This is a genomic window from Mucilaginibacter sp. A5337, from assembly GCF_059690695.1.
The window spans coordinates 1-57,671 of record NZ_JCAWEC010000013.1 but is presented as its reverse complement, the minus strand read 5'-3'; the positions used below and the strand labels follow the sequence as shown (position 1 = coordinate 57,671).

Below are 57,671 nucleotides of genomic sequence, written 5' to 3'. Positions count from 1 at the left end.
ACTTTAAAACCAAGCAGTTCATAAAAGTTAATGGTTGCTGTAATGTCATTCACAAAAATATTGGGCGATAAACTTTCCATAATTGCTGCGTAAAAGAATTTTGGTTAACAGCTATAAAAATAACGATCCATTCTTTTAAATGCTAAATATTTTAGCTTAATTAGCTTAAATTTTTATTAACAAACTCAACATCCCGTGGGAAAACTTGTAGAAGAATTTGATACCTATCGCTCTAAAATGAACGACAGGATCATGGAAACCGCCAATACCAACATCAAACGTTTTTTTGCGCTCGATACAACCAGTTATGCTGAAGGCGCGCTTGATGTAAAAACCAAAGAAATGCTTGGCCTGGTTGCCAGCATGGTTTTACGCTGCGACGATTGTATCAAATACCACCTGGGTAAATGTCATGAAGCCGGCGTTAACCATGATGAAATGAACGAGATCTTTATGATAGCTAATTTGGTGGGTGGTTCGATTGTTATCCCGCATTACCGTAGGGCGGTAGAATATTGGGATGAGCTTAATGAAGTGAAATAAGTACACAACAACGTCGTTATAAGGAGTGAAGCAAATTCCTGGTTGGCATTATAGGATTCGCTCCTTGTAATACCGTTGTTTAATCCTTTACTTAACCTTTTCACGCCATGTACAGACCTAAATTCCGCAGAAAGCATTTTGACGTAGACATGTTTCCGATGTTCAATTTATTATTGATCGTGTTATCATTTCTCATGCTGAGTGGTCGCCCCGCAATACGCTATCCTATTTTGATCAATTTGCCAACAGGATCTAATTTTAATACTGCCGACCCTGATAGCTACATCACTATCACCACTATACTTATCGGGCAAAAAAAGTTGATGCTAAAGCTTGATGCTCCCGATATACGCGAAGCAGCACTCAAACAAATAGGAGACAAATACAACACCGGTTTCACACCAGCTGAGATAAATAAATTTGGCGAAACGGATGTGATCGGAACGCCATTGGCGCAAATCAAAAAATATATTTCGGGTTACTATAACGCTACAGACTATTACAATCAACCGGGATTAAGACTCGATGAATTAGCCGAATGGATAAAAGAATCGCGCAAAGCTACATTCGAAAAACATAACAGTTCAACACGTATTTTTATTATGGCCGATGGAGAAACCCCATATCCCGTGATCAAAGATGTAATAGACATGTTAGCTCAACAAAAGATCACCAAATTTTCAATCATTTATTCCTACCTAAGACAAATATAATGAGCAATCCAACCAACAATCCAACCCGCTGTTCATGGGCCGGTACCGACGAACTATACATCAAATATCACGACGAAGAATGGGGCAAAGAGGTTCATGACGATCACACCTTCTTTGAGTTCATGATTCTTGAATCGGCACAAGCCGGGCTTAGCTGGATCACTATTTTACGCCGTCGCGAAGGCTACCGAAAGGCATTCGCCAATTTTGATGTTCAGAAGGTTGCTTCATTTGATGAGGAAGATGTTGAACGCCTGATGCAAGACGAAAGCATCATCCGCAACCGCCTTAAAATAAAAACATCTATCAGCAATGCTCAGTTGTTTATCGGCATTCAAAAAGAGTTCGGATCGTTTGATAAATACCTGTACAGTTTTATGCCGGATGGTAAAGCGATCGTGAACCATTCCAACTCAACGCCTGCCACCAGTCCCGAGTCGGACGCGATAGCCAAAGACATGAAAAAACGAGGCTTTAAGTTTTTTGGCACTACCATTTGCTACGCCTTTATGCAGGCTACCGGTATGGTTAATGATCATATTCCTAACTGTAGCTTCAAATAATTTTATTGGGGGGATTACACAGATTATAAAATGATTACACCGATTTTTTCGATAGCTGAATATTGATTGGATTTGATTTTAGAGATAGGAATAATAACTATTCGTCAACATTAATTGTATTTTTGAAACGAGAAAATCGCATCGATTACTTGATTTCATTAGTTTAATATTGGGTAATTGATTTATAATCACCCTTTTTTTAATCAGTGTAATCATAAATCAATCGGTGTAATCCCAAAAAATAAAATCAGTGTAATCACCTAATCAATCGGTGTAATCATAGACTATGAAAAAACTATTTCTTTTGGATGGCATGGCCCTTATTTATCGGGCGCATTTTGCTTTAAGTAAAACACCCCGCTTTACATCAAATGGGTTAAACACCTCGGCAATGATGGGATTTACCAACACCTTGCTGGATGTTTTGAAAAAAGAAGCCCCCACCCACATGGCCGTGGTTTTTGATACCGAAGCACCAACCGAACGACATACCGATTTTGAAGGCTACAAAGCACACCGCGAAGCCATGCCCGAAGATCTGGCAAAGGCCTTGCCTTACGTTATAAAAATCATATTAGGTTTTAACATTCCCGTTATTACATCGGATGGTTATGAGGCCGACGATATCATCGGTACCCTCGCCAAAAAAGCCGAGCAAAAAGGTTATACCGTTTACTGCATGACGCCCGATAAGGATTTTGGTCAGCTGGTATCAGATAATATTTTCATTTACAAACCGGCCCGTATGGGTAACGAGATGGAAATACAGGGTGTTAAAGAGATATTGGCAAAATGGGAAATTGAGCGTGTTGACCAGGTGATTGATATTTTAGGCTTGTGGGGCGATGCTGTTGACGGCATCCCGGGCATTCCGGGCATTGGCGAAAAAACGGCCAAAACACTCATTAAGCAATATGGCTCGATGGAAAACATTTTTGAGCACAGCCATGAGCTTAAAGGAAAACAGCGCGAAAATATAGAACAGTTTAAAGAGCAGGGCCTGATGTCCAAAAAACTGGCTACAATATTATTAAATGTCCCGGTTGAATTAGATGAAGAAGGTCTTGAAGTATGCGCTCCAAGCAAAGAATTACTGGAGCCGCTTTTTGCCGAATTAGAGTTCCGTACTTTAGGCAGGCGTGTGTTTGGCGACGATTTCAGTATAACCGAGTTGAAGCCAGCCGGTACCCAGATCGATCTTTTTGGCAACCCAACGGCCACCGGTCGTACCACGATGGCGGTTGATGTAGAAGATATTCGCGAGGAGCTCACCCTTGCCGCCAAAAACATCAACAATACACCGCATGAGTATCATCTGGCAGACACCGCTGAAAAACGTGCCGATCTGATAAAAACATTAGCCCAACAGCAAACATTTTGCTTCGATACCGAAACCACCGGCACCGATCCAAATTATTGCGAACTGGTAGGTTTGTCATTTTCAGTTAAACCGGGCGAAGGCTGGTATGTACCCGTTCCTGCTGATCAGGTTGCTGCACAAAGTATAGTTACCGAGTTTAAGGAGATCCTCGAAAACGAGAACATTGGCAAAATAGGGCAGAACATCAAGTTTGATATCCTGATGCTGAAATGGTATAACATTGAAGTAAAAGGCACCCTGTTTGATACCATGCTGGCCCACTATATCATCGATCCGGATACCCGTCATAATATGGATATCCTGTCGGAAAATTACCTGGGCTACAAACCTGTTTCTATCACCGAGCTTATTGGTGCCAAAGGCAAAAACCAGGGCAACATGCGCGATGTAGAATTTGAAAAAATCAAAGAATACGCTGCTGAGGATGCCGATATCACCCTTCAGCTTAAAAATGTTTTTGAACCTAAACTAAAAGAAGTTGAAGGCGAAAAACTGGTGAACGAGATAGAACACCCACTTATCTACGTACTGGCCGATATGGAGTACGAGGGTGTAAAAATAGATCACGATACCCTGCGCGATTTCAGCAAAACACTGGAAACGGACATTGCCCAGTATGAAAAAACGGTTTATGAAAAAGCAGGTGTAAAATTCAACATTGCCTCACCAAAGCAATTAGGCGAAGTGTTGTTTGAGAAACTGATGCTCGACCCTAAAGCCAAGAAAACAAAAACAGGCCAGTATCAAACAGGCGAGGACGTGTTGCTTTCATTAGCTGCAAAGAGCGATATTGTTCGCGATATTCTCGATTTCCGCCAATTACAAAAATTAAAATCAACATACGTAGATGCGCTGCCGCAGATGGTAAACCCTAAAACCGGGCGCGTACACACTTCATACAACCAGGCTGTTGCTGCAACAGGCCGGTTAAGCAGCGTTAACCCTAACCTACAAAACATCCCTATCCGTACCGAACGAGGCCGCGAGGTAAGGAAAGCTTTTATCCCAAGGGACAACAATCATACCATCGTATCTGCCGATTATTCGCAGATCGAGCTGCGCATCATTGCCGAGATCAGCAAGGACCCTAACATGATGCAGGCCTTTATTAATAACCACGACATCCATACGGCAACAGCTGCCAACGTTTACGGCATCGGGTTGGATGAAGTAACCAGCGATCAGCGCCGTAACGCCAAGGCAGTTAACTTCGGTATTATTTACGGGCAATCGGCCTTTGGTTTATCGCAAAGCCTGGGCATCCCGCGTAAGGAAGCTGCCGAAATTATTGAACAATACTTTATCCAGTTTGCCGGTATTAAACAATACATGAGCGATACCATGAACTTTGCCCGCGAAAACGGTTATGTGTGCACGCTGATGGGCCGTCGCCGCTACTTGCGCGATATCAATTCGGCCAATGCAACCGTTCGTGGTTTTGCTGAGCGAAATGCAATAAACGCACCTATACAGGGTTCGGCTGCTGATATGATCAAAATAGCCATGATCAATATCCACCGCGAACTGAAGGCCCAAAAGCTGGATACCCGCATGACCATGCAGGTACATGACGAGTTGGTGTTTGACGTACCACATCATGAGGTAGAGATCGTAAAACCGATCATCATGCACAACATGAAAAACGCCATCAAAACTGAGGTGCCTATCATGGTGGAGATTGGCACAGGTTTAAACTGGCTGGAGGCGCATTAAGCCTCTTGCCCCCTGATGGTGAGTCTTGTAGTCCTTACAAATACTCTTGCGCTCGTTTGTAACGAGCGCTTAATATGGGTTTGCGTTTAAAACGCAAACTGGCGATACAATCGCTAAACCACGTTAAGCACTCGTTACAAACGAGCGCAAGTTAAAAATAAACAAAAACCATGTCATTGCGAGCGAAGCGCGGCAATCTCGTAGCCAATGCCTATCCGATACTGCATAGTATGCGATTGCGGCACTTCGCAATGACATATCGTATAGTTTGTGATGCATTTTGCAATTATAACGCTATTCTTTCCCTTTCATAATACACTAACCTATACTTACCCTGCCCCCTTTTCCCTACCATTTTTACAACTATAACATCTTAACGATAATAAAATTTCAGTGCTTTTTATCTAAATTTTCCAAAACTATATTAATTCTCATAGGTTTCTCTTTTGGTAATCTTTGCTTAAATTGAGCCAATAAAACCTGAATGAAAATATACCATTTGAGTGCCGAGTGCTATCCCGTTGCTAAAGTTGGCGGGCTTGCCGATGTTGTTGGCGCATTGCCTAAGTACCAGAATCTTGCAGGTTTGCAGGCCGCTGTTGTCATGCCTTTTTACGACCGTAAGTTTACCCAGGAAAACGACTTTGAAATTGTTTTTGCTGCGGCAACCCTGCTTGGCAACCGCCGCCTTTTCTTCGAGATATTAAAAGAGAAAACAAATAAACTTGGTTTTGAGCTTTATTTAGTGAAGATCCCCGGCCTGCTCGACAGGGAAAACATTTATAGTTACCCTGATGAACGCGACCAGTTCATGGCCTTTCAACTGGCATTTTTAGATTGGATCAGCTATTCACAGCAAACGCCCGATCTGATCCATTGTCATGACCACCATGCCGGTTTAGTCCCATTCCTGCTTTATCATTCAAAACTATATACAAGACTGGCTAATACACCAACCATATTTACCATACACAATGGTCAGTACCACGGCGCCTTTGGCTGGGACAGGCTATCATTGCTGCCCGAAATTGACCTCACCAAAACAGGCTTGCTTGACTGGGCAGGAGGTATCAATCCACTGGCTGCTGCAGTTAAATGCAGCTGGCGTTATACAACGGTTTCGCCAACTTATCTGGAGGAGCTCACTTACAACTCCAACGGCTTGGAATACCTGTTTTACATTGAACGGGCAAAGGGCTACGGTATCATGAACGGTATCGACACGGAGGTTTGGAATCCGCAAACCGACCCGATGATCCCGAACAAGTTTTCGGTTAAAACATTGGCAAAAGGCAAAAAAGCTAATAAAGAGGCTATCTGCAAACGCTTTGAGCTTGACCCCGAAAAACCGTTGTTCACCTTTATCGGTCGCCTGGTTGTCGAAAAAGGGGCCGACCTCTTGCCTGCCGCCATTGAGCGCAGTCTGCTCGAAAACGAAGGTGAAGTAAACTTTGTAATATTAGGTGCAGGCGATAAAGAAAACGAGCTGGCCCTGCTTCAGCTTAAAAATAAATATCCGGAGCATTGCAATGTATTTATTGGCTACGATGAATCATTGGCGCACCTGATCTACGCCGGGGCCGATTTTCTGTTGATGCCATCACGCGTGGAACCTTGCGGCCTAAACCAGCTGTATGCACTACGTTACGGCACCATGCCTATTGTACGCAGCACCGGTGGTTTACGGGATTCTGTTATTGACTTTGGCGATGAAGGAGGCTACGGTATCCGCTTTATACAAGCCAGTGTGCAGGATATCTGCCACTCGGTATTTAGAGCCAAACAACTTTATCAGGATACCGCAAAAATGCAGCAGCTCCGCAAGCAAATGATGGCACTTGATTTTTCATGGGCACGCTCAACACAACAATACACTGAACTATACGAAAGCTTAAAACTAACTTTATGACATCCAAAGTAATCTCCATTGTGCTCGGTGGCGGCCAGGGCAGCCGTTTATCACCGCTTACCGCAACGCGGTCAAAGCCGGCAGTTCCAATTGCGGGTAAATATCGTTTGGTGGATATTCCCATTTCAAACTGTCTGCACTCGGGCATTACGCGTATTTATGTGCTAACGCAGTTTAACTCGGCCTCGTTAAACAAGCACATCAAAAACACATACCATTTCAGCAGCTTTAGTGATGCTTTTGTTGACATCCTTGCAGCAGAGCAAACACCATCAAGCGTGGCCTGGTTTCAGGGTACGGCCGATGCGGTTAGGCAAAGCTTACACCATTTGGCAGTGCATGAGTTTGAGTATGTACTGATCCTCTCGGGCGATCAACTGTACCAGATGGATTTTGAAGATATGATTAACCACCATATCGAAACCAATGCCGAAATTTCAATTGCCACTATTCCGGTTGATGCGGCTGATGTTCCGGGTTTTGGGATCCTGAAAACAGATGAGAACAACATGATCACCTCGTTCGTCGAAAAGCCAAAAAGCAATTTCGAAAGCTGGGCGTCAGAAGTTAGTCCGGAGATGCAGGCAGCGGGTCGCGTATACCTGGCATCAATGGGTATCTACATCTTTAACCGGAAGTTGCTGTATGAGTTGCTTGAAGGCAACGAGCGTACCGATTTTGGTAAAGAGATCATCCCACAATCAATTGAAGGCCATCGTGTAGCCAGCTATCAATACGAAGGTTATTGGACAGATATCGGTACTATCCCTTCGTTTTTTGAAGCTAACCTTGGGTTAACCGACAATATCCCGAAGTTTAACCTGTTTGATAAAAACCCGATCTATACCCGTGCACGTATGCTGCCGCCGTCAAAAATATCAGGCACGCTGATGGAGAAATCTATTGTTGCGGACGGCTGTATCATCAACGCCAAGCAGATCACACATTCCATAATCGGGATCCGTACCCGTATTGGTGTAAATACCATTATTGAAAACTGCTATGTAATGGGCAGCGACAATTATCAAACCCTTGAGGAGATTGCCGAATCGAAAGTAAGCGGTTCCCCAATTATGGGCATCGGTGATAATTGCCACATCTTAAATGCCATCATTGATAAAAATACTTATATAGGTGATAACGTAACCATCAACTGCGGCGAAAAGCTTGAAGACGGTGATTATGGCACCCATACCGTTCAGGATGGCATTGTTGTGGTTAAGAAACGCGCCATAATACCAAGCGGCACAGTTATTTAATTAAAAAATAAAAAAAAACAAACCATAGTTAATTTGTTATAGATAATACTAACCATCTAAAACATAATCAACTATGAAAAAGGCACTATGTATGATCGCTTTAGCAGCGATCTCTTTCAGCAGCGTTTTCGCTCATGGCACATTAGTTCGCCCATCAAAAGGCATTATGCAAACTGATACTACCAAGAAGAAAACCAAGCCTAAAAAAATGAAAAAAGATACCATCATGAAAAAAGACACCATGAAGATGAAGAAGAAATAAGTCTTTTTTCTGAAACCGGGAGTTGATTTCGGTGGTATTAAACGCAAACAGCCCAAGCGAATGCTTGGGCTGTTTGCGTTATCCAAATCGTCATGCTGAACTTGTTTCAGCACCCCACATGCTAAGTTTACGCCTTGCAAATGCGCTCCTGTCAATGGGTTCCCGAAACAAGTTCGGGATGACGTAAAGGTTTTACAACTCTATAGTCTCTCCAATAGCAGGCAACTTCAAATTCAATCCGGCTTTAATAAACTTCTCAGCTACTTCATCCTTATCAATTTCAATAACCGGAAATGAATCATAGTGAACACCGATAATGTTTTTACAGTTGATGAAGGCTGCTGCTTTAATGGCATCATCTGCACCCATGGTGTAATTATCGCCAATAGGCAGAAATGCCCAGTCGAGGTTATCATCTTCCAGCAACTTCATATCATAAGTAAGTGCAGTATCGCCTGCAAAATAAACCGCTTTTCCTTCGGCATAAATAACAAAGCCGGCAGGATTACCGCCAGGTGAACCATCAGGCAAAGTACTTGAATGCACCGCATTTACCATTTTAACCCGGCCGAAATCAAAGTTAAACCCACCGCCAATATTCATTCCGTGTACATTTTCAATGCCTTTGGTACCAAGCCAGCCGGCAATTTCGGCAATGCAGATCACCTTTGCGCCGCTGCTTTTGGCAATTTCTAACAGATCGGCCACGTGGTCGCCATGCCCGTGTGATATCAGGATATAATCGGGCTTTAAGCTGTGAATATCAATATCCTTTGCCAGCGGGTTAGGGCTTATAAACGGATCGAAAAGCAATTTTTTTCCGCCGGTTACAATCTCAAGTGCCGATTGGCCATAATAAGTAGTTTTCATAGAAATGTTATTTTATGATCAGATCAAAAGTAAACACTTAATATAGCGATTTGATTTAGTGGCAGAAAAGTTACAAATAGGTGTTTGAACAAACAGTGCTATAAAGCCCTCAAAAATGTAAAAAGGCGTATAGAAAGAAAAGCGTCATTGCGAGGTACGAAGCAATCCCAAACTATACAGAACGGCTCTGCTAATCGGGGATTATTAATAATTATAATTTGTTTTTTTATAGGTATTAATGAGCTCCCTTCGGTCGGTTGTCTTCGTACTTCGCAATGACGCCTTAATATTTTTTGAGGCTCTACTTTAGAAAATATAAGCTTACTTACCGAACATATTACCGAGACCACCTAATCCCCCAAACATACTTTGGGTCATGGCTGCCATTTCGCTCTGGTTAATGTTTTCGGCTTGCTCAATCGCTTTATTGATAGCCACTACAAGCAGTTCTTCCAGTTCTTCTTTATCAGCACCTGCTAAAAAATCAGGATCGATCTGTACCGACTGGACTACTTTATTGGCGTTAGCATTAACAACAATTTTGCCGCCCTCGGCCGAACCTGATACACTGATAGCATCAAGACGTTTTTTCATTTCGCCAGCCTTTTGCTGGGCTTCCATTAATTTATCAAACATGATTTTTTGATTTCAAATTTCAGATGTGCAAATATGCAGATCAGATTTCAAATTATAGATGTGCAAATATGCAGATGCCTTTTAGATCACCGTTTTAGTTAACTACAATTTTCATTCCATCTATTTTAATCTGCACATTTGAAATTTGCACATCTGCACATCAAAAAGTTAATCATCACTGGTATCACCATTTCCGTTATACGCACTTTTACGTACAACCGGCATGCCAACTGTGTTAAACAGGTCATCGAGTTTAAGCAGACTACCATTGGCCAGGTTGGTGAGCAATACCACAGTAATATCATTCTTCATATCGCGCAGGTAAATATGCCTGAAACCATGCCACCAGCCGGTGTGATAGATCACTTCCTGCCCGGGCGCGGTAAATGTGCGCCAGCCATAGCCATAACTAAAGTGCCCGTGAACCATCGGGTTGCGCGGCACATAGGCCGAATCAAGCGTGGCCGGCTTCAGCAACAATCCGGCGCGTAAGGCACGGTCAAATAAGAATAAGTCGCCAACGGTGCTGTAAATACCCTTATCGCCCACGGGGCCGTCCAAAAAGTTCTGCACTACCGAATAGCGCCACTGGCCGCGGTCGTGCCCAACAACATCAACAGGAATTTTATCATATACCGCTTTTGAATAAACATGGGTATGCGCCATACTGGCTGGCTTAAACACATTTTCCTGCATAAACTGGGCATAGCTCATTCCGCTCACTTTTTCAATGATGGAACCCAACACCATAAAGTTGGAGTTATTATACAGGAAGCGCTTATTCGGTTCATTGAAACGTGTCGGCTTATTATCGGCAATCATTTTCATGGCCTCGGCATTGGTAAGGCCTTTGCGCTGGTTAAGGTGATTTTTGCGATAGATATCGTCGATGAAATATACATAATTCATCATCCCCGAACGGTGAGTGAGCAGCAAGCGAATGGTTACGCCATCGTACGGAAAATCAGGAAAAAACTTTTTAACATCATCATCAAGCTTGAGTTTGCCTCGCTCCATCAGCTGCAAAATAGCAGTTGAGGTCATGGTTTTGGTAACCGATGCCAATTCAAACTGCGAGCCTATCTTCAGGCTGTCGCGGTGCAGGTAATCGGCCCAGCCAATGGCTTTTTCGTAAACTATCTTACCTTTTTTTGCCACCAGTACATTGCCGTTAAAGCCACGGGTGCGGTGCAGCTCCTGCATTACGGCATCTATCTTTTTATCGGCGTTTTTAGGATTATAGGCAAGCAGCGTTGCGGTATCAAGCGGCTTCGCCGCAATCTGCGACTGCGATTGGTCTTTATTTTTATTTTTGGATGAACAGGCTAACAGTAACAGGGGGGCAGTAAACACTACCAGGCTTTTGTACACTAATCTCATAAAGCAATTTATCTCACACTAAACGAATGCGAAAATTAGAAATTATACATCAGGTATTAATTAAAGTTTTAAAATTTTCTGTTAGTTAGCACTCTTTAGTATGTTTAAGTATGATTTTGTTGAAAAAAGGCTTGCTCATTGTAGCTTTAGTGCTAACTACGGGACTGGCACACGCTCAAAATGTTGATGTTAGCAGCACTATAAAAGAAGGTATCAGGCTTAACAGTGAAAAAAATTATGCTGCGGCTATTGAAAAATACAAAGAGGCACTGGCTGCCGAGCCCGATAACACACAGGCCAGCTACCAGCTGGCTTTCAGCCTCAATGCTTCGGGCAAGGGAACTGAAGCGATACCCTATCTTAACAAAGTAATTAAAGCAGGCGGCGATCTTACCGGGCCGGCTTATGAACTCATGGGCAGTATTTATGATACCGCACATCAGCCGCAACAAGCTATTGATGCTTATAAAGAAGGCATCAAATTAAAGCCCGATTATCAGCCATTGTATTTTAATCTGGGGATAGCTTATTTCCGTGCACAAAAATATGCAGAGGCTGAGCTGGCGGCCATTGAAGCCATTAAGCTTGATCCGAAACATGCCAACAGCCAGCGGCTTTATGGCCTGGTAACCTTCCACCAAAACAAGAGGGTGCCGGCATTGATGGGCCTGTGCAGCTTCCTGCTGCTCGACCCGGAAGGCCCTCGTGCCGACGAAGCTTACACCAACCTGCAAAGCCTGCTGAAAGGTGGCGATCTGAAAGCGGCTAAAGCAGACCCCGAAACTCTGCTGCTCAATAAAACTTTAGGTACCGCTGTCGCTGCATCAGGCGGTCAGCTGGAAATACAATTGAAAACTATTTTTGCTGCTGTTGGCAAACTTGGCGAAAAAGCAGGCAAGCAATCCTTCTTTTGGAATTATTATGCAGCTTTCTTTTATAAGCTGGCCCAAACACCGCATTTTTCAACCGCGGTTAAAATGATTGGTTTAAGTGCGGATAAAACCGGAGGTGCTGCCTGGCTACAAAGCAATGCAGATAAGCGCCAAGCACTGGATGAGTGGATAGCATCTGCAGAAAGGAAATTTTAACTTCGTTGATGTGCAAATATGCAGATTACAGATGTGCAGATGAATGATCATCTCAGCTTGAAAAGCAATCAGTAAGCTAAAAAACTAATTTGCATATCTGCACATCTGAAATCTGCACATCAATAAATTTATTTGCACATCTGAAATTTGCACATTGAAACATATTTACACTATTTTTGGGCACACAAAATTTAACGACATGAATTTTCCGGCTGAATTAAAATACACCAAAGATCACGAGTGGATTAAGGTTGAAGGCAATGTAGCTACCGTAGGCATCACCGAATTTGCTCAAAGCGAGCTGGGCGATATTGTTTATGTTGATGTTACTTCATTAGGTAAAGAAGTTGCTAAAGACGAAGTTTTTGGCACTGTTGAAGCAGTTAAAACTGTATCTGACCTGTTTATGCCTGTTACTGGCACTGTAACTGAAGTTAACCCGGCCTTAAACAGCGAACCTGAGTTGGTTAACACTGATCCATATGGCGAAGGCTGGATGGTAAAGATCACCGTAGCCAATGCTGCTGATGTTGACTCGCTTTTATCTGCCGACGATTACAAAACGGTTATCGGCGTATAAATGAAGCTGTTTTTAAAATATCACGGGCCCGCTATTTTGTGGGCCTTATTTGTTTTAGTGATTTGCTCCATACACCTTGATGATGTTGATAAATCGCCCCTGTTTTTTGAAGGCTTTGATAAGTTAACCCATTGCGGTTTGTTTTTTACGCTTATTGTACTGGTTTCTTTTGGCGTTATCAGGCAACAAAAACCCCGGCGGCTTACGTATACAGGCATGTTTATCATATGGGCTGCCAGCATAGTTTTTGGCGGACTGATTGAAATACTACAGATATTTGTTTTCACCTGGCGAACCGGCGACTGGAACGATCTTTTTTGCGATGTGCTTGGGGCTTGTATGGGTGTTTTTAGTGTTATGCTGACTATTGAGGCAATTGGAAAAAATGAAAAAGAATAAACTGGTTATTTTATTGGGTGCGCTACTATTAACCCTGGCCTCGTCATGCGGCATTTTCCATAAAGGCTGCGGCTGCCCGCATTTTGGAAAAATCAAATCTGCAGGGGCAAATGTGCAAATGATGAGTTAGGTGTGCAGATTTCAAATGTGCAGATGATGATAGATGTGCGGATTCCAAATGTGCAGATGTGCAAATGATGGTTTAGCGCGTAAGATTATTTCAGGCAAAGCACAATTTACTAATCAATTTGTGGGTGTTCAACTTTTTAAAGTGTAAACACTTGCAATTTTTTCCAAAATAAACACCATTGATAATCAACTTATTAAGTTTTACAACTATCGGCATTTTATCAAACATGAACAAAACATCATTGATAATCAAAGACTTGCATTTTTCAGAAATTAAAAGTTGAACACCCGTTTTTTAAAAAATTGAACACTGACAGAATCGTGTCAGTAAAAAGCAGAAAAAGCAAAATCAATGGCATCAAAAAATCATCTGCACGTTTGAAATCTGTACATCCGGAATCCCTCATATTTGCCTCTAAACTTCACACTAAAGTCATTTGCACATCTGCACATTTAAAATCTGCATAACATCGCACATCTTATTTGGATTTAATATAAATAAGCTTACATTTGCTACGTTTTATATATAAATGATGAAGCTATCACAACTGGAAGTAGGCGAAATAGGTATCGTAAAGGAATTTACCGACCTTGAAATGTCGGTAAAATTGATGGAGATGGGTTGTTTACCCGGCGAAGAAGTCCGCATTTCTCGTATCGCACCCCTCGGCGATCCTATTGCTATCAGCGTATCCGGCTACCAGCTTAGCTTACGCAGGTTTGAAGCATCTACCATCATTTTGCAGTAGTTTGTAAGCATTGAAAACCAATATAAGAGTTGCACTTGTAGGAAATCCAAATACCGGTAAATCAACTCTCTTTAATATATTAACCGGGCTAAATCAAAAAATCGGAAACTTTCCGGGGGTTACTGTTGATAAAAAAACAGGCTTTTGTGCCCTGCCCGATGGCCGCACGGCCGAAATAATTGACCTTCCGGGCACTTATAGCATCTACCCAAAAAGTAAAGACGAATCTATTGTATTTTCGGTACTGGCCGATAAATCAAAAGGCATGGTGCCTGATCTGGTTGTGGTGATTCTTGATGCATCCAACTTAAAACGCAACCTGCTGCTCTACACCCAAATTGCCGACCTAAAGATCCCCGTGGTGGTTGCGCTCAACATGATAGATGTGTCGGAAAAAGCGGGTATCAAAATCAATATCGATCTCTTCGCCAAAAAGCTGGGCGTGCCGGTGATGCCTATCTCCGCCAGGAAAAATACGGGTATTGATAAGCTTAAAAGCACCATTGCCTTTGCCAACAGCGTACCGCTGCAGCAGGATACCATTGATATTGAAAGCATAGCCCCGGGCATCATAGCCCGGATAAAAGAGGAAATGCAGGTTGAAAATCCGTATGTGGCCCTGCAACTCGCCCATCAGCACGAAACGCTCAGTTATCTTTCATCAACCGAAAGCGACCGTATTGAGCAGTTAGAACAGGAATATTCCTTCCATTCGCAAAAAGTACAGGCTACAGAAACTGTTGCCCGCTACAACTTTATCAACGACCTGCTTTACGATACCGTTACCAAGCCCGAAATGGCACATGACGAAACCGTAAGCAACAAGATAGATAAGATCCTTACCCACAAAGTATTTGGCTTCGTGATCTTCTTCGCTATTTTGCTGTTCATATTCCAGGCTATTTTTTCGTGGTCGGCATACCCGATGTCGCTCATCGAAGATTTGTTTATCTGGTTACAGGCCGGGGCTGCAAAGGTGTTGCCTGCAGGTCCGCTAAGCAGTTTGATCATTGATGGTGTACTCGCCGGCTTGAGCGGGGTGTTGGTATTTATACCTCAGATAGCTATTCTTTTTGCGCTCATCTCCATCCTGGAAGATACAGGCTACATGTCGCGCGTTACCTTTATGATGGATAAGGTGATGCGTAAAGTAGGGCTCAACGGTAAATCGGTAGTGCCGCTTATAGGCGGTTTTGCATGCGCAGTGCCGTCTATCATGAGTACCCGCACTATCGAAAACTGGAAAGACAGGATGATCACCATTATGGTAACACCACTGGTAGCCTGCTCGGCCCGTTTACCCGTTTATACTTTATTGATTGCATTGGTTGTTCCTAACCGAAACGTGTGGTGGGTCTTTAACTTGCAAGGCCTCGCGCTTACGGCCATGTATGTGCTTAGCATTTTTTCGGCCATTATTGTGGCATTTGTGATGAAGTTTATCCTCAAAGCCCGCGAACGTGGTTACTTTATCATGGAGCTACCCGTTTACCGAATGCCAAGGTGGAAGAACGTGATATTTACCATGTATGACCGTTCAAAAACCTTTGTGTTGCAAGCCGGCAAGGTGATTATTGCGGTATCGGTAATATTATGGGTATTGAAATCATATGGCCCCGGCGACAGGTTTGCACAAATAGATAAGCAGTACGCCCAGCCGCAATACACCAAAACCATGACACCGGATAGCCTGACCAAAGTTATCGCTTCCGAAAAACTGGAAAACTCTTATGCCGGCGTATTCGGTCATGTTATTGAGCCCGTTATTAAACCGCTTGGCTTCGACTGGAAGATAGGCATAGCGCTCATCAGCTCCTTCGCTGCCCGCGAAGTATTTGTGGGCACCATGGCCACCATTTACAGCGTGGAGGGCGATGCCGACAAGCTGCAATCGGTACAGGAAAAAATGCATGAAGCTAAAAATCCAGAAACCGGCCAGCCGGTGTTTACCCTTGCGGTGGCTTTCTCGCTCATGATGTTTTATGCCTTCGCCATGCAATGCGCCAGTACAGTAGCGGTTGTTTACCGCGAAACCAAAGACTGGCGATGGCCTGCTGCCCAGTTTGCTTATATGACTATGCTGGCGTATACGGCATCATTTATTGTATATCACTGGCTGAAGTAGCTTTTGGTTCATGGATCATAGTTGATGGTTCATGGTAAAAGCTTTTTGGTATCCCCACTTAATTTTTTGCTTAAGTCATAGAACAATAACAAAAAAGCTATGAACCATGATCTATGAACTATGCGCCACAAAAACCTTATATTTGTATTGAGGTAAAAATTGGATAAAGTAAAAGTTTTAGAGAAATATTTACCGGCAGAAGCAGCCCCGCTTATTGCCCGGTGGATCGACTACTTCAAATGCGAATTTAAAATTTCGCGCAACCGCAACAGCAAATTTGGAGATTATCGTTCGCCCTACGGCGGCAAAGGCCACCGGATCTCGGTTAATTATGATCTTAACCCCTATGCTTTTTTGGTAACCACAGTACATGAGTTTGCGCACCTGCATACCTGGAACGAGCATAAACAAAAAGCCAAACCTCACGGCACAGAGTGGAAAAACAATTTCAAAAAAATGATGCAGCCATTTTTTGAAAAAGAAATTTTTCCGGATGATGTTAAAAAGGCTATCGTAAACTATCTGGATAATCCGGCAGCCTCAAGCTGCTCTGATCTGAACTTATACCGCTCATTACGCAAGTATGATCCGCCAAAAGCATCGGAAGCAATTTTGACGGTGGAAAAGATCCCCCTTAAGGCATTATTCAAGCTGAAGGATGGCCGGGTATTCCGCAAGGATGAAAAACTGCGTAAGCGGTTTAAATGTACCGAGGTGGCTACCCGGAGGATCTACTTGTTTAGCCCGGTGGCTGAGGTGGAATTGATTGAGGGTGCTACGGCAGCGTAGTTAGCTTTATTGGAGCATAAACAAAAAACGTCATTGCGAGGAACGAAGCAATCGCGAACTATACAGGGCGGGAATGCTTATTGGGGGGATTGCCACGCTACGCTTATAATGACGTGATTGTATGTTATTGATTATTAAGTGTGTTTTTTTATCAGTTTGGTGAATATGGGCGTTGCCTGCGGCCCGTGCTATCCGCTCATACTGCACAGCCATTATCCGTTGGCTAACGGACGGTATCCGCTACTATCACTAACGCGGCCCCCGCACAGTATCGCTGGAATATATTTTTTACGTCATCACGATTTTTTCAGGATTTCCCTGATGGTTCCTCGCAATGACGCTCGTTTAATCTTCAATTCTCGATCCCCAACACCCAATCAATTTATTCCGTACTTTTACCGCATGGCAAAAGTTATATCATTTGTAAATAACCCTTACCAGGAAAACACTTATATTTTGTACGATGAAACCGGCGAATGCGCGATCATTGACCCCGGTATGTATACCGCGCCCGAGCAAAACACGGTTGTTAGCTTTATCAAAAACAATAACCTGAAGCCTGTTATGCTGCTTAACACTCATTGCCATATCGATCATGTGCTGGGCAATAAATTTGTGTTTGATCAATACGGCCTTAAGCCCCGTTTCCACATAGGTGAGTCGGAAGTATTGGCTGCAGTTGTAGCCTACGCGCCATCTATGGGTTTCCGTTATGATGTGTCGCCGATGCCCGATGAATTTTTGCCCGAAACAGGTACCATCCATTTTGGCAACACCACCCTGCATTTGATCTTTGCGCCGGGACATTCGCCTGCACATTTGTGTTTTTATGATAAAGAGGCAAAAATCCTGATAGGGGGAGATGTACTGTTCAGAAATAGTATCGGTCGTACGGATTTACCGGGTGGTAACTTTACCCAGCTGATCGATAATATCAAAACCAAACTGTTTACCCTGCCCGATGATGTTACCGTTTATCCCGGCCACGGCCCCGAAACAACCATCGGTTACGAAAAACAAAACAATCCGTTTTTAACTTAGTTAAAGCCTTAGCAACGTTTTATCAAAGCATAAATAAAACCTGAACGCATAACCCCCAACACAATTGAACACGTCCATTTACATAGCAAAGCGTTACCTGTTTTCGGGTAAAAAAATGCATGCTATCAATATCATTTCGGGCATTTCTATGCTGGGGGTGCTTATTGGCAGCGCGGCTTTACTAATCATATTGTCGGTGTTCAATGGCTTTGAAAAGGTTATCCTGTCGTTATACAGCAATTTTACGCCCGAAATAAAGATAGAAGCCAAACTGGGCAAAACTTTTAATCCCAACACACCTTACTTTGCTTCCCTGCATAAAGATGCCCGTGTGTTTTCTTTTACCGAGGTACTTCAGGAAAAAGCCCTAATCAAATATGGCGACAATCCCTTTTTAGGCACGGTAATGGGTGTGAGCGATGATTTTTTGAAAAACAGCCAGCTTGATAGTACTATAGCCATAGGCTCGTTCACGCTTAAAAGCGGCGATCAAAATTTTGCGGTGATTGGCTCTACAATACAACGCACTTTGGGCATTAACGTACATGATCAGCTTTCGCCAATACAGGTTTTTTCGCCGCGGCGCGATGCGGAAAACTCGGCCAACCCCTTAAACGAATTTGTTGTTCGTAGTATCAATCCGTCGGGGGTGTTTGCCATACAGCAGGAGTTTGATGATATAACTGTAACCCCAATTGAGTTTGCCCGCGATCTGCTTGATCAGCCGGTGAACGTATCTTCACTGCAGCTCAATTTTAAACGCGGCACCAATATCGATGCCGTACAAAATGACATTCAGGATAAAATAGGAAAGGATTTTACTGTGAAAAACCGCAAGGAACAAAACAGTGAGCTTTACAAAACGCTCAATTACGAAAGTTGGGCGGTTTATATGATCCTTACCTTTGTGCTTATTATTGCAATATTTAATATCATTGGCTCGTTAACCATGCTGGTTATCGACAAACGTAAGGATATAGCCATTTTAAGCGGATTGGGTGCCAACAAAAACATGATTCAGGGGATCTTCTTTTTTGAGGGAATGATGATCACTGCCGTTGGCTGTATTATCGGTATGGTGCTCGGCACCATTTTTTGCCTGCTGCAGCAACATTACGGCTGGATAAAAATGGGGGCTAAAATGACGGTACTGGATGCTTACCCTATCGATCTTAAATTTAAGGATTTTGGCCTGGTGCTGTTAACTGTTGGAGGTATTTCGGTAATTGCGGCCGGCATCAGTGCCCGTTTAAGTATTAAAGGATTGGATGAAATCAAACAGGATTTGTAAATTTGTTAAATGGGTATGAGGTATATCAAAATTTTTATTTTACTGCTTGTTGTTACTGCTGTTTATGCATGTAATAATGATACCCATAAAAAGGATGAGGTGACGCTTTACAAAGGCTTGTATAGTGCGGGCCCCGAAATAAAATCATTTAAAGATTGCGATAGCGGCCAGGAGTTTTGGGCGGTAGATAGTTCGGCCCAGCTTGAGTTGCAGTACTCGCAGCTCAACTTCGAAAAACCTTACGAGCCCGTTTATGTAGAGGTTGAAGGCATCAAATCAAAATCGGGCAAGGCGGGGATGGGGTCGGAATATGACAGCACCCTTGTTGTAAAAAAAGTAGTAAAAATAACCAAAGAGATCCCGCAGGACGTATGTAATTAACACCCTGCCGTGATTGTTAATAAAAGCCTAAAACAATAACTTAGGCTTTTGCATTAAGCATTAAATACTCATCTGCCTTATCGGCGTTAACTAATAACCAATGGAATCAAAACGTCAGCAAAAATTTGCCGGAGTAATACAGGAAGACCTTGCAGCCATTTTTCAGCGCGAGGGCATGAATTATTTACCTAATACCCTGGTAACCATAACCAAGGTACGCGTAACACCCGATTTGGCCATAGCCCGTATATTTTTAAGCTTTTTAGGCAATCCTAACGTGCAAACCGCTTTGCATACCATCAAATCGCACGCTTCAGAGATCAGGTATAAATTGGGCGCGCGCATTAAAGACCAGGTAAGGATCATCCCGCAACTGGAGTTTTTTGTTGACGATACCAGCGAATACGTTGAACGCATGGACAAGATCTTCGATAAGATCAGCAAAGAAGAGCGCCAACCGGATACCGAAGAAAACTAACAGCTTTTTAATGGACCGGCACACGCTGATTGCTGATTACATCAACAATCACCCTGAAGCTATTGGCAAAGTGGTTGATTTTGATGCAGATCATGACCGCCTTTATCATTTTGACCTTACTGCCGCCAACAAAGAGCTGACGGCAGAGGTTATTAACAAACCCTGGCTGTTTAGTCAGCTGGTTAGCGATAAACTGCATGATAATAATTGCCGTTACGGTATTGGCGGCTATATGGAGCACCGCACCATCTATGCCTTCAGCAGCCATTTTGATACTGATGACGAGCCCCGCCGCTTACACCTGGGTGTTGATATCTGGAGCGATGCCGGAACGCCTGTATACGCTCCGCTCGATGGCATTGTACACAGCTTCCAGGATAACAACAACATTGGCGACTACGGCCCGACGATTGTTTTACAGCATGACCTTGATGGGCTACCCCTTTACAGCCTGTACGGGCATTTAAGCCGTAAAAGCCTGGAGGGCTTATCAGCCGGCATGCCGGTTTCTAAGAACCAGCAAATAGCAACTTTTGGCAATGCCGATGAAAACGGCCAATGGCCGCCGCACCTGCATTTCCAGCTGATGTTTGATATGGAAGGCAGGCAAGGCGACTATCCCGGCGTAAGTAAGTTTTCTGAAAAAGAAACCTGGCAAAAGAATATCCCCGATCCGGGATTGATATTGAAATTTCCGGATGCGGTGAATTAGTTGCTCTAAGCCGTTATTGGACAATTTTATAATTCCCTCCCTTGGGAGGGGTGAGGTGGGGATGTGCATTGGCAGGGAGGGGTTTATGCGTCATTAAAGCAGATAAGTCTGCAGGCGAAACCCCTCCCTACACCCTCCCAGGGGAGGGAATCGCACAATCCCACACTTTTAATTTCTTCCGAACGCCTATAGGATGTCCCCCAATAAAATTCCCAAACATAATCCCCAATTTATTATCGATATTTATACTATGCTTAAAGCGTTGTACATCCATATCGCATTGATCATTATCACGACAGGACATTCATTTGCCCAGCAGCCTGCATTTAAAGGTGGCACACAAGCGTTAAATGATTTCCTGAAGGCTAAGATCATCTATCCTGAATACTCGCGGCAAAACTGTATTTCGGGCATCATCAATGTTTCGTTTATGATAGCTAAAGATGGCACTGTACACGATGCCAAAGCGCAGGATGGCCCTGGCATTGACCTTGACGACGAGGCGTTGCGGGTTATTAAACTTACCTCGGGCCAATGGACGGTCCCGGCAGGGTATAACCTTAAAACCAACATTGTTCAGCCTATCCGCTTTGATCCTGATCCGGCGCGTTGCGGCCCTGCCAATATCCGCGATATGCAAAGCGCCATAGCCAGTTACAAAGCCCAGCAGGAACTGGAGAATGCAGTTACCAACTATTACAGCAACAAATACCAAGGCAAGGCTGATACCACCAAAGAGGCCATCATCATCAACCTCAAAAAACAACTTGGCTATGATGACGATTTTATAAACGATGTACTAAGCCAGGCCAGTGAAAAATTTAAGCAGGGCGATAAAGAAGGCGCCTGCCGCGATTGGACTTTTATCCGCAACATAGGTAGTGATAAAGCCGATAATTTTATCAGGAAATATTGTGCCCCCTAACCCCCTAAAGGGGGAATAATTTAACTCGTTTGCAATGAACGCGAGTTTTTTAAGCATGGGTTGTGCGATTCCCCTCTTGAGAGGGGCGGAGGGGTGTGTTCTGCTTCAATCCAATCGCATAACACACCCCTGCTACCGCTCTTTCCCACCGCGCGCCCTCTTGAGAGCAGGGCTGTTGCGTTCTTAATCAATGTGCTTTAAAAATCGCACGGTAGGGCGTCCACGCTCGCGTAACAACATCAAAAAGGTAAGCGTGGACGCTTACCGGAGCCATAATTCAAGCGAAAGACGCTTGAACTTGCGACTAAACATTAGAATGCAACAGCCCTGCTCTCAAGAGGGGAATTTAGCGCCTTTTAACCTTGCGCTCGTTTGCAACGAGCGCTTAATATGGATTGGCGATTGCATCGCCTTTGCGTTACAAACGCAAACCCAGGTTACATGCTCCTTGCAAACGAGCGCGAGTCAAAAATGCAATTTCTTTGCGTCTTAACACCTTTGCGAGACACTCACAACCCATAAATTCCTTACCTTGCCACAGTTATGAAAACCGAACCTGAACTTCGCAAAAAAATAAAAACCTGGGTAATTGTATTTATCATAGGGCTGGTATTAAGTGGTGTAACCGCATTTCCTATTGAAACCGAATTGGCCTGGCTTGCCGACCACACGTCTGTATTTCCGGGCTTTATGCAGGAATGGATAACCAATGTTTATCACGCCGTAAAAATTACCAATCAAAACTATCCTTACCTGGCCTACGGAACCGACTGGCTGGCTTTCGGTCACCTGGTTATCGCAATGGCATTTGTTGGCCCGCTGAAAGACCCGGTTAAAAACATTTGGATAATTGAGTTTGGTATGATTGCTTGTGTAATGGTATTTCCGCTGGCCTTTATAGCTGGGCCCATCCGCGGCATCCCTGTTTATTGGAGACTTATTGATTGCTGCTTCGGCATTTTCGGGATCATGCCGCTATATATCGTTTACCGGGATATCAAAAAGCTGGAAAAGATAGCTGCTTAACCCTAATGTTCAAGCCCTTTTAGTTTTCTTTGCGCGTTCCGTTTCAACCATATTGGTATTAGGTTGCTGCTTTTCGGTTGCCTTTTCTTTATTAAGATTATACTTATTGAGAATATACTCTGCGATTAAACGTCCCAGCTTTTGCTTTCCCAAGGTTGAAAGGTGGCCGGAATTACGGTACAATATTTTATGCTTTTGGTAATCGTCACACACAAGGTTAAAAGGTACTACAATAGCCGAATCTTTCAGACGTGTATCTTTCAGCATTTCATTGGCCTGTTTACGGTATTCATCAAGGCTATGGGTGCTGCCATTATCAATAAGCAATGACGCAAGTTCATTACGCATCTTTTTTAAAATACCAAGGCTGTCGGTCTCTTCTTTAAAACCAAACTCAGGCATGGTCACAAAAACGGGCTCGATATGGCTTCGGGCCAGATCGCTGATAATAAGCGAACAATAGTAAGCGTAAAACCTGGCCCCCATCGCGCCCTCGGCATCGCTGGTACCGGCCAAAATAATGCAGTAATCCAGGTTATGGTGTAATATATTGTAACTGGAGTAAGGTTGGCCCGGGTCGGCGTACAAATTATCGTAGATCTGTTTGGTTTTTGCTTCGGGCTGACCGAACGACGTAACCTCGGCCCTGATGCCATGTTTCAAAAACTCATTTTTAATAATCGTATCAATGGTCATACCCATAGCCCAGCTATCCCCAATAATACCAATTCTCAGAACTTCATCCTTATATCTTTTTTCTGGCACAAGGATATGCCGCTCTTTCAGCGCATAACGCTGATGAAAATAAAAACCCAAACCGGTTGCACCTATCAAAATCAATAGCAGTGCAAGCTTTAATTTTAATTTAAGTTTCATATAGATTTCGGTTTGGTTGATTTTTTCTGCCTGTTAGTTATCTAAAGTAAAGCAAACCGCCATGCTCATTAAAACTTCTACGAATATTTCAACTAAAGGTTAAGTTTTTTTGAACATCCCGATACTATTCTTCTTTAAGGATTTTTGTCGGTAAAAAGCCTGTGAAATCCCAATTCAAAACCAACATGTTAAAACATTTGTACAAAATGTATGAACATATGATTTTTCATGCTATATTGCCCCCGCTAAATCAATTTGGAGCACAAATATGTATTTGCAAATTGTAATGTAAATTATCTAACTTTAATCTCTGTTTAACCAATTATAAACCCATGTTACGGAAGTTGTATTATGTGTGGCTTACACTTGCCATCTGCATGTTGTACACGTTTTATTCCTGCCATTCATCTGGTGGGGCGGCCGACGAACAGGTGCCCGATACCATCAGTTACAACTTTAATATCCGGCCTATACTTTCAGACAAATGTTTTAAATGTCATGGCCCCGATGCCTCCCATCGCGAAGCAGACTTACGACTGGATATTGCCGAAAGCGCCTATAAAGCCTTAAAGGATAATCCGTCGTCACATGCCCTTGTTCCCGGCGAACCGATGCAATCTGAGGTTTATCGACGCATCTCCACTAAAGATACTACCGAACAAATGCCCCCGGCATCCTCAAACCTGAAAAGGTTATCGCCTTATGAGGTTGAGCTCATTCACAAATGGATAAAACAGGGTGCCAAATATGAAAAACACTGGGCTTTCGTTGCCCCGCGAAATTACCCTGTTCCGCAGGTTAAAAACACGGCATGGCCTAAAAACGCTATCGATAATTTTGTGCTGCAAAAAATGGAGCAGGCAAACCTGGAGCCCAATCCCGAAGCCGATAAAGAACGCCTGTTAAAACGCATTTCGCTCGATTTGACCGGTCTGCCGCCATCCATAGCATTAATGGACGAGTTTTCGGCCGATAAAAGCGCCAACGCCTACGAAAAAATGGTAGATAAGCTGATGGCAACCCCTCAATACGGCGAAAAAATGGCGCTGCACTGGCTGGATGTTGCCCGCTATGCAGATTCGCACGGTTATCAGGATGATAACTACCGCACGCAGTGGCCATGGCGCGACTGGGTAATCCACGCCTATAATGAAAACCTGCCATACGATAAATTTATCACCTGGCAACTCGCCGGCGATCAATTGCCCAATGCCACCAAAGAACAACTACTGGCCACGGGCTTTAACCGTAACCATAAAATAACAGAAGAGGGCGGCGTAATTGACGAGGAGTACCGGGTAAGTTACGTAACCGACCGTACCAATACCTTCGGCAAGGCTATGTTAGGTGTTACATTGGAATGTGCCCATTGCCATGATCATAAATACGATCCTTTTTCGCAGAAGGAATACTACCAGGTTTATGCCTTTTTTAACAATGTGAAGGAAGTAGGGCTTCAATCAACCGTTGGCGGGCCCGAAACCTATGCCAAAAACCCTATGATGCAGATCAGCAATGAGGATGTTAAAAAGATTTTAACGTTTGTAAACAAGCGCGATACCGACAAGCTCATCGTATCTATCATGACCGATAGTGACAAGGTGCGGCCTACTTATATCCTAAAACGCGGCAATTATGATGCTCATGGCGATGAAGTGCAGGCCGGTACACCAAAATCGATATTACCATTCACTAATAACTATCCTAAAAATCGTTTAGGTTTGGCCGAATGGCTGTTCAACAAAAACAACCCGCTCACCGCGCGCGTATTTGTAAACCAGATGTGGCAGGAGTTTTTTGGCAAGGGCATCGTAAAAAGCTCCGGCGATTTCGGTATGCAGGGCGATCTGCCATCGCACCCCGAACTGCTGGATTGGCTTGCCGTCGATTTTCGTGATCATGGTTGGAACATTAAACGGCTGGTGAAGCAGATAGTAATGACCGCTACGTACAGACAATCTGCCGCAGTAACACCCGAAAAACTAAAAGAAGATCCTGATAATACCTTATTAGCCCGCGGGCCGCGCGGACGTTTACCTGCAGAGTTTGTACGTGACCTGGTACTGGCCAGCAGCGGATTGCTTAACCCAACCATCGGCGGTCCAAGTGTTAACCCTTACCAGCCGCCGGGCCTTTGGGAAAATGCGACATCAGGACGAGGTATTTTAGCCAATTATAAACAGGTGCACGGCCCTAATTTATACCGCAGGGGCATGTATACACTGATCAAACGCACGGTTCCACCGGCATCGCTAGGCATTTTTGACGCCAGCAACCGTGACCAGTGCGAGGTAAAACGCCTGCGCACCAATACGCCATTGCAGGCCTTAGTAATGCTCAACGACCCGACCGTATTGGAAAGTGCAAGGGTTTTGGCAGCAAAACTATTACAGGATAAAAGCACATCGACAGAAAAGATCACCAAAGCATTCCGGCTGATCCTGTGCCGGCATCCGCAGCAAAAAGAACTGGCTATTTTAACTTCATACTATGCTGATGAGTTAAAAAGCATGAAAAAGGCCGATGCCGAAAAACTGCTAACTGTAGGTGAATACCCGGTACCCACCAATTTGGATAAAGTAACACTGGCAGCCATGATGAAAGTGGTTGATACCATGTATAATTTGGAAGAAGCAATAACAAAAACCTGAGCACATGGAAAAAGATTTTTTAGAAAACAGGCTTAACATCAACCGGCGCAGGTTTCTTTCAAGGCTCAGCTTGGGCATTGGCAGCGTAGCGTTGGGTTCACTGCTCATTCCCGATCTTTTTAGTGGCAAGGGCGATGAGGCCGAGGCGGATTTTATTCCCGGCATACCTAACTTTGCGCCTAAAGCCAAACGGGTGATCTACCTGTTTCAGGATGGGGCACCCTCACAACTGGAATCGTTTGACTACAAACCCAAGCTGCGTGAAATGATGGGGCAGGAGCTCCCGGCATCTGTCCGCGGCAACCAGATCCTTACCGGCATGACGGCCAAACAGGCCTCCTTCCCGCTGGTGGGTTCATTTTATGATTTTAAGCAATATGGCGAGTCGCGCGCCTGGATCAGCGACATGTTCCCGCACATTGGCAAAATAGCCGATGATATCTGCATTATTAAATCGCTCAACACCGATGCCATTAACCACGATCCGGCACTCACTTTTTTCCAAACCGGGGCACAGCAGGGCAACCGCCCAAGCATGGGTTCGTGGGTAAGCTATGGCCTCGGAAGCGAGAACAAGAACCTGCCTGCCTTTACCGTATTGCTCTCTAAAGGTAAAGGAAACGGACAGGGTGTTTATTCCAAACTATGGAGCAATGGTTTCCTGGATTCCATTCACCAGGGCGTACAGTTCAGCAGCGGAGAAGACCCGATCCTGTACTTAAATGATCCCGAAGGCTTGAACCGCCACGAGCGCCGCAAGATGCTGGATAAACTGGCCGAGCTTAACGACATGAACTACAAAGAGTTTGGCGACCCGGAAATAAACACCAAAGTGCAGCAGTATGAAATGGCTTACCGCATGCAAACCGCCGTACCCGAAATTATGGACGTAAGCAAAGAGTCGGACGATATTGTGAAAATGTACGGGCCGGAATGCCTTATTCCCGGTACGTATGCGGCCAACTGTTTGTTGGCCCGCAAGCTTTCAGAAAACGGGGTGCGTTTTGTACAGCTCTATCACCAGGGCTGGGACCAGCACAGCAACCTGCCCCAGGAAATGGCCGGGCAAGCCAAAGATGTCGACCAGGCATCGGCAGCATTGGTTACCGACCTCAAACAACGCGGCCTGCTGGATGAAACGCTGGTGATCTGGGGTGGGGAGTTCGGTCGCACCAATTACAGCCAGGGTAAATTGGAAAAAGCCAATTACGGCCGCGATCATCATCCGCGCTGTTTCAGTATCTGGATGGCCGGCGGCGGCATCAAACCCGGCATAGTTTACGGCGAAACCGATGAATTTGGCTATAACATTGTAAAAGATCCGGTACATGTGCATGATTTTCATGCAACCATTTTAAATCAATTAGGCATCGACCATAAAAAACTAACTTATAAAAGTCAGGGCCGCAGGTACAGGTTAACGGATGTTGCCGGCAATGTGGTGAAGGGGATAATAGCGTAAGCCCCACCCAAACCCTCCCCTAAAGGGAGATGGCTTAAAAAAATAAAACTCTCGTCATTGCGAGGAACCACCAGGGACATCCCGGAAGAGATCATAATGACGTGTATATACAGCGGCTTGCGTGGGGGGCCGCGTTAGGGATAGCAGCGGAAAGCCCACAGCGCGCGTAGGACTGTGTGCGGGCAAAGCGAGGACTTGCAGTGGATAGCCCGGGCCGCAGGCAACGCACAAATTATTAAATTAATGAAAAGCATATTTGACAATCAATAACTTACAATCAAGTCATTATTAAGACACGAAGCAGCCCCCAAGAGAAAGAGCGGCTAAATAGATCCGCCCTGTAAAGTTCGCGATTGCTTCGCGCCTCGCAATGACATGATAGACAAGGAATCAAGAAAAATCCGTGTAATCGGTGAAATCACCCAGCAATCGGTGCAATCAAAAGAAATAATATCAGCGAAATCAACGCAATCATAAAAATCAACGGTATGGAAAGAAGAGAATTTATCAAGCACACTTCAGTTTTATCAGCAGGCTTTTTTATAGCTAAAGACATGTTAGCCAAAGACGACGGACCAATTTATGGCCATGGCAATATGCACTATCGCATGGATAAAAACTGGAGCAAGGCCGATTCGCAGAAAAACCCGGTGAACGATTGCCACGAGATGGTGCAGGACTCGAAAGGCCGCATTTTACTGCTCACAAATGAGACTAAAAACAATGTGCTCATCTATAATAAATCGGGCAAGCTGCTAAGCACCTGGGGACATGAATTCCCTGGCGCACATGGCCTAACCCTGTTTAATGAAAACGGTACAGAAGTATTGTTCATAACCGATACTGTAAAACACCAGGTGTACAAAACCACATTGGATGGCCGCATTTTAATGACCATTGATGTGCCGCTGGAAACCGGCGTTTACAAAAAAGCTGAAGAGTTTGTGCCAACCGAAACTACCATCGACAGCAATGGTGATATTTTTATTGCTGATGGTTACGGTGCCCAATATGTCACCCATTATGATAAGGATGGCAAACTGAAAGGTTTCTTCGGCGGCAAGGGCGAGGGTGATGAGCACCTGGATAATGCCCATGGCATCGTGATTGACAGGCGTTACAGTACACCAACATTATTAGTTACCGACCGTACCCGCAATTGTTTTAAACGTTTCAGCATGGATGGCAAATTGCAGGAGGTGATCAAGCTGCCCGGCGCATGTGTTTGCCGCCCGGTAATAAAAGGCGATCATTTGTATGCCGCCGTACTTCGCTCTCCAGATTTAAGCAAAGAAAACACCGGCTTCACCACCATATTGGATAAGAACAATAAAGTAGTATCAAACCTCGGTGGCACCGAGCCTGTATACACCGATGGCGTACTGCAACCTATGGCCCAGGCCGAAAAGATTTTCCTGAACCCGCATGATGTGTGTGTGGATAACGATGAGAATTTGTACGTAGCGCAATGGGCATCGGGCAAAGTATATCCTTATAAATTCACAAGGGTTTAATTAATAACTCACAGCCCGGCGTATATGAAAAGCAGCCACAAAGGTTTTGCGGAAGGGACATTATTTGCCCTTAATATTTTTATTTTAGTGCTGTTGATAGCTGGCAACAGCCTGGTTGTGCCCCGCTGGCTGCAACCTGTTGGCCGTATGCACCCGCTCATCCTGCATTTCCCCATCGTGATACTGATGCTGGCCATGGTGATGGAATTTTTTCGTTACCGGGAGGAATTTGTTAACGAAAAGCTGTATCAAACTTTCACAAGCTACCTGCTGCTGCTGGGTGCTTTGCTCTCGTCAATAACGGTGATCATGGGCTTGTTCCTGTCGAGGGAACCAGGTTATGAAGGCGATACTTTACAATGGCACAAATGGTTTGGCGTAAGTGTGGCCTTTGCCGGTTACGGAGTATATCTCATCCGCCATACTTCAAAATATACCGTAAGACTGGCTAAGGCCGGAGCCATAATAACCGTTTTCTGTCTAATTATTGCCGGGCATCTTGGCGGCAACCTTACACACGGACAGGATTTTGTTTTGGGCCCGGTGATGGATCAAAGCAAAAATGCTTTGCCGATAGACCAGGCGCTGGTCTATAATGATGTGATCCGGCCTATATTTGAGGTAAAATGCCAGAGCTGTCACAATGCCGATAAAATGAAGGGCGGATTGATGCTTACTGATTCGGCAGCAATAATGAAAGGCGGCAAAAACGGCAAGCTATTCGTAGCCGGTGACCCGGCCATGAGCCTGTTGCTGCAACGCGTACACTTGCCCGAAACCGAAAAGAAGCACATGCCCCCAACCGGTAAAACCCAGCTTACCGATGATGAAAAAATGCTACTTTACCTGTGGATAAAAAGCAAAGCCGGTTTCAACAAAAAAGTGACAGACCTGCCTGCCAACGATTCATTGCGGATGATAGCCGCCACCCATCTAAAACCAGCAGAAAGTGCGGAAGAGGTTTATGATTTTTCGGCTGCTAATGAAAAGGATATCCAAAAGCTAAATAATAATTACCGTGCGGTGTATCCGCTGGCTAATGAGTCGCCGGCGCTCGCGGTTAATATCTACAATAAAAGCACCTATAATGTTAAGGTACTTGACGAATTAAGCGCTATCAGGAAACAAGTCGTTTCATTGGATCTGAACAAGATGCCTGTAAAGGATGCCGACCTAAAAACCATTGCCAAATTTGAAAACCTGCGCAGGCTAAACCTCAACTTCAGCGATGTTACCGGGAAAGGATTAAAAGAATTAGCAGGTTTAAAATATCTCAAAAGCGTTTCACTGGCGGGGGTTAAGCTCAACGTAGCCGATTTAAAACAACTCATCGGTATAAAAAGCCTCAATGAACTTGCGGTTTGGGGCAGTGGCCTGAACCCTGCCGATCTGCAATCACTTCAAAAACAAAACCCGAAGCTTAACCTGTTAACCGGCTTTAAGGATGATGGTAAAGTAATGAAGCTTACCAGTCCGCAGTTAAAGAACACTTCGGTTATATTTAATCAGAGCTATGCCTTGCAACTTAGCAATCCTATCAAAGGGGCTGATATCCGATATACCACCGATGGTTCGGCCCCCGACAGCATCAAAGCAACTTCGTTTAAACCGGGTATTGTATTTACCCAAAGCACTGTGATTAAAGCAAGGGCATTTAAAGCCGGCTGGCTGGGCAGCGATACCGTACAGTTTAATGTTTACAAATGCGCCTACACGCCCGACAGCATCAGCTTTATTACATATCCGGATAATAAATACAAAGGCGACGGTGCAAAAACAATCATCGATAAAGAATTAGGTGGCGGCAATTTCGGTAACGGCAAATGGATCGCATCACAAAAAGATCTGTCGGTTATCATGTGGTTCAATAAACCAATTGATCTGCATTCGGTTAGCCTTAATGTGATGCGCAATATAGGCTCGCAAATCTTTTTACCCGCCGGGGTTGAGATTTGGGGAGGGGCTGATCAAAATCATCTGAAGCTGCTAAGCACCGTCAAAACAGGCACACCAAACCAGGCCGATCCGTTTGCACTGATGCCGCTGGAATGTAAGTTAAGATCTGCACAACAGGTGTCCTGTATAAAATTGGTTGCCCAGCCGCTTAAAAGTGTCCCGGCATGGCATCCGGCCAAAGGCAAACCGGGTTGGGTGTTTTTGGATGAGGTGTTTTTGAATTAAGTGATTACTGGTTGAAGTTTAGCGATAGCTTTCTTCTTTTATGTCATTGCGAGGCACGAAGCAATCGCACGGAAGCATGGCGGTCCTGTATAGCATGCGATTGCCACGTCGCCCCTTGGCTTACTCCCAGTCCCGCTCCTCGCAATGACATGGTTTTATAAAATCGCAACTTACACTTATTGAAACATCTTGCGCTCATCTGTGATTAGTGCTTAACATGGGCTTACGTTTGTAACGTTAGCGCCGGGAAATGGCGTTACAAACGCCAAACCATGTTAAGCACTCGTTAAAAACGAGCGCAAGTCAAGCGGCTATGCAGTTCTCTCTGTACTATTCGCGGTTGCTTCGTTCCTCGCAATGACGCGTAAGGGGGGGACGTTAACCACTACTCTAAAAAAACATATACGTCACGTGCTTCAACACCTGGCGTAATTTTTCAAGGGCGATGCTCATCTGGCGCTCCACGGTTTTGGGGGAGATATTTAACTGCACGGCAATTTCGCGATATTTCATATCGCTGAAACGGCTTAGTACAAAAATCTCGCGGCATTTTTCCGGGAGGGTGGCAATGGCTGCTTCTATCTGCAGGGCAAGTTCCTTTTCTTCAAGACCATTTTCAAGCGTATTACGCAGCTCATCAAACAAGTTGTTTTTTTCGAGGTAATTAACGTAAAGGTTTTCTATTTTCTGGCGCTTGAGGTAATTGAGGCTCCGGTTCTGCACCATTTTAAAAAGATAGGAACTTACCGACGCACAAAAGTTAACTTCATGCCCGCGCTCCCACAGGTGGGTAAACACATCAGCTGTAATTTCTTCGGCAATGGTTAAATCATTTACAAATCGGTTGGAAAACAAAGTTAAACGGGTATAGTATAGCCTGAACAGGGTTTCGAACGCTTTCGCATCACCCTGTATAAATGAGGTTATAGGTAGTTTGTTTTCCTGGATCATTAATCCTGCCTTTAATTAATCCGAATACTTTTTAAAAAACTTTAACAAGTTACAAAATTTTTAGCTCCGTATCAAATTTAATATGGAAATAATAAAAAGCTAACCCCAAACATTCTGTAAAAAAAAGGTTACGCGTAATATGAAGGGAGCATTTCAAAGAAAAGCCGAATAAATCGCACCGTTAAAACAATCACTTAAGCTGCAATAAAACCTGGAAAAGAATATAAAGCTGTTACTTTTTGAATAAAAGGCCACCCTTAAAAACCATATATACAGACGTAAGGTTACCAATATCCTCGAGGGGGTTTTTGTTCAGTACCAAAAGGTCGGCTGCTTTACCGGGCAATATAGTCCCCTTTGTGCTGTCGATGTGCAATGCCTTTGCGCCATTTAATGTAGCTGATATAATGGCATCTATCGGGGTGAAACCGGCATCGCTTACCAGTAATTTTATTTCATTCTGCACAAATTCCTCCTGGTCATCATCGGTACCGGCACATATCTCCACTCCGGCTTTATAAGCATTGGCTGTTATTCGTTTTCCTATTTCATAATTGTACCGCATGGCAGTGTCTGTTTCAGCCCATTTTTTATAGGTAAGCAACGTTGCATCCAGCATAGTGCCATTCTGTTTCATCAGGTTAAACAAATCGGTCATCTGAGGTACAGCATCATCCCAAAATTCCTCGGTGTGTCGTTGTTTTTTCCACAGGTCCGGAATTTTATCAAATTTTTCATGTATCAGTAAGGGCGCATGCGAAATTGAGCCTATGCCTGCCTTCACCAGATCGGAGGGTTTGGCCATCTGCAGCCAGGCATGCCCCCATACAATCATTCCCTGCCTGGTTGCTTCACTTATGATCTTAGCAGCCAGTCCCGGAGATAAATCAGCGTACAATTTTATTCCGGCGGCACCGGTGCCTTTTGCTGCGGCAACGGCCAAAGGCATATTTGTACTATCTGTAACAGCCAGCATATAAGGCATTTTACCGGCAATAGCCCCTTTGGTAGAGGTTCCCGTCCTCGGGTCGCTAAAAAAAGTTGGCCCGGCCATCAATGCAGAATAATATATATAAGGCGACACAATATCCCCGGTAAGTGCATCACGCGATAAGCCGGCAAGTGTGCGTGCGTCGCCGGCCATGTCCCTCACTGTTGTAATACCGCTATACAGCATCTGTTGCAGTACACTGAGGGTGTGGACACGATTATCCGTACCCGATGGGTCTGTAGCAAAGTGTACATGGGTATCAATCAAACCCGGGAGCAGGTATTTTCCCTTTAACGAAAGGATATGATAAGAAGCCGGGATAGCCCTGGTTCCGTCCTTAAAAACTTCCCGGATAACAGCACTGTCGATAATTACCGTTTGCCCAGCGAGGGACATCCGGTGATTGGCATCAATAATTGTAAGCCCGGTCAAAGCCACACGACCAAGCGAAACCTGCGCATGTGAAAAATTACAAAGCAGCAGGGAAGGAACAAATAAAAGGAGCAGCCGGATCCATCTCATAACCATAAAGATAATTAATGGAATATAACGGAGCGCGATAATTTACGGTAAATATAAAATTGAAAAATATTTCACACGGCTTTGAGGGTATCCGTTTTTTCGATTGTCTTAACGATAATATTACAAATGGATAACGAAGAAGTAAAACTACTGTTGGTAAAATATATAACAGGCGAAGCTACCGCACAGGAGCTTGAGCAGGTTAAACAGTGGATAAGTGCGCACCCCGAAAACGAGCAGTATTTTGCACAATTGTATGAAACCTGGCATAATATGCTTTACCTGCAGCCAGCGGTTGTAAATAAAGAGAATGCCTATAATAAGCTTTCGGCTGAGATAGAGCCAAAACAACCGTTACGCTATGCAAGGCTGATCACCTGGGGCAAAGCGGCTGCCGCTATTGCTTTGCTGGCGGCAGTTACTGTTACCTTATATAACAGGTACTCAAAAAATGTAGAAAGTGTAAGGCAGATTGCCGCTAACCCCGGTGCCATTAAAAAAATTGTTTTGAGCGATGGTACGCAAGTTTGGCTTAACGCGGGAAGCAAGCTTAATTATACCGCCGATTTTGGCAAAACAACCCGCACCGTTTACCTGGAAGGCGAAGCCTTTTTTGATATCGCCCCCGGCAAAAAGGAGGTCCCTTTTATTGTTAATACAAAAAACTATACTATCAGGGATATCGGCACAAAGTTTAACCTGAAAGCATATGCTTCCGACCCGTTTTTTGAAACTACTGTGGTAAAAGGGGAGGTATCGGTTGAAGGGAATGTAGATAACAATGCGCATGAAATGAGCCGTATTTATGTAAAGCCACGGCAGGTGCTCAGGATCTACTATCACCCTAAAAAGGAAAACTATAGCTATACTGCTCCCGAACCGAAAAGCCTGAACGAGATCCAGGTATCAGAGATCGACTCAGCAAAACTTGACCGTTATGACGGCTGGAAAGAAAACCTGCTGGTATTTGATGGCACTACCCTCAGTGAAATAGCAAAAGTATTGCAGCGCAGATATAACGTAATCATCATAATTACCGACAACGAGATTGGTAACATCCGTTATTCAGGAAGCTTCAAAAATGTATCTGATATTGAGAAGGTGCTGGCAATTATAAAAGGGAATACCCCCATAAGTTACCTTAAAAACGGAAATGTAATCAACATAACTAAAACCAACAATAATGAATCATCTAACTAAAACAAAAAGGAAACTATGATTAAAAACTAACATTCTCTTTTACATAAAAAACCCGGATGTGCTACCAACACGCCCGGGCTAAAGCAATCAAAGCTAATACCCTACGCTTGGGGAAGCATCGTATTAACTGATTAACAAACAAATTTATGATTAATTTTTACAGAAAGTCCGCTCTGGCCGCCGGCCCGTGGCAAAAAACGATCAAAATTATGAAGCTGGTAACCGTTCTGCTCTTAACGGGCATTATGCAAATACACGCTGCCGCTTATTCACAAAACGTTTACAACTTTAGTGTAAACAATATTTCTGTTAAGCAAATGTTTAAGCAAATTGAAAAAAGCAGTAAATACACTGTTTTTTACAGGCTTGACCAGGTTGACGTTGACAAGAAAATAAATGTGGACGTGCAGGACGCGCCTATTGAAACCGTAATGCAGAAGGTGCTGCAAAAACAGCCTTTAACCTTCCAGGTGGTTGATGATATCATCATTATAAAACCCGCAGATGAAAAACCAATTGTTACTTTAACCGTAACGGGGGTGGTTAAAGATGTTAGCGGTCAGCCCTTACCAGGGGTAAGCGTAAAGCTGAGGGGCAGTAATTTAGGCACAGTTACCGACATCAACGGTAAATATACCCTCACTATGCCCGACGGCAAAGGGACGCTTGAATTCGGCTTTTTAGGTTTTACCGCACAAGCCGTGCCGGTAAACGGACAAACAACCATCAACGTAACCTTGCTTGAAGAGTCGAAAGCGCTGAACGAGGTTGTTGTGGTTGGTTATACCACCCAAAAAAAGAAGGACCTTACCGGCGCTGTTGCTGTAGTTAACGTTAAAGATCTTAACAAACAGGCTTCGTCGTCCGTAAACTCGCAATTGCAAGGCCAGGCATCGGGCGTTACCGTTACCGGATCGGGCCAGCCCGGCGAAGAGCCACAGGTACACATCAGGGGTTTTAATACTTTCGGGAATAATACTCCCCTATACGTAGTTGACGGCGTGGAAACATATGATGTAAGCACGCTGAACCCTAACGATGTTGAGACCTTCCAGGTGTTAAAGGATGCGAGTTCGGCATCAATATATGGTGCAAGGGCTGCAAACGGCGTTATCATCATCACTACAAAAAGGGGTAAAGGCAAGGTAAACATCCAATACGACGCCTACTACGGTACGCAAAGACCCAAAGGCGGCAATGTCTGGAATACCATAACGCCGCAACAAATGGCCGATCTGAAACTTACCGCCAAGAAAAATTCGGGCGATAACAGTATTAAAGATGCCTTGTACAACCCAACCGGTACAGGCTCGACTTTTACACTGCCCGATTACATTACCCCGGCAGGTGCTAAAGAAGGCGACCCATCTGTCGATCCATCAAAATACTATGTAAACCCCAATTATACCTCAGCGACAGACCTTGGCAATTTTTACAGGATAACAAGGGCCAACAAAGCCGGTACCGACTGGTATCATGAGTTGTTTAAATCGGCCCCGATGAACAGCCACAATATATCATTGAGCGGCAGTACCGATAACGCCAGCTATTTATTCTCGTTAAATTATTTTAACCAGCAAGGTACACTAATTGATACTTATCTTAAACGATACACGCTTCGCTCAAACACCACCTACAATGTAACTAAACACATCAGAGTGGGCGAAAACCTGGCTTATTCTATAACCAGGCAGCCCCAGGTAAATGATGGAACATCACATTCGCAGGTTAGCACCAATGACCCGGATGGCGTTATTGCACATGCCCTGCGCGAGCAACCAATCATTCCGGTTTACGACATTAAAGGTAACTATGCAGGCAGTTACGGTACGGGCCTCGGTGATGCCAATAACCCGGTTGCCATACAGGAGCGTACAAAAAACAACCAGTCAACAAGCTATCGTTTGCTTGGTAACGTATTTGCCGAAGCCGACATTATTCCCGGCCTTACTTTACGCACCAGCTTTGGCGGCGATATCATTAACAGCAACAACCATTCGTTTTCGTTCCCTACATATGAAAACGTTGAAAACTCTTCAACAAATACTTATAGCGAAGGATCGGACAACAGCTATACTTATAACTGGACCAACACCCTTAGCTATCAAAAAGCATTTGGCAAACACAATGTTAACATAGTGGTAGGTACAGAGGCGGTTGAAGATCATGACCGGTATGTAGGTGGCAGCATCCAGGGATTTTACACTTTTGATCCCAATTATGTAAACCTGTCTACCGGTACCACCAATAAAAACACCTACAGCGGAAAATCTAACAACTCGTTATTTTCGGAGTTTGCCCGTTTAGATTATACTTATAACGACCGCTACCTGTTTAACGCCACTATCCGTCGCGATGGTTCATCAAAATTCCCGGTTGACCAACGTTACGGTTATTTCCCTGCATTCAGCGCAGGCTGGCGTATCTCGCAGGAAAACTTCATGAAAAATATCACCTGGCTTACCGACCTGAAGCTAAGAGGCGGCTGGGGCATTATGGGTAACCAGATCAATATGGGCAGTAAAGACGCTTACGTTACGTTCAGCAATGATATTGGCCAGTCGTATTATCCTATCGATGGTTCACTTAACCTAACACCTGGCTTCTACCAGGATCAAACTGCCAACCCTCATGCGCTTTGGGAAAAGGATATTAACTCCAACTTTGGCTTTGATGCAACCTTATTTGGCGGCAAAATAGCCGTAACTGCCGATTACTATCGCAAAGACATTAAGGACCTGTTATTTAACGCTACCCAGTTAGGTACTGCAGGTAACGGTGCTTTCCCGGCGCAAAACGTTGGTAAAATGAAAACCGATGGTCTTGACCTTTCTGTTACCGGCAACTTCAGGGCCAGCAGCGACCTGAGCTTTAATGCAACCGGTACTTTAACCACTTATAATAACAAAGTATTAAAAGTATCTGATGACAGGGATTACTTCCCCGGCTCAGCAACAAGCAGGTTTGATAACCCGATCACCCGCAGCCAGGTAGGTCATTCTTTAGGCGAGTTTTATGGCTACCAGATCGTAGGTTTCTGGAACTCACAAGCCGAAATTGATGCAGCCGACAAAGCTGTACAAACCCGCACCGGCGACCCGAATGCTTACTACCAATCGGATGTAAAGGTTGGCCGTTTCAGGTATAAAGACGTGAACGGTGATGGTGTCATTACCGATGCCGACCGTACTTTTATCGGCAATCCAAACCCGAAAGTTACTGCCGGTTTAAACCTGGGTGTAAACTATAAAAACTTTGATGCCAGCGTATTCCTTTACGGCTCATTCGGCAATAAACTATGGAACAGCGTTAAATACTGGCGGGATTTCTATGCTTCATTCGGTACAGCAAAAAGCTATACCGCGCTTAATGATTCATGGACGCCAACTCATCAAAATGCGAAGGCCCCTATCCAGGAACTTGACGCATCAACCAGCAGCGGCGCTACACCAAACTCATATTTTGTTGAAAACGGCACCTATGTACGTATGCGTAACGCGCAGGTTGGCTACACTTTTAACCTTGCAGGCCTTAAAAAGGCAGGGATCCAAAAGTTAAGGATCTATGTATCGGCAACCAACCTGTTTACATTAACTGGTTACAGCGGTGTTGATCCCGAACTAAGCGGCAACACCAAAGATTTTGGTATTGACGAGGGTAGCTACGCCAGCCCCCGCACCTTCATATTCGGAGTTAATTTTTCATTATAACAGCAATATTTAAACGGATTACAATGAAAGCTAAAAAACTTATTTCCATAGCGCTTTTAAGCATCCTATCGCTTGGCGCATGTAAAAAATCATATCTCGATAAGCCTATTAACGGCGCCCTCGAACCTCAATTTCTCGAAACAGAATCAGGAGCTAATGAACTGCTTGTAGGTGCTTATGCAGTGTTGGATGGCCAGCAGGGCGGCGACGCCTCGGTAGGCGGCGGCGGCGCATGGGAAGCCTCGCCGGATAACTGGGTATACGGCGGTGTAGTAGGCGGTGATGCATCTAAGGGCAGTATCGCCGGCGATCAGCAACCGATAGAACCGATGATGAAATACAACGCCGATGCCAGCAATGGCTTTTTTGACAGTAAATGGCGGGCCGATTATGAGGGTGTATCGCGCACAAACAACACCATCAAAATAACCAATAAGGTTACTTCCATATCAGCCTCAAACAAAACCAATATACTGGCACAGGCCCGGTTTTTAAGGGCGCATTATTACTTCGATCTAAAAAAGATGTTCAATAATGTACCTTATCTGGATGAAACAACTACCGATGTCAATCAGCCTAACAATACGGATATCTGGCCAAAAATTGAGGCCGATTTTAAATATGCTTACGACAATCTGCCTAATACCCAACCCGAAGTTGGCCGTGCCAATAAATGGGCCGCAGGTGCATACTTGGGTAAAACTTACCTGTACGAGCATAAATATGCTGAAGCAAAGGTTGTATTTGATGCCGTTATTGCGCAGGGTGTAACTTCAGATGGTAAAAAGTACGCCCTTAACGCTAAATTCAACGACAATTTCAGAACGGCTACCAATAACAGCGCCGAATCTGTTTTCGCGGTACAGGCGGCAGCCAATACAGACCCCAACGGCCCTTCACAGGCAAATAACGGCGATATGCTTAACTTTCCGTATGGCAATAGCAGTCCGTTTAGTTGCTGCGGCTTTTACCAGCCCTCAATTGACCTCGTAAATCATTTCCGCACCAATCCAACTACGGGCTTACCATATCTTGACGATTATAACAGCCATGCTATAAAAACAGATATGGGCCTGGCATCGGCAGACGATTATACTCCGGATGCAGGTACTATTGATCCACGCCTTGACTGGACTGCCGGTCGCCGCGGGATCCCTTATCTTGACTGGGGCTTACACCCCGGAGCCGACTGGATCCGCGATCAGCAGTATGGTGGCCCTTATTCGCCTATCAAAAATGTTTATGGCCAGGCCGAACAGGATGTAAACGGCGATAACACCTCATGGGCCCCGGGTTCAGGCATCAATTACAACATTATTCGTTATGCCGATGTACTGTTAATGGCCGCTGAGGTTGAAGCACAGGTTGGGAGCCTGGATAAAGCCGAAAGTTATGTAAACATGGTGCGTAACCGCGCAGCTAATCCCGAAGGTTTTGTACATAAATACAAAGACAATGATGACCCAACGGCTGGGTTCACCACTCAGGCTGCTGCTAACTACAAAGTGAGCCCATATCCCGGCGGTGCATTTGCCAGCAAGGATTTTGCGCTTAAAGCCATCTATTTTGAGCGTAAAATTGAGCTCGCAATGGAAGGGCACCGCTTTTTTGACCTTGTACGCTGGGGCATTGCCGATACCGAGCTTAATGCTTACATAGCATATCAAAGTACGTTAACCAATGATGTAAAAGGCGGTAAATTCATTAAAGGGAAAAGCGAATATTTCCCGATACCGCTGGTAGAGATTGACCTAAGCGCCAAAGGCGGCACACCGCAATTGAAACAAAATCCGGGTTATCATTAATTAAAATCCACCTTAATAAACTTACCGGGATTGTACAATTCCCGGTAAGTTTATATCTTGCCCTATCCCCCTGCCTTTTTGTAAAGCTGATTATAAACATTTTTAAACCCATTTATGGACAAATCATCATCGCGGTTTTTATCGCTGGATGTATTTCGTGGCATGACTTTATGCTTCATGATCATTGTAAATACGCCGGGCAGCGGAGCAGCCCCATTTTCACCGCTTGAGCATGCTGCATGGCATGGCTTCACCCCAACCGATCTTGTATTCCCTTCCTTTTTGTTTGCCGTAGGCAATGCTATGAGCTTTTCAATGAAACGCTACCAGGAGATGGGCAACGCGGCCGTACTTAGCAAAATTTTCAGGCGTACGCTGCTTATATTTTTAATAGGTTACCTGATGTACTGGTTCCCTTTCTTTTCAACCAACGGCGGATTTCACTTAAAGCCAATTACACACACCCGCATTATGGGTGTTTTGCAAAGGATTGCCCTGTGCTATTGCTTTGCTTCGCTGATGATCCATTTCCTGTCCAAACAAACGGTTTTTATTTTGTCAGGCTTATTTTTAGTGATGTACTGGATCATCCTGCTGGTGTACGGCAATCCTGCCGATCCGCTGAGCATGACCGGTAATGCGGGCATTTATCTTGATAAGTTTTTGTTTGGTGTCGATCACCTGTATCACGGCGAAGGTATCCCGTTCGAACCCGAAGGTGTATTAAGCACGTTACCTGCTATTGTTAATGTGGTAGTGGGTTATTACGCAGGTAAGTTCATTCAGCAAAAAGGAAAGGGATACGATACCACTACCAAACTACTGTTAACCGGCTGCCTGTTCATCTTTTTGGCCCTGTGCTGGAACATGGTTTTCCCGATCAATAAAAAGCTGTGGACAAGCTCTTTTGTGCTGGTTACCACCGGGCTCGATCTGGTGATCCTGTCGGCATTAATCTATACGCTGGAGATCAATAACTGGAACAAGGGCAACTGGGCTCGTTTTTTCACCACCATGGGTAAAAATCCGCTGCCAATTTACGTGCTTTCCGAAATATTGCTGATCCCGGTAAGCATGATCATTATAGGCGGCGCAAATGCTGTAGCCTGGATAAATACGGCTTTTTACCAGGCCATAGCGCCCGGGCCAATAGGCTCGTTGCTTTTTGCCATCAGCTTTATGCTGATCTGTTGGCTGGTGGCTTACATCCTTGACAAGCGGAATATTTATATCAGGGTGTAATTTGGAATGTCGGACTTCGAATATTCGATTTCGGATTTAGGTTTTCTTTATCGCCCGGCGGCTGATGTTTTGTCTGAACCCGAATTTATAGAATTAAGTAATTACCAGAATGCTCAGCAAATTCAAAAAATTCCAATAATTCCTTAAAATTCGAGTTCAGACAAAAAAACCATGGTTCAGAAAACACTTCTTAATATTATTTAAAAAGTTTAATTTGCGTACATCCAATTAAATAACAATTCTTTATGAAGAGATTATCCTTATTGCTTTGCGGCTGTATGGCACACCTGCTTTCTGCAGCCCAAACAACCAAACCGGCCCTCGCGCTTATCCCGCAGCCGGTAAAAGTTACCCAAACTACCGGCGAGTTTGTGCTGCCCAAAACAGTTGTTGTTGAGGCCGGTTCATCTGCCGATGTGGCAAATGTAACTGCCTACCTTAAACGAAAACTATCTACATCCACAGGAGCATTCATTACTGTAAAAAGTACCGCCCCCACAGCACCCATCAGGCTAATCTTAAATAAAACTGCTGATACAGTGCTCAAAACCGAGGGATATAAATTATCTGTAACGCCTAAAAAAGTAGTGATCCGTGCCAATGATGCTGCCGGGCTATTTTATGGTGTACAAACGTTTTTCCAGCTGCTGCCTAAAGAGGTTGAGGGTTTGGAAATAGCCAAAGGTGTAAAGTGGACTGCACCCGCAGTTGAAATTACCGACTATCCAAGGTTTGCCTGGAGAGGATTGATGTTTGATGTAGCCCGTCACTTTTTTACCAAAGCCGAGGTTAAGCAATACATCGATGCTATGGTTAAGTACAAATTTAACCTGCTTCATTTACACCTTACCGATGATGAAGGTTGGCGCGTGGAGATCAAAAGCCTGCCAAGGTTAACCGAAGTGGGAGCTCACAACGTTAAAAAAGTTGGTCAGTTTGGAACATTCACCCCGCCAACAGCTGATGAACCGCGTACTTACGGCGGTTTCTATACCCAGGAAGATATCAAGGAACTGGTACAATACGCGAAAGACCGGTTTGTTGATATCCTGCCCGAAATTGATGTTCCCGGCCATAGCCTTGCCGCTGTAGTTGCTTATCCCGAACTTTCATGCACACCCGGTGCCGATAAATATGTGGTAAATTCAGGCGAGCCTTTTATGGATTGGAGCGGCCCGCATAACCGCGCTATTGTTGACAACACACTTTGCCCGGCCAATGAAGCTGTTTATACTTTTATGGATAAAGTAGTTACCGAAGTTGCCCAGTTATTCCCCTTCGGTTATATCCATTTAGGGGGTGACGAGTGCGCCAAAAATTTCTGGGAACAAAGCGATGCCATAAAAGCATTAATGGCTAAAGAAAACCTGAAGACCATGAGCGAAGTACAGGCTTATTTTGAAAAGCGCCTTGAAAAGATCGTTGAATCAAAAGGCAAAAAATTCATGGGCTGGGATGAGATCATTGAAGGCGGCCTGGGGCCCAATGCAGCTGTTATGAGCTGGCGCGGTATCCAGGGTGGCATTACCGCTGCCAAAGCCGGCCACGAAGTGGTAATGAGCCCAACTACGTTCGCGTATCTTGATTATATGCAAAGCGACCGTGTAAACGAAACCAAAATCTACGCCACACTTCGTTTAAACAAAACCTATTCATGGGAGCCTGTACCCGATAGCGTTGATGCACGCCTCATTAAAGGCGGACAGGCCAACTTGTGGACAGAGCAGGTGTACAACATCCGCCAGGCCGAATATATGACCTGGCCACGCGGAATGGCTATTGCCGAGGATGTATGGTCGCCAAAAGGTACTAAAAACTGGGATGGATTTTTCAGCAGGGTAGAGAAACACTTCCCACGCTTTGATGAAGCTGAAACCAAGATAGCCCCAAGCGCTTATGATCCGTCATTTGACGCTACCTTGAATGCCGACAGCACGTTAAAAATCACGCTGACTAACGAGGTTAACGGACTGGATACTTATTACAGTTTTGACAACTCGTTCCCCGACAGGTTTTATCCTAAATATACAACACCGATAGATGCTCCTAAGGATGCAACTACGCTCCGGGTGATCACCTATCGCGGTAAAAAGCCAATAGGCCGTATGGTTACCATGCCATTGGCTGAGCTGAAAAGCAGGATTAAGAAGTAATGATTACATTAAAGACGAAAGCCCTTCGGAATTTAATCCGAAGGGCTTTTTGTTTTACTACCCCTATGTCATTGCGAGCGATAGCGCGGCAATCTCGTAGCTATACAGGGCCGCTATGCACCGTGGCGATGCAAAGCTACGAGATTGCCACGTCGCCCAATTGCACAGCCCCCGCTGCTCCTCGCAATGACATAAAGTGCATTTTTTACTTCAGCTCCGGGAATTTAGCGGCTTCAAAAATGCTTTTTTTCTTGCGCTCGTTTGCAACGAGCGCTTAAACTGGGATAGCGTTTGTAACGCGATACCGGCGATGAAATCGCCAAACCATATTAAGCGCTCGTTGCAAACGAGCGCAAGTTCGGTTACAAACGGGCACAGGTATTTTCGCTTCGGCGGCCAGAGGCCGCTTGATAGCTGCCACTCGGCGGGAGCCGAGCGGTGGCTTTTTATCTTATCTTACTTTAATTTTACTTCAGCTCCGGGAATTTAGCGGCTTCAAAAATACTTTTCTCGGTTACTGCTTTTTCAACGTCCTGCCATTTGCGCGGCGCATCTATTGAAAGGATCGTGCCCTTGTCTTTTCCTATCTGTACATCATCTTCAATACGTACACCAATGTTCCACCATTTTTTATCACATGGACTACCCGCTGGGATATAAATTCCCGGCTCAACAGTGATCACCCAATTCTCTTCCAAATTACCGCGACCGCCTTTGTCATGCACATCAAGCCCTAAATGGTGCGAGCAACCATGCGGATAGTACTTACGCACTTCCGAAGCATTTTTAATAATACCCAGTTTGATTAACCCTGCTGCTAAAACTTCGGCCGATTTCTGTTCAAGACTGGCATACGGAACGCCTGCTTTGCATAACTTAAAAATTTCTTCCTGGGCATCATAAACCAGTTGGTAAATTGCTTTTTGCTCTTCAGTAAATTTGCCGTTGGCGGGTACGGTACGGGTAACATCGGCAGAGTAGCCATGATACTCGGCACCAACATCCATCAGCAGCAATTGGTTGCTAAGTTTTGTAGCCGAATTTTCTTCATAGTGCAGGATACAGCCATTTGCCCCGGCACCTACAATTGGCGGGTAACCCTCGTCTTCTGCTCCATATCTTTTGTGCACATAGGTCATGATCCCTTCCACCTCGCGCTCGCTTATAGTTGGTTTTACCGATTTCATTACTTCCAGATGGGCGAGGCTTGATATTTCAACAGCTTTTTTCAATACAGCTATTTCTTCCGGAGTTTTTATACCGCGAAGTTTGGAAGTAAATTCAGCATATCCGGTGTTACCGCCGTAAGTTGCGGCAATCTTTGCCTTAACATCGGCAAGTGTTGCAGAATCGGGCTTGGCCAACAATTGTTGTATAAGCGGATTATTCTTGTGATCATCATCTGCAAACTTATCTTTAAAATAAGTCATGAAACGGTCCAAATTTTGAGGGGTAACCATTCTTGCTATCAAATTAAGGTCACTCATAACCTGCCTGTTTGTTTCCGTTATGCCAGCCTTACTTTTAAAAGCAGCTATCAGCTTCTTTAACTCGCCTGTCGAGCCATCGCCCGTAACGTCCTCTGGCAGCGCGTCATAATATACATTGGCAAACTTTTTAAAATCAACAGGGAATTTCGCAAAATCCTCACTGTTATAAGCCCGCTTAAAGCCCAGCCGCGATTTAGCACCTTCAACGCCCAAACGCCTGCCTGTCCACTGCTCGCGACCGGCATCGCGGTGGCGTACAAACAGCACCTCATTATAGCTACTGTCGCCATCGGCCTGCAGATCTTTAAATACTAACAATACTGAGTTGGGTTCTTTATATCCCGAAAAATAATACAGGTCGGGGTTAGGATGATAAACGTAGTTAACGTCATTCGAAAACACCTGCTCGGGGTACGAGAAGATCACCGTTACCGAATTGGCGGGCATCAGCTCACGCAGCGCCTGGCGTCTTCCGGCGTGAAATTCTTTGCTTAAATAATCGGTAGGTAAGTTTTCGGCGGCTTGCCCGAAACAGCGGTTGCTGCCAATAAGGGCAAGTAAAACTACTAATGCCCGAAAAATGATCGCGTCATAATGATAAAGGAATAATGTCAGTCAATAAAAACGGTTTAAGATACTAAATATCAGGGATTATCAACTTCACCCTTTTAGGGGGAAGATTGATTTGCAAATGATGAAATTTCAGATGTGCAAATTAAAGGGCATATTACCTCAATGCCTCAAATGGTTAAGGAAACTTACGAAGTTTTAAAAACTTCGTAAGTTTTGCAACGTGCTATGTTCTCCGCAAGCTCCCCTTTCAGAGGCCAGGGGGCTATTTAATCTTCCTTGCCGTTACACCTTCATTGGTGATCTTAACCGGCAGGATCTTGCCATCCTTATCAAAATACATTTTATCGATACAGGTAACACGATGATTGCCATCTGTTTCGGTTAACGGGCGGCGGTGATAAACTATATACCATTCATCTTTACCCGGCACCTGGATCACCGAATGGTGACCTGCACCCGTAGCTATGCTGGCATCCTGCTTTAATATGGTTCCGATACGGTTAAACGGACCGAAAGGCGAATCGCCAATAGCGTAAGCAACGCGGTAATCCGGACCAGTCCAACCGCCTTCGCTCCACATAAAGTAGTATTTGCCTTTGCGCTTAAACATTACCGGGCCTTCAACATAATCTTTAGGAGTGATCAGCTTATAGGTTTCACCATTATCAAATGGTTCAACGCCTGTAAAATCGTTTTTTAGTTTTACAATGTTACATTGGCCCCAGCCACCATAGATCATGTAGTACTGGCCATTATCGTCTTTAAAAACAAACTGGTCGATAGGCTGAGCTTTATTGATGATCTGCCCAATGAGTGGTTTACCCAAAAGGTCTTTGAACGGACCTTCGGGTTTATCGCCAACAGCAACGCCAATGCCACCAATTTCGTTATTGTTCTGGATATCATTGGCACCAAAAAAGATATAGTATTTACCATCTTTTTCGGTTACGGCAGGAGCCCACATAGCGCGCTTTGCCCACTTTACGGCAGCAGTATCTATAATATGCGGATGCTTTGTCCAGTTAACCAGGTCGGGCGATGAAAAGGCATCCATAAACACCTGGTCGTTATATTTAGCCGAATAGGTAGGGTACACCCAGTATTGCTTGTTAAAGATCTTAGCCTCCGGGTCGGCATACCAGCCTTCAACAATAGGATTGCCGGATGTTTTTTTCTCTTGTGCTAATACTTTGTTTGCAGATGTGGTAAGTGCCACACCTAATGCTGCCAGTAAAACCAGCTTTTTAGGGATGATCATTGGAAAATAGATTTTTGGTCTAAGATATTAAAATAGATAAAACGTTTTAGTAATGATGAACTAATTTATTCGAATTGAAGCGAATTTCACGAATTTGAGATTATCGGGATTAAACAGGGAGAACTCCTATCAAATTCATTGCCGTTGACTAAAGTCAAAGGGATGCGATTGCAAACTCCCAGGCTTTAGCCAAATTCCGCTCGAACAGTTTGGGCTAAAGCCTGGGAGTTCGTTTCTTTTTTAACCGTTGACTAAAGTCAACGGCAATGAAATAATGCTTGTAGATCCTGAGCTTCTATTAACCTATTTAATTCGTGTAATTCGTGTAATTCGTGTAATTCGTGTAATTCGATTAAATTGTGTTCAACTTAAAAGTATTCGTGAAAATCTTTTAATTACCGGTGTTCTGTTGTTTCGGTTTCTTTTTTCCCCAGCGGCGGTTAGGTTTCCTTTTGGCGTCACCTTGCGCAGGTTCAGGCTTAAGGGGTTGTATTGAGGCTAACTCATCAGGCAGCGCCATTAGCTTGATAGGCTTTTCTATCAGTTTTTCAATGTTTTTTAACTTTCGCTCATCACGGTGGTTAACAAAAGTAATAGCTGTGCCGGTGGTAGCAGCGCGGGCCGTGCGACCGATACGGTGGATATAATCTTCCGGATCGCCGGGAACATCATAATTGATCACCAGGTCGATACCTTCCACATCAATACCACGCGAAAGCGCATCGGTACCAATGATAACCGGAAGTAATTTGTTTTTGAACTTAAGCAGGATCTCCTCACGTTCCTTCTGCTCCAGATCGGAGTGGAACGACATGGCGTTGATCTTGATCGCCTTCAATTCTTTGTACAATGCTTTAACAATTTCTTTGCGCGAAGCAAAGATGATAATACTTGTAAACGCCGAATCTTTGAGGATGTGCTGCACCAGCGGCGTTTTTTGCTGATCGTGCACCCGGTAAACCTGCTGATCGATACCCACAGCCGGCTGCGAAATGGCTATGTTAATTTGCTCGGGATCTTTCAAAATAGCTTTCGCCAATGAACGGATACGGCCCGGCATGGTGGCCGAAAAAAGCAGCGTTTGCCGTTCTTTAGGCAGGTAGCTGATGATCTTCATGATATCATCCGAAAAACCCATATCCAGCATCCTGTCGGCCTCATCAAGTACCAGGTGGGTAAGATGATTGAGCTTCAGCACACCCGATGTGAGGTGGGCGATAAGCCTGCCCGGAGTAGCCACAATGATGTTTACATTATTTTGGATGCCGCGGCGCTGCTGTTCATAAACCACACCATCGCCGCCACCAAAAACGGCAATAGAGCTGATGCCTGTAAAATAGGCAAGGCCTTCAACCTGCTGATCTATTTGCTGGGCAAGCTCGCGGGTTGGGGCAAGTATAAGGGCACTGGTATGGTGTTTATTTGTTTTACTGATGCTGTTTAAAACAGGCAGCAGGTAGGCGCCGGTTTTACCGGTACCGGTTTGAGCGCATGCAATCAGGTCGCGCCCCTCCATAATGGTTGGGATAGCCATGGCCTGTATGGGTGTAGGGTTCAGGAAACCCATACTCTCTACACCTTCAAATAATTGCTCGTTAAAATTAAAATCCTGGAAAGTCACTATATCTTATAAGTAAATTATGCAAGGTATAAAAAATTTAACGGGAAATGAGGGTTTTAGCATAATTGAGCTACCGTTAAGGATCAGAATAATTACATCGGTTCACTATCATGTAAATACAGGAGGCTCCTCCGGAGCCAAAAGGTTTGTTTCATTTTCTATACACATGGTACTCCTACGGAGTTCTATGCATGCGTGCCTTTTAAATTCTATAGGAGTACCATGTTTATAGTTAAAAAACAAGACAGATATCAAGGCTACGGAGGTGCCTCCTATTGCATTTCAAGGCACGTATCCTGCAAAATTTGCCTATAGCAACTCTTTAATGACACTCATCTTACCCTCACAATCAATTCAAAAATTTATTTTTGAAAACCTATGAATATTATCACCCAAACACCACGCTTACTGATCCGCGAATTTACAGCCGAAGACGAAGTACTTTCAACTGTGATTGATGCAGATGACCGTCTTACCCAGTATGTAAAGAAACGCACTCCACAGGAGAGTAAACAGGTTTTTAAGGATACCTTGAAAGAATACCAAAATGGATCGGGCCTGGGCAGATGGGGCGTCTTTAATATCGCCGATAACGATTTTATAGGCGTTTGCGCACTAAAACCAAGTGATTATGACAAGAGCCGAATTGAGTTGGGCTACCGCCTGCACCTCAAATACTGGGGGCAAGGCGTTGCAACCGAATTGGCAGAGGCATTAGTTAGCTATGGATTAAATAAAATTGGCCTGAAAGAAATTTGTGCCGTTACCCATCCGCAAAACGCGGCATCACAAAGGGTACTGATCAAAGCCGGGTTTGCAAGGGAAGGGATTGTGTTTTGGTATGGTGAAGATGTGCCGTTTTTTAGGGTAGAAACCCCACCCAAACCCTCCCCGGAAGGGAGGGCTTAAAAATATTTATTAAAAGTCTCCCCAACCGGGGGAGATTTAGAGGGGGTGTAACCCTTTAATAATATCCTTACAACCGTTTTCAATCAATTCAAAAACCGGTTCAAATTGGTTGTCATCATAGTACGGATCGGGCACAACTTTATCGCCCAAAAGAAGTTTTACTTTGGCGGCTTGTTCTTCGTTGCGGGCCATATCAAGCACATCGCTCAAATTATTGCGGTCCATTACAAAGATGTGGTCAAAATCGTCAAAGTCGCTTCGTTTAAACTGGCGGCAAACCTGTTTGCTGATATCAATTCCATGGTTGCGTGCGGCGCGGATCGAACGCCTGTCGGGAGCTTCACCTATATGCCATCTACCCGTACCTGCCGAATCAACATCCCAGCCCAAACCATTTTCATCTGCCAGGTGCTGCATGATCCCTTCGGCCAGTGGCGAACGGCAGATATTGCCGAGGCATACCATTAGTACTTTCATTTTGTTGGAGGTAAAAGGAGAAAGGTTAAAGGCAAAAGGTTAAAGCATAGAGGCAACCTTTTACCTTTCAGCTTTAACCTTCCGCCTTAAAAAAATCAACCAAAAATCTGATTCAAAACACCAGCCAAACGAACGCCGGCTTTTACCATTTGGTCGTTTAGGATGCCAATGTATTTGAAGTTGTATTTGTAGCTCAGGTTTTCACCGGGTTTAACATCTACATACAGTTTTTCTGCAATCTGATTGCTTTCATACAGCCACTGGCTTATCGGGTCTTTTTGCAGCCTGGTGCGCTGGGCAGCTGTAGTATGGTTAATCATGGTTGCATACTCGGTATAACTTAATTGCTGAAAATCAATTAACTGACTATCCCAAACCGAGTGCAGGTTGCTGTCTTTACCAAACCATTGCACTTTTACATCGTTACCACCTTTATCACTGGTGTGGCCGGTGTGCAGCGGCTGGTGTACATCCTCAACAATATGGATCAGCATGCGCAGATAAAGCAGCTTGTTGGTTTTTGTTGTAGCTGGCTTTTTAAGCTCCGCAATCAAAAAGTTCATTTTAGTGTAGGCGTCAACGGCTGTATCCGCTTTTAAGTAGCCTTGTAGTTCGGGATAGGTATAGGCTTTATCCAGATCGATAAAATGCCAGTTATACAGGTAACCATAAGCCGGGTCGGATTTAATGAAATCGGCCCAGTTACTGGTAATTGCTATTGATTCATTGCCTAAAATGGCTTCTATGGCTTTACGGGCTTTAGGTGTAAGGTAGCTATCGGCAACCTGGCCACAAATACGATGACCGTTAGTGCCCCAGGCCATACTTTGCAGTGGGATATAAAATATAGCCACCAGCAGTAAAAGTTTCTTTAAAATTTGTGTTTTCATTACAATGGTTTTGGAATACAGCTTGTTCTTTTTATCAAGTGCACGTTAATAGGTATTACGTTTGATGTGCTTATAAACCTGATGAGCGAATCGCCGGTGCGGTGAACCTTAAAGTATTCTTCATAATCGCCAAACCTGAAACAACCCTGCTCGTTTTTATATGAGCCATCGGCATTACAAAACTGGCCTTTAATGTGCAGCGTATCCTGCCTTTGCGAGTACGTTCCGCGCACATATTCGGCCCAATGTCCTTTACTCATGCAAGTATCGGCACCATAATTTACCTTGCTAACGGTACTAATCTTCAAAAGAAATGAATCACAGCTGAATTTAATGTCGTATAGCGAATATGTTACCAGGCTTTTTTGAGCGGGTACCGAGTCCTGCCGCCACTCACCCTGTAGCTTGCTATCTCCCGGCTCCTGCATGTCGGGGTTCCTGCTACAAGAAGCTACGATTAGGCAAAAGGCGATCCCTGTTAGGTGAAAGGCGAAAGGTAAAAGGCGAAAGGCTTTCTTTGAGCGGAAAGCGGGAAGCGGAAGGCTTAAAGCGAAAAGCCGAAAGCTGAAGGAAAAAAAGAGAAAGCTATAGCGTTTTTGCATAAGCGAAAATTAAAAAGCCCCTCTCTTTTGGAGAGGGGTTGGGGTGAGGTGGCTCTTATTTTAAGCTGCCTATCATATTTTCGGGGCGTACCCACTCGTCAAACTGCTCGTTGGTTAGTAAGCCTAAGCCAATAGCTGCTTCGCGTAATGAACTCCCGTTTTTAAGTGCTGTTTTAGCAATTTTTGCTGCGTTTTCGTAACCGATGTGCGGGTTAAGTGCAGTTACCAGCATTAACGAGTTTTCAAGGTGTTTTTTGATGCCTTCGTAGTTCGGCTCAATACCTATAGCGCAATGGTCATTGAATGATACACAAGCATCGCCAATTAACCTTGCCGATTGAAGAAAGTTAGCAGCCATAACCGGTTTAAATACGTTCAGTTCGTAATGGCCGTTTGAACCACCGATAGAGATAGCCACATCATTACCCATAACCTGTGCAGCTACCATGGTAACAGCCTCATTTTGGGTTGGATTAACTTTACCCGGCATAATTGATGAACCAGGCTCGTTATCCGGAATATGGATTTCGCCAATACCCGAACGCGGGCCAGAAGCCAGCATCCTGATATCATTAGCAATTTTCATTAATGAAACCGCGATCTGTTTCAATGCGCCATGGCTTTCTACAATGGCATCGTGAGCGGCAAGGGCCTCAAATTTATTTTCGGCTGTAATGAACGGCAAGCCGGTAAATTGAGCAATGTACTCAGCAACTTTAACATCATAACCTTTAGGTGTATTGATGCCTGTACCTACAGCAGTACCACCAAGGGCAAGTTCCGATAGGTGGTCAAGCGTATTACGCAACGCTTTTAAACCGTGGTTCAATTGTGATACATAGCCTGAAAATTCCTGGCCTAAAGTAAGTGGGGTGGCATCCATCAAGTGGGTACGACCGATTTTCACTACCGATTTAAAGGCTTCTGATTTAGCTTGTAAAGTATCACGCAGTTTTTCAACACCCGGAATAGTTACGTCGATCAGCATTTTGTATGCTGCGATGTGCATGGCGGTTGGGTAAGTATCGTTTGATGATTGTGACTTGTTCACATCATCATTAGGGTGGATAAAGGTTTTGCCTTCGCCCAGTTTATTGCCTTGTAATACGTGTGCACGGTTAGCAACCACCTCGTTCACGTTCATGTTTGATTGTGTGCCCGAGCCAGTTTGCCAGATTACCAGCGGAAACTCTGAAGCCAGCTGGCCGGCCAGGATCTCGTCGCACACTTGTGCAATCAAATCGCGTTTTTCTGCTGATAATACACCTAAATCGGTATTAGTAAAAGCTGCAGCCTTCTTCAGGTAAGCGAAAGCGTCGATAATTTCCTTTGGCATTGACGCCTCGGGACCAATTTTAAAATTATTGCGTGAGCGTTCGGTTTGCGCTCCCCAGTATTTGTCGGCAGGTACCTGTACCTCGCCCATGGTATCGTGTTCGGTTCTGAAACTCATGGTATTAAATTTTGCAGGGGCAAAGTTATGTTTTTATATGATGCGGGGGAACGCAGGGTGTAAACTTTTTGATGGGGAATTAGATTGTTCTGAATAGCGATTTATCTCTATTGTTCTCGCCGTTGTTGGTGTTGTCACCAACAACGGCAGAGACCTTTTTATTCGTATGTCTCCATACTACCACTTCACATCTTCTATTTTGACAACTTTATAATCAATCCCCAACCGTTTTGCATTTTGTTCAACAGTTTGGTCAAAGCCGGCTTGTTTACGGCGCTCATTCACCGTAGCGGCTTCTTTAATAGGCCAAATGTAATAACCAATGTTTTGACCGTTGCGCAATGGCTTTGATGTAGCCTGCGAGCCATAGATCTGTTCCTTGCCATCATACATCAGCTGCCTGTCGAGCATCATGGCGTACAGCCTGAAGGGCAGCTCCTTATTTTCGGCCGCGGTTTTAATTGCAGGAAGATATTTATCAATTTTGGGAGAATGCTGCACCACCGACCAGGCAGCCTCGTTGGTTGGTTCACCAACGAGCGATTTGCCGGGGTAACCATATTTTGCAAATATGTTTTCAATGAAAATCAAATTACTTGAATCCGCCCGGGTTTGCAATTTCCAGTAATAGCCCGTTGCTTGTTCCGGCTTAACAGGCAAGGTCCTTAGTACCGAATCCTTTTTGTTCGGGTCCATCAGATAAGTTAATATTTCGCGGTATTTTTGATCAAGCGCTAATACGCTGTCAAGCTGCTTCTTTAAAACAGGATCAAACTTTTGCTGTGCAGAGGCGTTGCCTGCCGCTATTATTAACAAAGCGACGATCAGGTTCTTCATGATAAATAAGGTTTAGGCAAATAAACGCAAAAACCTGTGTTACAAGTATAAACTATCTGCCTTTTCAAACAATTTCCTGTTGCATTCGGTAGCCCTTAACGAATAATTAAACCTCGATAGTGCATACAACAGCGGCAATTTGGCCGGCGCTATTTCGTTTTGTCGCAGATCGGTAAGCCAGTTGGCACCATCAAACTCGGTGCGGTATTTTTTTTCGAGACGTTCGTAGATTTTATAGGCATCATCATGATCAAGCCACTCGGGTTTGATATAAAGGCCGGTAAGGTCGCCCATTTTTTTGCGTTCTTCAGCTTCTGCGGTATCGGCGCTGCCAAAAACAAAGTAAAAATAAAGCCACAGCAACAAACCTGCTCCGCCTATTACAGAAGCAGTTGAATCGCGTTCAATAAAAAATAATATAAAGGCTATAAAAGCAATAATAAGCGAAAACATGCGTGCATAACCCGCAATAATGCTTTGATAATTCAGCGGGATATTAAACCCGTTGCGGCTTCGCCAGGCGGCACGGGTTACCAGCATGGAGCTGGTAGGAAACAGCGGAATGCCAATAACCACAAATTTGGTCTCTATCCACTGCCCGTTAACCTCATGCACCTTGCCCAAAAACAATGATCCTATTAACATATCAGGTATAATTTAGTCGTATTATTATAATACACAACTTATAAAAGTCCTTTTAAACAAATGTTAAATATTCATTAAAATGTGAATAAGTGTATTTAATATTTTCGGCACCCGAAGGCAATCAAAAGGGCGGGAAAGAATTAATACCTATTAAGCTTGCTCCCGGCACAGACCATTAAATTTTACAAATAAGAAAATCAAACTTATTTAACTACAAAATGTTAACTGTAAAACAAATACATAAAACACTACTATGAAAAAGTTAAGTTTAATTGCAATGATGGCCCTGGCGGCATTATCATTCCAGGCCTGTAACGGCGGCGCTAAAAGCGGAGCCACCGATAGTTCGGCAGCTGTAAAAGATACTGCCGACAGCGCCAACAAAGTAAAAGACACCACCACTACAGGTGCAACAGGCATTGCTGTTACTGCCGATGATGCCAAATTTGCCACAGGCGCAGCCAACGCCGGCTTAGCCGAAGTTGCTATCGGTCAACTGGCCAGCGAAAAGGCTACCAATGCCAAAGTGAAAGACTTTGCCAAAATGATGGTTACCGACCATACCAAAGCCAATGATGAGCTGATGGCGCTTGCTAAAACTAAAAACATCAGCTTACCAACCGAACCGGATGCCGATCATCAGAAAAAGAAAACCGAACTGGCAGCAAAATCAGGGGCCGACTTTGATAAAGCTTATGTTGACGCCATGGTTGACGGCCATAAAAAAGTAGCTTCGATGTTTGAAGATGCTTCAAAAAATTGCAAGGACGCTGATCTTAAAGCGTGGGCAGCCAAAACATTGCCCACAATTCAACACCACTTAGCCGAAATTGAGGCTATCCAAAAGGGCATGAAATAATCAACTATTGATTACTTCAGAAAGAAAAAGGGAGATGTAACAATCTCCCTTTTTCTTTTATATAACTTGTGTGGGTGTAGCTAAAACGATACTTTTAACACAGCAAAATCTACTTTAATATGTCGAAACCAATAGTAACCGGCCTCATGGCCTACGGAATGTCGGGCAGGATTTTTCATGCCCCGTTTTTAACTACCAATCCGGGCTTTACCTTTAAAGCAGTGGTTGAACGCCATGAAAAAAAAGCCGGTAAAAAATATCCTGATGTTATTAGCTACGATACCATCGATGAGCTGCTTAACGACAATGAAATAGAGTTAATCATCGTTAACACGCCCAACAACACCCATTTTGATTATGCTGTACAAGCCCTTAATGCCGGCAAGCACGTGTTGATCGAAAAACCCGCAGCTGTAACTTCTCATGAGGTAAAAGCTCTGTACGATTTGGGCAAAAAGCTTGATTTGAAAGTGATGATCTACCAAAACCGCCGTTATGACAGTGGCTTCCTTTCGGTAAAGGAAGTAATTGAAAGCGGCAGGTTAGGGGAACTGATCGAGGTTCACTTCAGGCTCGACAGGTACCGCATGGCTATCGGCGTTAAAAAATTCAAGGAAACAGCCGGTGTTCCTGGTGGCGGCCTTACTTATGATCTTGGGGCGCATTTGGTTGATAATGCCATCAGCATCTTCGGCAGGCCGTTGAGCTATGAAAAAACTACCGCTGCATTCAGACCAGATTCGCAGGTTGATGATTATTTCAATATCCACCTTAAATACCCTAACCAGTTGAATGTTTACCTAACCTCGGGATTACTCATTGCCGAACACACCTACGGCTTTGTGGTACATGGCACATTAGGCAGCTTTGTTAAAATGCGTACCGACGTACAGGAAGCACAGCTTGATGCCGATATGATGCCCACCGATGAAGGTTTTGGCATTGAACCCGAAGGCAGCGACGGCAAACTGGTGCTGATGGGAGCCGACGGGCAAAAAACTGTAGAGTGGATACCGTCACCCAAAGGTAATTATAACGGGATATTTGAGGCCGTATATCATACAGTACGTGAAAATGCGTTATTCCCCGTAACTGAAGAGCATGTTGCCTGGCAAATTGAATTGCTTGAAAGCTAAAAATGTTGTAACTATGCTTATTAAACGCTAATTAAAATAATGAAGAAACTGTATTTACTGCTTTGTCTGATTATTGCCGCCGGGTGCAGCCAGGCACAAACGCCACCTGCTAATTCCGGTTTGCCGCCATATCACATCCTCACTACAGACAGTGTTTACGTTACTCCTGCCAACCTGAAAAAAAACAAGCCGGTAATGGTGATCTATTTTTCGCCTGATTGCAGCCATTGCCAGCACCTGATGTACGATCTGAAACCCGAGCTGCCCAAGTTAAAAGATGTGCAGATTGTGATGATCACCTTTATGCCTATGCTTAAAGGCATCCAAACTTTTCAGCGCGATTTTGACCTGGCCAAATACCATAACATCACCATTGGTACCGAGGGTTATACCTACGTTGTGCAAAAGTTTTACAGCGTACAAACCACCCCATACATAGCCATTTATGATAAGTATGGTAAATTATTCCAGTCGTACCCAAAAGTGCCCAAAATTCCGGTGCTGATGGAAACGCTAAAAAAGGTATAAAGTATTTTAGTGCTGATATAAATCCGGTTAAACTTCACAAAGTTTAACCAGATTTATCGTTTAACGTCCCATCGGAGTTCCTCAGACATTTAAGTTTTGCCCCTCTGGGGCAAAGGAACTGTCTTGTCCGGAAATGGGTTTACATTAAAGTAAACACAGTGGAAAAGATCATTATTAAAGAACATCGACATTA

The 57,671-nt window shown here is 44.3% G+C and carries 50 protein-coding genes (1 of these 50 running past the window's edge); 34 read left to right on the top strand and 16 right to left on the bottom strand.

The features are described 5' to 3' along the window. Positions 1-80 carry the beginning of a VOC family protein gene (locus AC59JO_RS28125; protein WP_497309638.1) on the bottom strand. Its footprint begins 298 nt before the window's first position, so the window shows 80 of its 378 coding nt (coding positions 1-80); its start codon is at positions 78-80; the stop codon falls past the left edge of the window. Between the two features lie 115 nt (positions 81-195). Here AC59JO_RS28125 and AC59JO_RS28120 point away from each other — a divergent pair, with 115 nt between their 5' ends. From AC59JO_RS28120 to AC59JO_RS28090, 7 genes are all read left to right on the top strand, one after another. Beyond that, a complete protein-coding gene (locus AC59JO_RS28120) occupies positions 196-543 on the top strand; it encodes a carboxymuconolactone decarboxylase family protein (protein ID WP_497309636.1) in 348 nt (115 codons plus the stop codon). A 107-nt stretch (positions 544-650) separates the two neighbouring features. After that, positions 651-1,256, top strand: coding sequence for an ExbD/TolR family protein (locus tag AC59JO_RS28115; protein WP_497309634.1), 606 nt, complete (start codon positions 651-653; stop codon positions 1,254-1,256). Further along, positions 1,256-1,819: a DNA-3-methyladenine glycosylase I gene (locus AC59JO_RS28110; protein WP_497309632.1), complete on the top strand. Its 564-nt coding sequence runs from the start codon at positions 1,256-1,258 to the stop codon at positions 1,817-1,819. The genes AC59JO_RS28115 and AC59JO_RS28110 overlap by 1 nt, the downstream gene beginning before the upstream one ends. 286 nt (positions 1,820-2,105) lie before the next feature. Further along, the gene (gene polA / locus AC59JO_RS28105; RefSeq protein ID WP_413670403.1) at positions 2,106-4,913 is read left to right on the top strand and encodes a DNA polymerase I; all 2,808 of its coding nucleotides are present in this window, start codon (positions 2,106-2,108) and stop codon (positions 4,911-4,913) included. Between the two features lie 484 nt (positions 4,914-5,397). After that, on the top strand, positions 5,398-6,822 hold the full coding sequence (locus AC59JO_RS28100; RefSeq protein WP_497309630.1) for a glycogen synthase: 1,425 nt from the start codon (positions 5,398-5,400) through the stop codon (positions 6,820-6,822). Further along, positions 6,819-8,081: a glucose-1-phosphate adenylyltransferase gene (locus AC59JO_RS28095; protein WP_413670405.1), complete on the top strand. Its 1,263-nt coding sequence runs from the start codon at positions 6,819-6,821 to the stop codon at positions 8,079-8,081. Before AC59JO_RS28100 ends, AC59JO_RS28095 begins: the two co-directional genes overlap by 4 nt. Before the next feature lie 73 nt (positions 8,082-8,154). Further along, a complete protein-coding gene (locus AC59JO_RS28090; protein ID WP_413670406.1) occupies positions 8,155-8,343 on the top strand; it encodes a hypothetical protein in 189 nt (62 codons plus the stop codon). A gap of 192 nt (positions 8,344-8,535) precedes the next feature. Here the strand turns inward: AC59JO_RS28090 and AC59JO_RS28085 are convergent, their stop codons facing one another. The 3 genes from AC59JO_RS28085 to AC59JO_RS28075 form a co-directional block, all read right to left on the bottom strand. Further along, positions 8,536-9,213 carry a metal-dependent hydrolase gene (locus tag AC59JO_RS28085; RefSeq protein ID WP_497309628.1) on the bottom strand — a complete coding sequence of 226 codons (678 nt, stop codon included), beginning with the start codon at positions 9,211-9,213 and terminating at the stop codon, positions 8,536-8,538. Positions 9,214-9,534: 321 nt separating this feature from the next. After that, positions 9,535-9,849, bottom strand: coding sequence for a YbaB/EbfC family nucleoid-associated protein (locus tag AC59JO_RS28080; protein WP_497309626.1), 315 nt, complete (start codon positions 9,847-9,849; stop codon positions 9,535-9,537). 168 nt (positions 9,850-10,017) lie between these two features. Continuing rightward, entirely contained in the window at positions 10,018-11,229 is a 1,212-nt protein-coding gene (locus AC59JO_RS28075; protein ID WP_413670408.1) for a serine hydrolase domain-containing protein, read from the bottom strand. A gap of 110 nt (positions 11,230-11,339) precedes the next feature. Between AC59JO_RS28075 and AC59JO_RS28070 the strand changes: the two genes are divergently transcribed. From AC59JO_RS28070 to AC59JO_RS28005, 14 genes are all read left to right on the top strand, one after another. Then, positions 11,340-12,317 (top strand): tetratricopeptide repeat protein, encoded by a 978-nt coding sequence (locus tag AC59JO_RS28070; RefSeq protein ID WP_413670409.1) that lies wholly within the window; start codon positions 11,340-11,342, stop codon positions 12,315-12,317. Between the two features lie 199 nt (positions 12,318-12,516). Next, positions 12,517-12,897, top strand: a complete 381-nt coding sequence (gene gcvH, locus AC59JO_RS28065; protein ID WP_413670410.1) for a glycine cleavage system protein GcvH — start codon at positions 12,517-12,519, stop codon at positions 12,895-12,897. Then, positions 12,898-13,296 carry a VanZ family protein gene (locus tag AC59JO_RS28060; protein ID WP_413670411.1) on the top strand — a complete coding sequence of 133 codons (399 nt, stop codon included), beginning with the start codon at positions 12,898-12,900 and terminating at the stop codon, positions 13,294-13,296. Then, the gene (locus tag AC59JO_RS28055) at positions 13,283-13,426 is read left to right on the top strand and encodes a hypothetical protein (RefSeq protein ID WP_413670412.1); all 144 of its coding nucleotides are present in this window, start codon (positions 13,283-13,285) and stop codon (positions 13,424-13,426) included. Before AC59JO_RS28060 ends, AC59JO_RS28055 begins: the two co-directional genes overlap by 14 nt. Positions 13,427-13,958: 532 nt before the next feature. Further along, positions 13,959-14,174, top strand: a complete 216-nt coding sequence (locus AC59JO_RS28050; protein ID WP_413671130.1) for a FeoA family protein — start codon at positions 13,959-13,961, stop codon at positions 14,172-14,174. 10 nt (positions 14,175-14,184) lie between these two features. Next, positions 14,185-16,299 carry a ferrous iron transport protein B gene (gene feoB / locus AC59JO_RS28045; protein WP_497309623.1) on the top strand — a complete coding sequence of 705 codons (2,115 nt, stop codon included), beginning with the start codon at positions 14,185-14,187 and terminating at the stop codon, positions 16,297-16,299. Between the two features lie 159 nt (positions 16,300-16,458). Further along, positions 16,459-17,088 (top strand): SprT-like domain-containing protein, encoded by a 630-nt coding sequence (locus tag AC59JO_RS28040; protein ID WP_497309621.1) that lies wholly within the window; start codon positions 16,459-16,461, stop codon positions 17,086-17,088. A 402-nt stretch (positions 17,089-17,490) separates the two neighbouring features. Next, on the top strand, positions 17,491-18,129 hold the full coding sequence (locus AC59JO_RS28035) for an MBL fold metallo-hydrolase (protein WP_497309619.1): 639 nt from the start codon (positions 17,491-17,493) through the stop codon (positions 18,127-18,129). 64 nt (positions 18,130-18,193) lie between these two features. Next, entirely contained in the window at positions 18,194-19,420 is a 1,227-nt protein-coding gene (locus AC59JO_RS28030) for an FtsX-like permease family protein (protein WP_497309617.1), read from the top strand. Positions 19,421-19,435: 15 nt separating this feature from the next. Continuing rightward, positions 19,436-19,801, top strand: a complete 366-nt coding sequence (locus AC59JO_RS28025; RefSeq protein WP_497309615.1) for a hypothetical protein — start codon at positions 19,436-19,438, stop codon at positions 19,799-19,801. Between the two features lie 100 nt (positions 19,802-19,901). After that, positions 19,902-20,279 carry a 30S ribosome-binding factor RbfA gene (rbfA, locus tag AC59JO_RS28020; protein WP_090532309.1) on the top strand — a complete coding sequence of 126 codons (378 nt, stop codon included), beginning with the start codon at positions 19,902-19,904 and terminating at the stop codon, positions 20,277-20,279. A gap of 10 nt (positions 20,280-20,289) precedes the next feature. Further along, positions 20,290-20,991, top strand: a complete 702-nt coding sequence (locus AC59JO_RS28015; protein ID WP_413670418.1) for a peptidoglycan DD-metalloendopeptidase family protein — start codon at positions 20,290-20,292, stop codon at positions 20,989-20,991. Positions 20,992-21,241: 250 nt separating this feature from the next. Then, positions 21,242-21,916, top strand: coding sequence for a TonB family protein (locus AC59JO_RS28010; protein WP_497309612.1), 675 nt, complete (start codon positions 21,242-21,244; stop codon positions 21,914-21,916). A 543-nt stretch (positions 21,917-22,459) separates the two neighbouring features. Continuing rightward, complete coding sequence (locus AC59JO_RS28005) at positions 22,460-22,942, top strand: hypothetical protein (protein ID WP_497309610.1); 483 nt, start codon at positions 22,460-22,462, stop codon at positions 22,940-22,942. 9 nt (positions 22,943-22,951) lie between these two features. Here AC59JO_RS28005 and AC59JO_RS28000 read toward each other — a convergent pair whose 3' ends face one another. Next, complete coding sequence (locus AC59JO_RS28000; RefSeq protein ID WP_497309608.1) at positions 22,952-23,818, bottom strand: SGNH/GDSL hydrolase family protein; 867 nt, start codon at positions 23,816-23,818, stop codon at positions 22,952-22,954. A 332-nt stretch (positions 23,819-24,150) separates the two neighbouring features. Here AC59JO_RS28000 and AC59JO_RS27995 point away from each other — a divergent pair, with 332 nt between their 5' ends. The 4 genes from AC59JO_RS27995 (at position 24,151) to AC59JO_RS27980 (ending at position 31,626) form a co-directional block, all read left to right on the top strand. After that, positions 24,151-26,469 carry a PSD1 and planctomycete cytochrome C domain-containing protein gene (locus tag AC59JO_RS27995; protein ID WP_497309606.1) on the top strand — a complete coding sequence of 773 codons (2,319 nt, stop codon included), beginning with the start codon at positions 24,151-24,153 and terminating at the stop codon, positions 26,467-26,469. A 4-nt stretch (positions 26,470-26,473) separates the two neighbouring features. Beyond that, complete coding sequence (locus AC59JO_RS27990) at positions 26,474-27,931, top strand: DUF1501 domain-containing protein (RefSeq protein WP_091167486.1); 1,458 nt, start codon at positions 26,474-26,476, stop codon at positions 27,929-27,931. 488 nt (positions 27,932-28,419) lie between these two features. Next, positions 28,420-29,445 (top strand): NHL repeat-containing protein, encoded by a 1,026-nt coding sequence (locus AC59JO_RS27985; protein ID WP_497309604.1) that lies wholly within the window; start codon positions 28,420-28,422, stop codon positions 29,443-29,445. 24 nt (positions 29,446-29,469) lie between these two features. Next, complete coding sequence (locus AC59JO_RS27980) at positions 29,470-31,626, top strand: c-type cytochrome domain-containing protein (protein WP_497309602.1); 2,157 nt, start codon at positions 29,470-29,472, stop codon at positions 31,624-31,626. Positions 31,627-32,016: 390 nt separating this feature from the next. Here the strand turns inward: AC59JO_RS27980 and AC59JO_RS27975 are convergent, their stop codons facing one another. Then, positions 32,017-32,577, bottom strand: coding sequence for an RNA polymerase sigma-70 factor (locus tag AC59JO_RS27975; protein WP_497309600.1), 561 nt, complete (start codon positions 32,575-32,577; stop codon positions 32,017-32,019). A 232-nt stretch (positions 32,578-32,809) separates the two neighbouring features. Next, on the bottom strand, positions 32,810-34,090 hold the full coding sequence (locus AC59JO_RS27970; protein WP_497309598.1) for an amidohydrolase family protein: 1,281 nt from the start codon (positions 34,088-34,090) through the stop codon (positions 32,810-32,812). Positions 34,091-34,216: 126 nt separating this feature from the next. On the opposite strand from AC59JO_RS27970, the gene AC59JO_RS27965 reads away from it, so the two are divergent. The 5 genes from AC59JO_RS27965 (at position 34,217) to AC59JO_RS27945 (ending at position 44,200) form a co-directional block, all read left to right on the top strand. Next, on the top strand, positions 34,217-35,290 hold the full coding sequence (locus tag AC59JO_RS27965) for a FecR family protein (protein ID WP_497309596.1): 1,074 nt from the start codon (positions 34,217-34,219) through the stop codon (positions 35,288-35,290). Positions 35,291-35,499: 209 nt separating this feature from the next. Continuing rightward, entirely contained in the window at positions 35,500-39,000 is a 3,501-nt protein-coding gene (locus AC59JO_RS27960) for a TonB-dependent receptor (protein ID WP_413670428.1), read from the top strand. Positions 39,001-39,023: 23 nt separating this feature from the next. After that, the gene (locus AC59JO_RS27955; RefSeq protein WP_413670429.1) at positions 39,024-40,805 is read left to right on the top strand and encodes a RagB/SusD family nutrient uptake outer membrane protein; all 1,782 of its coding nucleotides are present in this window, start codon (positions 39,024-39,026) and stop codon (positions 40,803-40,805) included. Between the two features lie 114 nt (positions 40,806-40,919). Beyond that, positions 40,920-42,047 carry an acyltransferase family protein gene (locus tag AC59JO_RS27950; RefSeq protein ID WP_497309593.1) on the top strand — a complete coding sequence of 376 codons (1,128 nt, stop codon included), beginning with the start codon at positions 40,920-40,922 and terminating at the stop codon, positions 42,045-42,047. Between the two features lie 245 nt (positions 42,048-42,292). Further along, the gene (locus AC59JO_RS27945) at positions 42,293-44,200 is read left to right on the top strand and encodes a beta-N-acetylhexosaminidase (RefSeq protein WP_497309591.1); all 1,908 of its coding nucleotides are present in this window, start codon (positions 42,293-42,295) and stop codon (positions 44,198-44,200) included. A gap of 467 nt (positions 44,201-44,667) precedes the next feature. Here the strand turns inward: AC59JO_RS27945 and AC59JO_RS27940 are convergent, their stop codons facing one another. The 3 genes from AC59JO_RS27940 to AC59JO_RS27930 all read right to left on the bottom strand — a co-directional run bounded on the left by AC59JO_RS27940 (position 44,668) and on the right by AC59JO_RS27930 (position 49,142). Continuing rightward, complete coding sequence (locus AC59JO_RS27940; RefSeq protein ID WP_497309676.1) at positions 44,668-46,239, bottom strand: aminopeptidase P family protein; 1,572 nt, start codon at positions 46,237-46,239, stop codon at positions 44,668-44,670. Between the two features lie 286 nt (positions 46,240-46,525). Continuing rightward, a complete protein-coding gene (locus AC59JO_RS27935) occupies positions 46,526-47,521 on the bottom strand; it encodes a glycoside hydrolase family 43 protein (RefSeq protein WP_497309589.1) in 996 nt (331 codons plus the stop codon). A 391-nt stretch (positions 47,522-47,912) separates the two neighbouring features. Then, entirely contained in the window at positions 47,913-49,142 is a 1,230-nt protein-coding gene (locus tag AC59JO_RS27930; RefSeq protein ID WP_413670434.1) for a DEAD/DEAH box helicase, read from the bottom strand. 378 nt (positions 49,143-49,520) lie between these two features. Here AC59JO_RS27930 and AC59JO_RS27925 point away from each other — a divergent pair, with 378 nt between their 5' ends. Continuing rightward, positions 49,521-50,051 (top strand): GNAT family N-acetyltransferase, encoded by a 531-nt coding sequence (locus AC59JO_RS27925; RefSeq protein ID WP_413670435.1) that lies wholly within the window; start codon positions 49,521-49,523, stop codon positions 50,049-50,051. A 36-nt stretch (positions 50,052-50,087) separates the two neighbouring features. On the opposite strand, the gene AC59JO_RS27920 is transcribed toward AC59JO_RS27925, so the two are convergent. The 6 genes from AC59JO_RS27920 to AC59JO_RS27895 form a co-directional block, all read right to left on the bottom strand. Next, a complete protein-coding gene (locus AC59JO_RS27920) occupies positions 50,088-50,528 on the bottom strand; it encodes a low molecular weight protein-tyrosine-phosphatase (protein ID WP_497309587.1) in 441 nt (146 codons plus the stop codon). 95 nt (positions 50,529-50,623) lie between these two features. Next, complete coding sequence (locus AC59JO_RS27915) at positions 50,624-51,418, bottom strand: S1/P1 nuclease (protein WP_497309585.1); 795 nt, start codon at positions 51,416-51,418, stop codon at positions 50,624-50,626. Continuing rightward, entirely contained in the window at positions 51,418-51,846 is a 429-nt protein-coding gene (locus AC59JO_RS27910) for a fumarate hydratase (RefSeq protein ID WP_413670438.1), read from the bottom strand. Before AC59JO_RS27910 ends, AC59JO_RS27915 begins: the two co-directional genes overlap by 1 nt. A 229-nt stretch (positions 51,847-52,075) precedes the next feature. After that, positions 52,076-53,473, bottom strand: coding sequence for a class II fumarate hydratase (gene fumC / locus AC59JO_RS27905; protein ID WP_413670439.1), 1,398 nt, complete (start codon positions 53,471-53,473; stop codon positions 52,076-52,078). A 177-nt stretch (positions 53,474-53,650) separates the two neighbouring features. Beyond that, complete coding sequence (locus tag AC59JO_RS27900; RefSeq protein WP_497309583.1) at positions 53,651-54,310, bottom strand: DUF6624 domain-containing protein; 660 nt, start codon at positions 54,308-54,310, stop codon at positions 53,651-53,653. Positions 54,311-54,349: 39 nt separating this feature from the next. Beyond that, a complete protein-coding gene (locus AC59JO_RS27895; protein WP_413670441.1) occupies positions 54,350-54,955 on the bottom strand; it encodes a hypothetical protein in 606 nt (201 codons plus the stop codon). Between the two features lie 253 nt (positions 54,956-55,208). Here AC59JO_RS27895 and AC59JO_RS27890 point away from each other — a divergent pair, with 253 nt between their 5' ends. The 3 genes from AC59JO_RS27890 to AC59JO_RS27880 all read left to right on the top strand — a co-directional run bounded on the left by AC59JO_RS27890 (position 55,209) and on the right by AC59JO_RS27880 (position 57,478). Then, entirely contained in the window at positions 55,209-55,814 is a 606-nt protein-coding gene (locus tag AC59JO_RS27890) for a DUF4142 domain-containing protein (RefSeq protein WP_413670442.1), read from the top strand. A 119-nt stretch (positions 55,815-55,933) separates the two neighbouring features. Next, positions 55,934-56,950, top strand: coding sequence for a Gfo/Idh/MocA family oxidoreductase (locus AC59JO_RS27885; protein WP_413670443.1), 1,017 nt, complete (start codon positions 55,934-55,936; stop codon positions 56,948-56,950). Between the two features lie 39 nt (positions 56,951-56,989). Then, the gene (locus tag AC59JO_RS27880) at positions 56,990-57,478 is read left to right on the top strand and encodes a TlpA family protein disulfide reductase (RefSeq protein WP_091210093.1); all 489 of its coding nucleotides are present in this window, start codon (positions 56,990-56,992) and stop codon (positions 57,476-57,478) included. Positions 57,479-57,671 lie beyond the last annotated feature (193 nt).

Bases quoted from the DNA above. Each gene is read 5' to 3' on its own strand.
- AC59JO_RS28115 (WP_497309634.1), top strand. From the start codon at position 651: ATGTACAGACCTAAATTCCGCAGAAAGCATTTTGACGTAGACATGTTT.
- AC59JO_RS28110 (WP_497309632.1), top strand. From the start codon at position 1,256: ATGAGCAATCCAACCAACAATCCAACCCGCTGTTCATGGGCCGGTACC.
- polA (WP_413670403.1), top strand. From the start codon at position 2,106: ATGAAAAAACTATTTCTTTTGGATGGCATGGCCCTTATTTATCGGGCG.
- AC59JO_RS28100 (WP_497309630.1), top strand. From the start codon at position 5,398: ATGAAAATATACCATTTGAGTGCCGAGTGCTATCCCGTTGCTAAAGTT.
- AC59JO_RS28095 (WP_413670405.1), top strand. From the start codon at position 6,819: ATGACATCCAAAGTAATCTCCATTGTGCTCGGTGGCGGCCAGGGCAGC.
- AC59JO_RS28090 (WP_413670406.1), top strand. From the start codon at position 8,155: ATGAAAAAGGCACTATGTATGATCGCTTTAGCAGCGATCTCTTTCAGC.
- AC59JO_RS28085 (WP_497309628.1), bottom strand. From the start codon at position 9,213: ATGAAAACTACTTATTATGGCCAATCGGCACTTGAGATTGTAACCGGC.
- AC59JO_RS28080 (WP_497309626.1), bottom strand. From the start codon at position 9,849: ATGTTTGATAAATTAATGGAAGCCCAGCAAAAGGCTGGCGAAATGAAA.
- AC59JO_RS28075 (WP_413670408.1), bottom strand. From the start codon at position 11,229: ATGAGATTAGTGTACAAAAGCCTGGTAGTGTTTACTGCCCCCCTGTTA.
- AC59JO_RS28070 (WP_413670409.1), top strand. From the start codon at position 11,340: ATGATTTTGTTGAAAAAAGGCTTGCTCATTGTAGCTTTAGTGCTAACT.
- gcvH (WP_413670410.1), top strand. From the start codon at position 12,517: ATGAATTTTCCGGCTGAATTAAAATACACCAAAGATCACGAGTGGATT.
- AC59JO_RS28060 (WP_413670411.1), top strand. From the start codon at position 12,898: ATGAAGCTGTTTTTAAAATATCACGGGCCCGCTATTTTGTGGGCCTTA.
- AC59JO_RS28055 (WP_413670412.1), top strand. From the start codon at position 13,283: ATGAAAAAGAATAAACTGGTTATTTTATTGGGTGCGCTACTATTAACC.
- AC59JO_RS28050 (WP_413671130.1), top strand. From the start codon at position 13,959: ATGAAGCTATCACAACTGGAAGTAGGCGAAATAGGTATCGTAAAGGAA.
- AC59JO_RS28035 (WP_497309619.1), top strand. From the start codon at position 17,491: ATGGCAAAAGTTATATCATTTGTAAATAACCCTTACCAGGAAAACACT.
- AC59JO_RS28025 (WP_497309615.1), top strand. From the start codon at position 19,436: ATGAGGTATATCAAAATTTTTATTTTACTGCTTGTTGTTACTGCTGTT.
- rbfA (WP_090532309.1), top strand. From the start codon at position 19,902: ATGGAATCAAAACGTCAGCAAAAATTTGCCGGAGTAATACAGGAAGAC.
- AC59JO_RS28015 (WP_413670418.1), top strand. From the start codon at position 20,290: ATGGACCGGCACACGCTGATTGCTGATTACATCAACAATCACCCTGAA.
- AC59JO_RS28010 (WP_497309612.1), top strand. From the start codon at position 21,242: ATGCTTAAAGCGTTGTACATCCATATCGCATTGATCATTATCACGACA.
- AC59JO_RS28005 (WP_497309610.1), top strand. From the start codon at position 22,460: ATGAAAACCGAACCTGAACTTCGCAAAAAAATAAAAACCTGGGTAATT.
- AC59JO_RS28000 (WP_497309608.1), bottom strand. From the start codon at position 23,818: ATGAAACTTAAATTAAAATTAAAGCTTGCACTGCTATTGATTTTGATA.
- AC59JO_RS27995 (WP_497309606.1), top strand. From the start codon at position 24,151: ATGTTACGGAAGTTGTATTATGTGTGGCTTACACTTGCCATCTGCATG.
- AC59JO_RS27990 (WP_091167486.1), top strand. From the start codon at position 26,474: ATGGAAAAAGATTTTTTAGAAAACAGGCTTAACATCAACCGGCGCAGG.
- AC59JO_RS27985 (WP_497309604.1), top strand. From the start codon at position 28,420: ATGGAAAGAAGAGAATTTATCAAGCACACTTCAGTTTTATCAGCAGGC.
- AC59JO_RS27980 (WP_497309602.1), top strand. From the start codon at position 29,470: ATGAAAAGCAGCCACAAAGGTTTTGCGGAAGGGACATTATTTGCCCTT.
- AC59JO_RS27975 (WP_497309600.1), bottom strand. From the start codon at position 32,577: ATGATCCAGGAAAACAAACTACCTATAACCTCATTTATACAGGGTGAT.
- AC59JO_RS27970 (WP_497309598.1), bottom strand. From the start codon at position 34,090: ATGAGATGGATCCGGCTGCTCCTTTTATTTGTTCCTTCCCTGCTGCTT.
- AC59JO_RS27965 (WP_497309596.1), top strand. From the start codon at position 34,217: ATGGATAACGAAGAAGTAAAACTACTGTTGGTAAAATATATAACAGGC.
- AC59JO_RS27960 (WP_413670428.1), top strand. From the start codon at position 35,500: ATGAAGCTGGTAACCGTTCTGCTCTTAACGGGCATTATGCAAATACAC.
- AC59JO_RS27955 (WP_413670429.1), top strand. From the start codon at position 39,024: ATGAAAGCTAAAAAACTTATTTCCATAGCGCTTTTAAGCATCCTATCG.
- AC59JO_RS27950 (WP_497309593.1), top strand. From the start codon at position 40,920: ATGGACAAATCATCATCGCGGTTTTTATCGCTGGATGTATTTCGTGGC.
- AC59JO_RS27945 (WP_497309591.1), top strand. From the start codon at position 42,293: ATGAAGAGATTATCCTTATTGCTTTGCGGCTGTATGGCACACCTGCTT.
- AC59JO_RS27935 (WP_497309589.1), bottom strand. From the start codon at position 47,521: ATGATCATCCCTAAAAAGCTGGTTTTACTGGCAGCATTAGGTGTGGCA.
- AC59JO_RS27925 (WP_413670435.1), top strand. From the start codon at position 49,521: ATGAATATTATCACCCAAACACCACGCTTACTGATCCGCGAATTTACA.
- AC59JO_RS27920 (WP_497309587.1), bottom strand. From the start codon at position 50,528: ATGAAAGTACTAATGGTATGCCTCGGCAATATCTGCCGTTCGCCACTG.
- AC59JO_RS27915 (WP_497309585.1), bottom strand. From the start codon at position 51,418: ATGAAAACACAAATTTTAAAGAAACTTTTACTGCTGGTGGCTATATTT.
- AC59JO_RS27910 (WP_413670438.1), bottom strand. From the start codon at position 51,846: ATGCAGGAGCCGGGAGATAGCAAGCTACAGGGTGAGTGGCGGCAGGAC.
- fumC (WP_413670439.1), bottom strand. From the start codon at position 53,473: ATGAGTTTCAGAACCGAACACGATACCATGGGCGAGGTACAGGTACCT.
- AC59JO_RS27900 (WP_497309583.1), bottom strand. From the start codon at position 54,310: ATGAAGAACCTGATCGTCGCTTTGTTAATAATAGCGGCAGGCAACGCC.
- AC59JO_RS27895 (WP_413670441.1), bottom strand. From the start codon at position 54,955: ATGTTAATAGGATCATTGTTTTTGGGCAAGGTGCATGAGGTTAACGGG.
- AC59JO_RS27890 (WP_413670442.1), top strand. From the start codon at position 55,209: ATGAAAAAGTTAAGTTTAATTGCAATGATGGCCCTGGCGGCATTATCA.
- AC59JO_RS27885 (WP_413670443.1), top strand. From the start codon at position 55,934: ATGTCGAAACCAATAGTAACCGGCCTCATGGCCTACGGAATGTCGGGC.
- AC59JO_RS27880 (WP_091210093.1), top strand. From the start codon at position 56,990: ATGAAGAAACTGTATTTACTGCTTTGTCTGATTATTGCCGCCGGGTGC.